The organism is Pantoea dispersa (assembly GCF_035783935.1).
Lineage (GTDB): Bacteria > Pseudomonadota > Gammaproteobacteria > Enterobacterales > Enterobacteriaceae > Pantoea > Pantoea dispersa_C.
The window spans coordinates 1-43,791 of record NZ_JALKOV010000017.1 but is presented as its reverse complement, the minus strand read 5'-3'; the positions used below and the strand labels follow the sequence as shown (position 1 = coordinate 43,791).

38 protein-coding genes, 3 tRNA genes and 1 rRNA gene are annotated in these 43,791 nt (G+C 57.9%); 19 read left to right on the top strand and 23 right to left on the bottom strand.

Annotation, left to right across the window (positions count from 1 at the left end):
- Nucleotides 1-8: 8 nt before the first annotated feature.
- Nucleotides 9-124, top strand: a 5S ribosomal RNA gene (rrf, locus tag MXF20_RS22510).
- A 152-nt stretch (nt 125-276) separates the two neighbouring features.
- Here rrf and MXF20_RS22505 read toward each other — a convergent pair.
- The 15 genes from MXF20_RS22505 to msrP all read right to left on the bottom strand — a co-directional run bounded on the left by MXF20_RS22505 (nt 277) and on the right by msrP (nt 14,274).
- Nucleotides 277-1,038, bottom strand: coding sequence for an amino acid ABC transporter ATP-binding protein (locus tag MXF20_RS22505; protein WP_283342576.1), 762 nt, complete (start codon nt 1,036-1,038; stop codon nt 277-279).
- A gap of 8 nt (nt 1,039-1,046) precedes the next feature.
- Entirely contained in the window at nt 1,047-2,147 is a 1,101-nt protein-coding gene (locus tag MXF20_RS22500) for an amino acid ABC transporter permease (RefSeq protein ID WP_325971555.1), read from the bottom strand.
- A gap of 15 nt (nt 2,148-2,162) precedes the next feature.
- A complete protein-coding gene (locus MXF20_RS22495; RefSeq protein WP_325971554.1) occupies nt 2,163-3,341 on the bottom strand; it encodes an amino acid ABC transporter permease in 1,179 nt (392 codons plus the stop codon).
- Between the two features lie 66 nt (nt 3,342-3,407).
- Nucleotides 3,408-4,433 (bottom strand): amino acid ABC transporter substrate-binding protein, encoded by a 1,026-nt coding sequence (locus MXF20_RS22490; protein WP_058759887.1) that lies wholly within the window; start codon nt 4,431-4,433, stop codon nt 3,408-3,410.
- A 537-nt stretch (nt 4,434-4,970) separates the two neighbouring features.
- A complete protein-coding gene (gene fis, locus MXF20_RS22485; RefSeq protein ID WP_003855228.1) occupies nt 4,971-5,267 on the bottom strand; it encodes a DNA-binding transcriptional regulator Fis in 297 nt (98 codons plus the stop codon).
- Nucleotides 5,268-5,291: 24 nt separating this feature from the next.
- Entirely contained in the window at nt 5,292-6,257 is a 966-nt protein-coding gene (gene dusB / locus MXF20_RS22480) for a tRNA dihydrouridine synthase DusB (RefSeq protein ID WP_040679767.1), read from the bottom strand.
- A 308-nt stretch (nt 6,258-6,565) separates the two neighbouring features.
- Complete coding sequence (locus MXF20_RS22475) at nt 6,566-7,294, bottom strand: carbonic anhydrase family protein (RefSeq protein ID WP_325971556.1); 729 nt, start codon at nt 7,292-7,294, stop codon at nt 6,566-6,568.
- Between the two features lie 194 nt (nt 7,295-7,488).
- A complete protein-coding gene (prmA, locus tag MXF20_RS22470) occupies nt 7,489-8,370 on the bottom strand; it encodes a 50S ribosomal protein L11 methyltransferase (RefSeq protein ID WP_325971553.1) in 882 nt (293 codons plus the stop codon).
- Between the two features lie 12 nt (nt 8,371-8,382).
- Nucleotides 8,383-9,828: a sodium/pantothenate symporter gene (panF, locus tag MXF20_RS22465; protein ID WP_325971552.1), complete on the bottom strand. Its 1,446-nt coding sequence runs from the start codon at nt 9,826-9,828 to the stop codon at nt 8,383-8,385.
- Nucleotides 9,818-10,060: a YhdT family protein gene (locus tag MXF20_RS22460; protein ID WP_104093875.1), complete on the bottom strand. Its 243-nt coding sequence runs from the start codon at nt 10,058-10,060 to the stop codon at nt 9,818-9,820. Before MXF20_RS22460 ends, panF begins: the two co-directional genes overlap by 11 nt.
- Nucleotides 10,061-10,131: 71 nt before the next feature.
- Complete coding sequence (gene accC, locus MXF20_RS22455) at nt 10,132-11,481, bottom strand: acetyl-CoA carboxylase biotin carboxylase subunit (RefSeq protein ID WP_021508158.1); 1,350 nt, start codon at nt 11,479-11,481, stop codon at nt 10,132-10,134.
- Nucleotides 11,482-11,492: 11 nt separating this feature from the next.
- Nucleotides 11,493-11,960 (bottom strand): acetyl-CoA carboxylase biotin carboxyl carrier protein, encoded by a 468-nt coding sequence (gene accB / locus MXF20_RS22450; RefSeq protein ID WP_058759883.1) that lies wholly within the window; start codon nt 11,958-11,960, stop codon nt 11,493-11,495.
- Between the two features lie 21 nt (nt 11,961-11,981).
- Nucleotides 11,982-12,434 carry a type II 3-dehydroquinate dehydratase gene (gene aroQ, locus MXF20_RS22445; protein ID WP_325971551.1) on the bottom strand — a complete coding sequence of 151 codons (453 nt, stop codon included), beginning with the start codon at nt 12,432-12,434 and terminating at the stop codon, nt 11,982-11,984.
- Between the two features lie 232 nt (nt 12,435-12,666).
- Nucleotides 12,667-13,269, bottom strand: coding sequence for a protein-methionine-sulfoxide reductase heme-binding subunit MsrQ (gene msrQ, locus MXF20_RS22440; RefSeq protein ID WP_325971550.1), 603 nt, complete (start codon nt 13,267-13,269; stop codon nt 12,667-12,669).
- Nucleotides 13,270-14,274 (bottom strand): protein-methionine-sulfoxide reductase catalytic subunit MsrP, encoded by a 1,005-nt coding sequence (msrP, locus tag MXF20_RS22435; RefSeq protein ID WP_325971549.1) that lies wholly within the window; start codon nt 14,272-14,274, stop codon nt 13,270-13,272. It lies immediately after the preceding gene.
- 305 nt (nt 14,275-14,579) lie between these two features.
- Here msrP and csrD point away from each other — a divergent pair, with 305 nt between their 5' ends.
- The 8 genes from csrD (at nt 14,580) to tldD (ending at nt 27,109) form a co-directional block, all read left to right on the top strand.
- A complete protein-coding gene (gene csrD / locus MXF20_RS22430; RefSeq protein ID WP_325971548.1) occupies nt 14,580-16,526 on the top strand; it encodes an RNase E specificity factor CsrD in 1,947 nt (648 codons plus the stop codon).
- Nucleotides 16,527-16,837: 311 nt separating this feature from the next.
- Nucleotides 16,838-17,881, top strand: a complete 1,044-nt coding sequence (mreB, locus tag MXF20_RS22425; protein WP_003855260.1) for a rod shape-determining protein MreB — start codon at nt 16,838-16,840, stop codon at nt 17,879-17,881.
- Nucleotides 17,882-18,149: 268 nt separating this feature from the next.
- Nucleotides 18,150-19,184: a rod shape-determining protein MreC gene (gene mreC / locus MXF20_RS22420; protein WP_325971547.1), complete on the top strand. Its 1,035-nt coding sequence runs from the start codon at nt 18,150-18,152 to the stop codon at nt 19,182-19,184.
- The gene (gene mreD, locus MXF20_RS22415; protein ID WP_031279826.1) at nt 19,181-19,669 is read left to right on the top strand and encodes a rod shape-determining protein MreD; all 489 of its coding nucleotides are present in this window, start codon (nt 19,181-19,183) and stop codon (nt 19,667-19,669) included. Before mreC ends, mreD begins: the two co-directional genes overlap by 4 nt.
- Before the next feature lie 8 nt (nt 19,670-19,677).
- A complete protein-coding gene (locus MXF20_RS22410) occupies nt 19,678-20,271 on the top strand; it encodes a Maf family protein (protein ID WP_325971546.1) in 594 nt (197 codons plus the stop codon).
- The gene (gene rng / locus MXF20_RS22405; protein WP_021508149.1) at nt 20,261-21,730 is read left to right on the top strand and encodes a ribonuclease G; all 1,470 of its coding nucleotides are present in this window, start codon (nt 20,261-20,263) and stop codon (nt 21,728-21,730) included. The genes MXF20_RS22410 and rng overlap by 11 nt, the downstream gene beginning before the upstream one ends.
- Nucleotides 21,731-21,777: 47 nt before the next feature.
- On the top strand, nt 21,778-25,599 hold the full coding sequence (gene yhdP, locus MXF20_RS22400; protein WP_325971545.1) for an AsmA2 domain-containing protein YhdP: 3,822 nt from the start codon (nt 21,778-21,780) through the stop codon (nt 25,597-25,599).
- A 64-nt stretch (nt 25,600-25,663) separates the two neighbouring features.
- Complete coding sequence (gene tldD, locus MXF20_RS22395; protein ID WP_325971544.1) at nt 25,664-27,109, top strand: metalloprotease TldD; 1,446 nt, start codon at nt 25,664-25,666, stop codon at nt 27,107-27,109.
- A 280-nt stretch (nt 27,110-27,389) separates the two neighbouring features.
- On the opposite strand, the gene aaeR is transcribed toward tldD, so the two are convergent.
- Entirely contained in the window at nt 27,390-28,307 is a 918-nt protein-coding gene (aaeR, locus tag MXF20_RS22390; protein WP_325971543.1) for an HTH-type transcriptional activator AaeR, read from the bottom strand.
- Nucleotides 28,308-28,565: 258 nt separating this feature from the next.
- Here aaeR and aaeX point away from each other — a divergent pair, with 258 nt between their 5' ends.
- The 5 genes from aaeX to MXF20_RS22365 all read left to right on the top strand — a co-directional run bounded on the left by aaeX (nt 28,566) and on the right by MXF20_RS22365 (nt 33,522).
- Nucleotides 28,566-28,769 carry a p-hydroxybenzoic acid efflux pump operon protein AaeX gene (aaeX, locus tag MXF20_RS22385; RefSeq protein WP_021508145.1) on the top strand — a complete coding sequence of 68 codons (204 nt, stop codon included), beginning with the start codon at nt 28,566-28,568 and terminating at the stop codon, nt 28,767-28,769.
- An 8-nt stretch (nt 28,770-28,777) separates the two neighbouring features.
- Nucleotides 28,778-29,707: a p-hydroxybenzoic acid efflux pump subunit AaeA gene (aaeA, locus tag MXF20_RS22380; protein WP_058759877.1), complete on the top strand. Its 930-nt coding sequence runs from the start codon at nt 28,778-28,780 to the stop codon at nt 29,705-29,707.
- 11 nt (nt 29,708-29,718) lie between these two features.
- Nucleotides 29,719-31,671 carry a p-hydroxybenzoic acid efflux pump subunit AaeB gene (gene aaeB, locus MXF20_RS22375; RefSeq protein ID WP_325971542.1) on the top strand — a complete coding sequence of 651 codons (1,953 nt, stop codon included), beginning with the start codon at nt 29,719-29,721 and terminating at the stop codon, nt 31,669-31,671.
- Between the two features lie 111 nt (nt 31,672-31,782).
- Nucleotides 31,783-33,237: an NAD-dependent succinate-semialdehyde dehydrogenase gene (locus MXF20_RS22370; protein WP_325971541.1), complete on the top strand. Its 1,455-nt coding sequence runs from the start codon at nt 31,783-31,785 to the stop codon at nt 33,235-33,237.
- Nucleotides 33,238-33,252: 15 nt separating this feature from the next.
- Nucleotides 33,253-33,522, top strand: a complete 270-nt coding sequence (locus MXF20_RS22365; RefSeq protein WP_021508141.1) for a barstar family protein — start codon at nt 33,253-33,255, stop codon at nt 33,520-33,522.
- 59 nt (nt 33,523-33,581) lie between these two features.
- Here MXF20_RS22365 and yhcN (MXF20_RS22360) read toward each other — a convergent pair whose 3' ends face one another.
- From yhcN (MXF20_RS22360) to argR, 4 genes are all read right to left on the bottom strand, one after another.
- Complete coding sequence (gene yhcN / locus MXF20_RS22360) at nt 33,582-33,848, bottom strand: peroxide/acid stress response protein YhcN (RefSeq protein WP_021508140.1); 267 nt, start codon at nt 33,846-33,848, stop codon at nt 33,582-33,584.
- A 103-nt stretch (nt 33,849-33,951) separates the two neighbouring features.
- Complete coding sequence (locus MXF20_RS22355; protein ID WP_325971540.1) at nt 33,952-34,218, bottom strand: YdgH/BhsA/McbA-like domain containing protein; 267 nt, start codon at nt 34,216-34,218, stop codon at nt 33,952-33,954.
- Between the two features lie 90 nt (nt 34,219-34,308).
- Nucleotides 34,309-34,572, bottom strand: coding sequence for a peroxide/acid stress response protein YhcN (gene yhcN / locus MXF20_RS22350; RefSeq protein WP_325971539.1), 264 nt, complete (start codon nt 34,570-34,572; stop codon nt 34,309-34,311).
- A gap of 490 nt (nt 34,573-35,062) precedes the next feature.
- Nucleotides 35,063-35,533: a transcriptional regulator ArgR gene (argR, locus tag MXF20_RS22345; RefSeq protein ID WP_021508137.1), complete on the bottom strand. Its 471-nt coding sequence runs from the start codon at nt 35,531-35,533 to the stop codon at nt 35,063-35,065.
- A 419-nt stretch (nt 35,534-35,952) separates the two neighbouring features.
- Between argR and mdh the strand changes: the two genes are divergently transcribed.
- Complete coding sequence (gene mdh / locus MXF20_RS22340) at nt 35,953-36,888, top strand: malate dehydrogenase (RefSeq protein ID WP_325971538.1); 936 nt, start codon at nt 35,953-35,955, stop codon at nt 36,886-36,888.
- A 50-nt stretch (nt 36,889-36,938) separates the two neighbouring features.
- On the opposite strand, the gene mscM is transcribed toward mdh, so the two are convergent.
- The 3 genes from mscM to rsgA all read right to left on the bottom strand — a co-directional run bounded on the left by mscM (nt 36,939) and on the right by rsgA (nt 42,334).
- Entirely contained in the window at nt 36,939-40,277 is a 3,339-nt protein-coding gene (gene mscM, locus MXF20_RS22335) for a miniconductance mechanosensitive channel MscM (protein ID WP_325971537.1), read from the bottom strand.
- A gap of 17 nt (nt 40,278-40,294) precedes the next feature.
- Nucleotides 40,295-41,191 (bottom strand): archaetidylserine decarboxylase, encoded by an 897-nt coding sequence (gene asd / locus MXF20_RS22330; protein WP_325971536.1) that lies wholly within the window; start codon nt 41,189-41,191, stop codon nt 40,295-40,297.
- Nucleotides 41,192-41,284: 93 nt separating this feature from the next.
- Nucleotides 41,285-42,334: a small ribosomal subunit biogenesis GTPase RsgA gene (rsgA, locus tag MXF20_RS22325; RefSeq protein ID WP_325971535.1), complete on the bottom strand. Its 1,050-nt coding sequence runs from the start codon at nt 42,332-42,334 to the stop codon at nt 41,285-41,287.
- 102 nt (nt 42,335-42,436) lie between these two features.
- Between rsgA and orn the strand changes: the two genes are divergently transcribed.
- The 4 genes from orn (at nt 42,437) to MXF20_RS22305 (ending at nt 43,742) form a co-directional block, all read left to right on the top strand.
- Nucleotides 42,437-42,985 carry an oligoribonuclease gene (gene orn / locus MXF20_RS22320; protein WP_325971534.1) on the top strand — a complete coding sequence of 183 codons (549 nt, stop codon included), beginning with the start codon at nt 42,437-42,439 and terminating at the stop codon, nt 42,983-42,985.
- Between the two features lie 239 nt (nt 42,986-43,224).
- Nucleotides 43,225-43,300 (top strand) — tRNA-Gly (locus MXF20_RS22315).
- Nucleotides 43,301-43,391: 91 nt separating this feature from the next.
- Nucleotides 43,392-43,467, top strand: a tRNA-Gly gene (locus MXF20_RS22310).
- Nucleotides 43,468-43,666: 199 nt separating this feature from the next.
- Nucleotides 43,667-43,742: transfer RNA gene (locus tag MXF20_RS22305), tRNA-Gly, on the top strand.
- Nucleotides 43,743-43,791: the final 49 nt, after the last annotated feature.

The window sequence follows — 43,791 nt, the reverse complement described above, 5'->3', positions numbered from 1 at the left end:
AGAATTTGCCTGGCGGCAACAGCGCGGTGGTCCCACCTGACCCCATGCCGAACTCAGAAGTGAAACGCCGTAGCGCCGATGGTAGTGTGGGGTCTCCCCATGCGAGAGTAGGGAACTGCCAGGCATCAAACACGAAAGCCCTGAACATCTGTTCAGGGCTTTTTTGTTTTCCGCAATGTCCTTCATCGCAATAAAAACGCGCAATAAAATCCACAGGCATAAAAAAAGCCCCTGCCATGCTGACAAGGGCTGAATAATGCGGCTAATCGTGTTCGCTTAGTGGATGACCTGCGACAAAAACGCCCGTGTCCGCTCGGATTTTGGATTCGCAAAGAACTCATCCGGCGGCGCCATCTCGACAATTTCACCGCGATCCATAAAGATCACCCGATCGGCTACGGTACGTGCAAAGCCCATCTCATGAGTTACACACAGCATCGTCATCCCGTCTTCCGCCAGACCGATCATGGTATCCAGCACCTCTTTAACCATCTCAGGATCGAGCGCCGAGGTGGGTTCATCGAATAACATAATCTTCGGCTTCATACACAGCGAACGGGCGATGGCCACGCGCTGCTGCTGTCCGCCAGAGAGCTGACCGGGAAACTTGTGTGCATGCTCTGCGATGCGTACGCGCTGCAGATAGTGCATCGCCAGCTCTTCGGCTTCTTTCTTTGGCATCTTACGGACCCACATCGGTGCCAGCGTACAGTTCTGCAGCACGGTCAGATGCGGGAAAAGATTAAAGTGCTGAAATACCATGCCGACTTCAGTACGCACGCGCTCAATATTGCGCACATCATCATTCAGGTGAATACCATCCACGACAATCCGTCCCTGCTGATGCTCTTCCAGATGGTTGATGCAGCGAATGGTAGTGGATTTACCGGAACCGGAAGGGCCGCACAATACGATACGCTCGCGCGGTTTCACCTGCAGGTTGATATCTTTCAGTACGTGGAATTGCCCGTACCATTTATTCACGTTTTCGAGCGTAATCATCATGGCGTTGGCCGCCGTTGTCATAGTTTGTGTCATGTAAAACCTCAGTGCGATTTACGCCCGGTGTGAAAGCGCTTTTCCAGATACTGGCTATAGCGCGACATGCTAAAACAGAATATCCAGTAGACCAGTGCAGCGAAAACATAGCCCTCGGTCGACATACCCAGCCACGTAGGGTCGACGGTTGCCTGCTGCACACTACTGAACAGATCGAACAGGCCGATGATGATCACCAGGCTGGTATCTTTAAACAGCGCGATGATGGTATTCACCAGACCAGGAATGGTCAGCTTGAGCGCCTGCGGTAAAATCACCAGCGCCTGGGTTTTCCAGTAGCTAAGCGCCAGCGACTCGGCTGCTTCGTACTGGCCTTTCGGCAATGCCTGCAGCCCGCCGCGCACCACTTCCGCGACATACGCCGACTGGAACAGGATCACGCCAACCAGTGCACGCACCAGTTTATCGATGGTGGTGCCCTCCGCCATAAACAGCGGCAGCATCACGGAAGACATGAACAGCACGGTGATCAGCGGTACGCCACGCCAGAACTCAATGAAAATCACCGACAGCGTGCGCACCACCGGCATTTTTGAGCGCCGGCCCAGCGCCAGCAGAATGCCGAGCGGCAGCGCCCCGGCAATGCCGACAGATGCGATAATCAGCGTCAACGTCAGGCCGCCCCACTGGCGGGTTTCCACCCGGTCCAGCCCGAAATAGCCGCCGTACAGCAGCAGCCAGACAACCACCGGATAGATCACCGCCCAACAGGCGATATAGCGGCCACGGCGCGGCATCGATTTGATAAACATCGGCACAATCGACAGCAGACCAATCACCAGCGCCAGATTAATGCGCCAGCGCAACTCATGCGGATAGAGCCCGTACATGAACTGACCGAAGCGCGCGTGGATGAAGACCCAGCAGGCACCCGCTTTCGTACAGTCCGCGCGGGTTTCGCCAATCCAGTTAGCCTGGAAGATCAACCAGTTCAGCGCAGGCGGGATGACGCTCCAGATAATCCACAGGCTGAATAGCGTGAGCAGCGTATTCAGCCAGCTGGAGAACAGGTTTTTACGCGCCCAGAGCCAGGCTTTGCCCAGAGGATTGCCCGACACCGGCGGCGTTTCGTGTGTGGTAACAGACATAATGGTTCCGTTCTCTTAACGCTCAACCAGCGCAATTTTGCGGTTATAGAGGTTCATCAGCAGCGAAATGATCAGGCTGATAATCAGGTAAACCGCCATGGTGATGGCAATGGTTTCAATCGCCTGGCCGGTCTGATTCAGCACGGTGCCGGCAAACAGCGACACCATATCCGGATAACCAATTGCGGCGGCCAGTGAGGAGTTTTTCACGATGTTAAGGTACTGGCTGGTGAGCGGTGGGATAATCACGCGCATCGCCTGCGGAATGATCACCTGACGCAGCGTCACCGGATTCGGCAGGCCGAGCGATCGAGCCGCCTCGCTCTGACCGTGCGGTACCGACTGAATCCCGGCGCGAATCACCTCAGCAATAAAAGATGAGGTGTAGATCGACAGTGCCAGCGTCAGCGCCGCCAGCTCCGGAATCATGGCAAAGCCACCGCGGAAGTTGAAGCCGCGTAGCTCGGGCACATCCCAGTGGGTAGCAGCACCAAACAGCGTATGGGCGATCAGCGGCAGCAGCACAATCAGGCCGGCCGCAGCGGGCCAGGTGCGGCGCAGCTGACCGGTTTTCAGCTGATGCTTACGGTTAAAGCGGAACAGGGCGGCACTGGCGGCGATGGCAATCGCCAGCGCGATAATGAACGGCCAGGTGCCGGGCGCATACTCCGGCCACGGAATATACAGGCCGCGGTTACTGACAAAAGCCAGATCGAACGCGTTCAGCGCCTGGCGCGGGCCCGGCAGATTGCGCAGCACGGCAAAGTACCAGAAGAAGATTTGCAGCAGCGGCGGGATATTACGGAACGTCTCGATATAAATGGTCGACAGCTTGCGCAGCAGCCAGTTATCCGACAGGCGCGCCAGACCGATGGCGAAGCCGAGGATCGAGGCAAAGACAATACAGAGCGCGGACACCAGCAGGGTATTGGTTAACCCGACCATAAATACGCGCGCGTAGGTATCGCCTTCGCTGTAATCAATCAGATGCTGGACGATGCCGAAACCGGCGTTGCGCTCAAGAAAGCCGAAGCCGGAGGTGATACCGCGATTGGCAAGGTTGATCACCGTGTTGTGGATCAGATAACCCACCACAGCAAACACCGCCACAATCGCGACAATCTGGTAAAGCCAGGCGCGAACCGTAGGATTACCGAACGAAAAATCCCTTTTCACGGTTGGGCGTTGCGACATGTTAAAACCTCAGTGAAGAATACGCGTGGGCACCGCAGGATGCGGTGCCCGACTGGCAGAAAACGATTAACGCACTGGCGGAGCGTACTGGATGCCGCCCTGGTTCCAGAGCGCATTCTGGCCACGTGCAATTTTCAGCGCGCTGTCTTTACCGACGTTACGATCGAAAACTTCCTGATAGTTACCAACCTGTTTGATGATGTTGTACGCCCACTTGTTGTCGAGCTTCAGGTCTTTACCGAAATCACCTTCAGCGCCCAGCAGGTGTGCCATATCTGGCGTGGTAGGTTTCGCCGCCATCTCATCGACGTTCTTCGAGCTGATGCCCATCTCTTCGGCGTTCAGCATAGCGAACAGCGACCATTTCACGATGGTGAACCAGTCATCATCACCGCGACGCACGACCGGGCCCAGCGGCTCTTTTGAAATCACTTCTGGCAGTACGATGAAGTCATCCGGTTTGCCCAGTTTGATGCGCAGTGCGTACAGCTGTGACTGGTCAGAAGAGAGGGTATCGCAGCGGCCGCTGTCGAGCGCTTTGGCGGATTCATCAGAGCGGTCGAAGGTGACCGGCGTGTACTGCATTTTGTTGGCTTTAAAGTAGTCCGCCACGTTCAGCTCGGTGTCGGTACCGGCCTGGATACACACGGTGGCGCCATCCAGCTCTTTAGCGCTTTTCAGACCTGCTTTCTTGTGGGTCAGGAAGCCGATGCCGTCATAGTAGTTCACGCCAGCGAACAGGAAGCCCATACCGCCGTCGCGTGATGAAGTCCAGGTGGTGTTACGTGACAGAATATCGACTTCGCCTGACTGCAGCGCGGTGAAGCGCTCTTTCGCCGTCAGCGGGGTGTATTTTACTTTGCTGGCATCGCCGAAGACCGCAGCGGCCGCGGCGCGGCACACGTCTACATCGATACCGGTGAATTTGCCGCTGGCGTCAGCGTAAGAAAACCCTGGCAGACCATCGCTGATACCGCACTGTATAAACCCTTTTTTCTTAATAGCGTCCAGCGTGGTGCCTGCGTGCGCCTGCTGGGTCACGGCGAACAGCGAGGCGGCAGCAATCAGGGTGGAAAGCATCATCTTTTTCATAAAGCATCCTGTGTGGCGAGATCGTGTGTTGTTATGTTTGCGCGCACTTTACTGTGCGCTTATTTCTTTCTGTGGCGTTTGGCCATCCACGACACTGCAAAGCTGATGCCAGGTTTGCAGAATCCTGAATTCACTGGAAAGATCTTTTAATAAACGGACGTATCCGGAAAGTTGTCGCTACTATCGCGCACCAAAAGGCAGCATGACGAGTCGCCACGATCACAAATAGTGCAAAAAGTTTCACTATATGGAAGCAGTGTGAGCTAACGCTCACCAGCAGCTGTACGGCACAGAAGAATTACCGCTGAACCGGTTCAGGATCACAAACAAAGCGGGCTGCAGGCGAATCGGGACAATTTCATCTGCGCAAAAACAGGGCAGGGCAGCAGCCCTGAGAGAGATGAGCTATCACGCTGGCGATTGCAACTATCGTTACCATTTTGACGATAATCGTTTCATGCGGTGTTAACAGGCGGGAAAGACAAACAAAAACGCCAGCCCGGGGGCTGGCGTTATCGCAGCAATGAACCAGACCGCTTAGTTCATGCCGTATTTTTTCAGCTTTTTACGCAGCGTACCGCGGTTGATGCCCATCATCAGGGCAGCGCGGGTCTGGTTGCCACGGGTGTACTGCATCACCATGTCCAACAGAGGCTGCTCGACTTCAGCCAGTACCAGCTCATACAGGTCACTCACATCCTGACCGTTCAGTTGAGCAAAATAGTTCTTCAGTGCCTGTTTAACCGAATCACGCAGAGGCTTTTGCGTCACCTGATCCTGTGAGTTAACGGTAGAAACGGTCAGTACGTCAGAATTTACGCGTTGTTCGAACATAGTTCTTTCAGCTCTTTATTTCGTTTACGCAAGATTTTCGAAGTATGCCTCCAACGCCTCCAGCTGTTCGCTGGCATCCTCTATGGCGTTGAATGTGCGCCGAAACTGGTCGTCAGGGGCACTTTCCTGCAAATACCAGGAAACGTGTTTTCGGGCAATACGGTATCCCTTGCGCTGACCGTAAAAGTCGTGCAGCTCCCGTATGTGTCCAATCAGCATATGCTTCACTTCAGCCAGCGGCTTCGGTGCCAGCAGCTCCCCTGTGTCCAGATAATGCTGGATTTCCCGGAAGATCCACGGTCTTCCCTGAGCAGCGCGTCCCACCATCAGAGCATCGGCTCCGGTGTAGTCGAGCACTGCCCTGGCTTTGTGCGGGTCAGTAATGTCACCATTCGCGATAATCGGAATAGCGACGCTCTGCTTAACTGTCCGAATGCTGTCGTATTCAGCTTGCCCTTCAAACAAACAGGCGCGCGTGCGGCCATGAATGGTCAGAGCCTGAATACCACAGCGTTCAGCCAATTGGGCAATCTCTACACAATTACGATTTTCTTTGTCCCAGCCGGTGCGAATCTTCAGCGTAACCGGTACATCGACTGCGTTCACCACCGCACGGAGGATTGATTCCACCAGTTGCGGATGCTGCAGCAGCGCTGAACCTGCCATCTTACGATTCACTTTTTTAGCCGGGCAGCCCATGTTGATGTCGATAACCTGTGCACCGGACGCAACATTAATGCGCGCGGCGGCGGCCATCTCATCGGGATCGCAACCCGCAATTTGCACGGCGCGAATACCGGGCTCGTCACTATGCACCATACGCAAACGTGATTTGTCACTGGCCCAAACTTCCGGGTTCGATGACAGCATCTCGGAGACAGTCATACCGGCGCCGTTGTCATAACACAGGGTGCGAAATGGCTTGTCGGATACTCCGGCCATAGGCGCAGCGATGAGTCGATTACGTAGCTGGTGATGTCCAATGCGCATGAAAAAGAAGTGACCCTAACTGTTCGCAAGGCGGCGTATATTACGCATTTTTTCCGGAAGATGAAAGGCCAAACTTTGAACAATTCGCCGTTTAAGATCAGGGAAAAAGGGGTTAGCAGCAGGCTATTCAGCATTATTCTTTAAAATTCAGTACATTAAAAAAATACGCTGAAATTGTGAGCAAAAGTTTTTCCAAAAATATGCGCTGAATCACAACATAAAAACCGCCACTTCCGCTAATTGGCAAGAGAAATGGCGGTCATTTGTGTAAAAAGTGAACTGTTTATTTGCGTGATGTGAGTATTTCGTTACTCAACCACCAGCCGGCCATTGAGCGGCTGCACTGGACGGCTGTTACCGTGTTCACCCAGCACCGCGCTAAACGCCTGCAGCTGCTGTGCTGACGCCGTCACCGGTTGCTTCATTACCAGCCAGCGCACGCCTTCGCTGCACGGTGGCGTGGTGAGAGAGCCGCTGAAGCGATAGTAACGGCGGTCGGTCGGCAGCAGTGGCGTGATATCCACATCCTGCTGCAGCGTAGCCGGCTGATTGACCTGCGCCGGCAGCGTATCCAGCAGCGTCATCAGCACCGGATTCGCCGCACCGTCTTCGAACATCACACCAATCACCGCCAGCTGCTGCTGCTCGTCGCTGAAGACAAAGTGGCCCTCAAGCGGATAACGCTTGCCGTCGATCAGGTTCTCACTCGGCGTGTGGAAGTGGAACTGCTTCAGGGTGAAGGTTTCGCCGTCCAGCGTCAGGGTGTCGCCCTGCTGCAGGTTGATCTGCACGGTGTGGCCGTTGTTAACGATCGCCGCCTGGCGCGCCTGCAGTTCCAGCGTCAGCGCCGGCAGGCTGGCGTGCAGCGCCTGACGAATGTCAATCGGTGACTGGTTCACGCCCTGCTTGCAGACGTGGAAATCAGGGGACAGGTCGCCCCATTGCTGTGGCTGTGCGTAATCCCAGGCGGCAGCCTGAACGTGAGCAAAAGGCGCGGCTGCCAGCAGCAGTGCGATCAGTGTGTGTTTGCTTTTCATCATCATTTATTCACTAAGCGATATATCAACGTTATGTGCCGCGCACGGCACGGTTAACAGGGATAGCGCTATCGCCTGGTGCAGCAGTCTACTGATTTCAATGTAAAGAAACGGCAGGAAAACGGGGCTGGCAGGGATTTGAGACAGGTCTCATGCGGGGAAAACGGGCCAGATTGCTCTGGCCCGCCGGGTGATTAGCGGCGTACGCCGGTGATGCGGCACCACTCCTCTTTTTCCGCCACGGCGTCCAGCGCGAAGCGCTCCGCGTAGGCTTCACACACGCTCTCCGCCTGGCTGGCCAGCACCCCGGACAGACCGAGATGGCCGCCGGCTTTCGGCAGCACGCTAATCAGCGGCGCCAGTTCGCGCAGCGGACCGGCAAGGATATTGGCGACGACCACATCCGCCTGCAGGTTTTCCGGCTGCTGGTGCGGCAGATACAGCGACAGGCGATCGGCCACGCCGTTGCGTTCGGCGTTATCGCGGCTGGCCTGGATCGCCTGCGGATCGATATCAATGCCGATTGCCTGCGCCGCGCCAAGTTTCAGCGCGGCGATGGCCAGGATACCGGATCCGCAGCCGAAGTCGATCACCGTTTTGCCCTGCAGATCGAGACCGTCCAGCCAGCTCAGGCACAGCGATGTGGTGGGATGGGTGCCGGTACCAAAAGCCAGGCCGGGATCGAGCATCACGTTGACCGCATCCGGATCCGGCACTTCGCGCCAGCTTGGGCAGATCCACAGGCGTTCACCGAAGCGCATCGGATGGAAGTTATCCATCCATTCACGCTCCCAGTCTTTATCTTCGATCTGCTCGATCTTATGACGGAAGCCCGATCCCAGCAGCGGATGCTGACTCAGTTCGGCCACCACGTCGTCCATGGCGGTTTCGGCGTCGAACAGGCCAATCACATCGGTATCGCCCCACAGACGGGTTTCCCCCGGCAGCGGCTCATACACCGGGTTGTCGTGCGTGTCCTGAAAGGTGACCGATACCGCACCGGCGTCCATCAGCGCGTCGCTGAGGGTTTCGGCATGCTCACCGGTGCTGTTAAGTTTGATTTGTATCCATGGCATAGCGTTTCTCTTTTATTCCAGGGCAGCATCGCGCGCGTCAGGCGTGCTGCCGAACAGATTACCCACCAGAAAGGCCAGCAGGCTTAACGTCAAAGAAGGCACGATGGGGTGGAAGCCCCACAGTTCGATTTTCAGGCTGGCCAGCAGCGTATAGCAACCGGCGCCCACCAGCATGCCGCTGATGGCGCCCGCCGCGTTGGCGCGCTCCCAGTACAGTCCCAGCACCAGCGGCCACAGGAACACCGCTTCAAGCCCGCCAAAGGCCAGCAGGTTGAGCCAGATAATCATATCCGGCGGATTCCAGGCCGCCAGCAGCAGCAGCAGGCCGAGCACAAAGGTGATGGTGCCGGAGAGCAGGCGCAGGCGCGCCTCGTTTTCGCTGTGCTGCGGTGCGATGCGCAGGTAGAGATCTTTGATCAGCGTAGCGGACGATTGCAGCAGCTGCGCGTTAATCGTCGACATGATCGCCGCCATTGGCGCCGCGAGGAACACGCCGGCCGCCATCGGTGGCAGCACGGTGATCATCAGCGTCGGGATCACGCGATCCGGAATCGCCAGATCCGGCAGCACCGCACGGCCAAGCGCGCCGGCCAGGTGCATGCCGAGCATCAGGATCACCACCACGATGGTGCCAAGGATAATTCCGCGGTGCAGCGCTTTGCTGTCTTTGTAGGAAATACAGCGTACGGCGGTATGCGGCAGCCCAATCACGCCGAAGCACACCAGCACGGCAAACGAGCTGAGGAAGGTCGGATTGATAACGTTGCCGACGCCTTCCGGTGATACCAGCTGCGGATCGATGCTGCGCAGTTTGGTGACCGCCGTTTCCAGTCCGCCTGCCTGATGGATGACGGCAAACAGCAGCAGGAAGGTGCCAATCAGCATTACCAGCCCTTGCATGGCATCGTTGAGCACGCTGGCGCGGAAGCCGCCAAACGCGGTGTACAGCGCGATAGTGCCGCCAAAAATCAGCAGGCCCGTGTCATAAGGAATACCGGCGGCGGTTTCCAGCAGGCGTGCGCCGCCAATAAACTGTACCGTCATGGCACCAATAAACGCCACCAGCAGGCTGATGCTGGCCAGCCAGATGAGCAGCGTGCTGCGATAGCGGCCATACAGCATGTCGTTGAGCGTCACGGCGTTGTAGCGTCGCGCCAGAATCGCGAATTTTTTGCCCAGTACGCCGAGCGACAGCCAGACCGCCGGCACCTGAATCATCGCCAGCAGCACCCAGCCCAGGCCGTATTTATACGCCGCACCGGGTCCGCCAATAAATGAACTGGCGCTGATGTAGGTGGTGGTGATGGTCATCGCCAGCACAAAGCCACCCATCGAGCGACTGCCGAGGAAATATTCGGTGAGGAAGTTGCCCTGACGCTGCTTGCGCATGGCGAACACTGACAGCCCGGCGATCACCACCAGATAGGCCAGCAGCGGCAGAATGATTTCAGTTTCCATCGTGGTCCTCCAGAGACATGTCGCGGAACACCACGCGCACCATCAGCCAGCACAGGCCGATGAACAGCACGGGCGCGAACACGCAGGAGAACTCAAACCAGCGCGGTAAGCCGGTGATACCGCTTTGTGTGCCGCCGAGCCAGGCGGACACGCCCCAGACGGCGAGGTACGCCAGCGTCAGGTACAGCGACCAGCGCGCCTCTTTGTTAGCTTGCAAAAAACGCCCATCCATCATGCAACCTCAAAGGCAACAAAAATGAAAAAGGCCGGTTTAACCGGCCTCTGCATTGCTCTGCGCTGCGCTTACTTCTCGTGCAGGCCGAGTTTTTTCTCCAGATAGTGGATGTTAGTACCACCCTGCTGGAAGTTTTCGTCGGTCATGATGCGCATCTGCAGATCGACGTTAGTCTTGATGCCGTCGATGATCAGTTCCGCCAGCGCATTTTTCATGCGCGCGATAGCCACGTCACGGTTTTCGCCGTAGGTGATCAGCTTACCAATCATTGAATCGTAGTATGGCGGCACGCTATAGCCGGCATAGATGTGCGATTCCCAGCGCACGCCAAAACCGCCTGGCGCGTGGAAACGGGTGATCTTGCCCGGGCTCGGCAGGAAGGTGTTCGGGTCTTCGGCGTTGATACGGCACTCGACCGCATGACCGCGCACCACCACATCTTCCTGCTTGATCGACAGCGGCTGACCGGCAGCGATACGCAGCTGCTCTTTGATCAGATCGACGCCGGTGATCATCTCGGTGACCGGATGTTCCACCTGAATACGGGTGTTCATCTCGATGAAGTAGAACTCACCGTTTTCATACAGGAACTCGAAGGTACCGGCACCGCGATAGCCGATCTCCACGCAGGCGTTAGAGCAGCGCTCGCCGATGTAGCGACGCAGTTCCGGCGTGATGCCCGGTGCTGGCGCTTCTTCGACCACTTTCTGGTGGCGACGCTGCATGGAGCAGTCACGCTCGGCCAGATAGATGGCGTTGCCCTGGCCATCGGCCAGTACCTGAATTTCGATGTGGCGTGGATTCTCGAGGAATTTCTCCATGTACACCATGTCGTTGTTGAAAGCCGCTTTGGCTTCCGCTTTCGTCATGTTGATGGACTGCTCAAGATCCTTGTCGCTGCGCACAACGCGCATACCGCGACCGCCGCCGCCGCCAGAGGCTTTGATGATGACCGGATAGCCGATGCGCTTGGCGATGGCACGGTTTTTCTCCATGTCGTCGGTCAGCGAACCGTCAGAGCCGGGAACGGTCGGTACGCCAGCTTTTTTCATCGCGTTGATTGCTGACACTTTGTCGCCCATCAGGCGAATGGTGTCGGCTTTCGGGCCGATGAAGATAAAGCCGGAGCGCTCAACCTGCTCGGCGAAATCGGCGTTCTCAGAGAGGAAGCCGTAGCCCGGGTGGATCGCAACGGCGCCGGTGATTTCGGCGGCGGAGATCAGCGCCGGGATATTAAGATAACTTTTGACCGACTGCGCCGGGCCGATGCAGACGGTTTCGTCCGCCAGCAGCACGTGCTTCAGGTCGCGGTCTGCCGTGGAGTGCACCGCCACAGTCTTGATGCCCAGTTCTTTACAGGCACGCAGAATGCGCAGCGCAATCTCACCACGGTTAGCAATGACAATTTTATCCAGCATGCTTCGCCTCGTTATTCGATGACGACCAGCGGCTCGTCGAATTCAACCGGCTGGCCGCTTTCCACCAGGATCGCCTTCACAACGCCGGATTTATCGGCTTCGATCTGGTTCATCATTTTCATCGCTTCAACGATGCACAGGGTGTCGCCAGCGTTCACTTTCTGACCCACTTCCACAAACGCTTTAGCGTCCGGGCTTGGGGTGCGATAGAAGGTACCGACCATCGGCGAGCGCACGATGTGGCCGCTGACTTCAGGTTTCGCCGCTTCTGCAGCAACAGGTGCGGCAGCAGGAGCAACCGCAGCAGCCAGCGCAGGCTGTGGAGCCGGAACAGCATAAGCCTGCTGCATCATAGGGTAACCGACATTGGCAGGTGAACGGCTGATGCGAACCGACTCTTCGCCTTCAGAGATTTCCAGCTCAGCGATGCCGGACTCTTCAACCAGTTCGATCAGTTTCTTAATTTTACGAATATCCATGAGTGTGGTTCCGTACTCTGTTTAATTGGAATGTGACAGGCGTTTTACTGCCGTTTGTAAAGCCCACGAGTAGCCGTCAGCGCCCAGTCCACAAATGACGCCGGCAGATACATCGGAAAGATAGGAGTGATGTCGGAACGGTTCGCGTGCATGCACGTTCGAGAGATGCACCTCAATAAAAGGAATGCTTACCGCCAACAGGGCATCACGCAGTGCGACGCTGGTGTGCGTAAACGCAGCCGGATTGATGATGATGTAGTCGACGTTGCCACGGGCTTCGTGAATACGATCAATCAGCTGGTATTCCGCGTTCGATTGCAAATGACTCAATTTCACATGTTGCTGGTCGGCCTGTTGCGTCAGATCGCTGACAATCTGCGCCAGCGTCGTGTGACCATACTTCTCAGGCTCGCGCGTACCCAGCAGGTTCAGGTTGGGTCCGTTTAACAGCAGTATGTGAAATTTATGCGCCATCTTGCGGCTATCTCCTGCAATCAGTGAGGCATCGCGTAAAATACCGCGACATCCTTCATTTGTCACTCTTCAGAGTGAAAAAGAAGACTTCGCTTGCAATAAAGCCGGGCATTATATCCGTTTCGAGGCAATTCGCAGCAAAATACTGGTCTTATCTGCGAAGTTGATCCGGCGTGGCCCGAAGGCCACACCTTTTAACAGATCTCGCAGCAGGAAAACAACCTTGCGGGGATTATCGACGCAGAAGTTTACGCAACTTATTGTAACGCCAGCCTAACAGCGCCAGCGCCAGCAGCGCATAAATCCACGGCTGCGGCGACAGCACTTTCACTGACCAGAGATAGTGGATGGGCGCGAGGATCGCGACCAGATAGATGCCGTTATGCAGCGTTTGCCAGCGGCGACCCAGTTTGCGCTGGGCGCGCTGAAAAGAGGTGATGGCGAGAGCAAACAGAATAATCCAGCTGATCATGCCCAGTAACAAATAGGGGCGCGAGACTATCTCACTACCGAGCAAGCGCAGGTGATCGTAGCCCAGTTCCAGCAGATAGTAGCTGGTCAGGTGCAGACAGGCCCAGGCGAAGCACCACAGGCCGAGCAGGCGGCGGGTACGAATCAGCAGCGGCTGCTTCAGATAACGCGTCAGCGGACTCACCAGCAGCGTCGCCAGCAGCAGCTTCAGCGCCATGCGCCCGGTAAAATGCTGGATATCTTTCGCCGGATCGGCGCTCAGCCAGCCCTGATTTGCCGCCAGAAACAGGTACACCAGCGGCAGAAATGCCGCCAGATGCAGCACCACTTTCAGCAGCGTAACGTGGCGTAATGTCAGGCGCACTCAGTAGTTCTCCCGTAAATCGAGACCGCGATACAGCGAGGCCACTTCTTTGGCGTAACCGTTGAACAGCAGCGTTGGCTGGCGCTCCACCTTAAGGATGCCGCCCGCACCGATAAAGCGTTCGGTGGCCTGCGACCAGCGCGGATGGTTGACGTGCGGATTCACGTTAGCGTAGAAGCCGTACTCGTTGGCGGCGATCTGGCTCCAGGTGGTCGGCGGACGATCGTGCGTCAGGGTAATTTTGACGATCGACTTGATGCCTTTAAAGCCGTATTTCCACGGCACCGTCAGGCGAATCGGCGCGCCGTTTTGCGGCGGCAGCGCTTTGCCGTAAACGCCGGTACTGAGCAGCGTCAGCGGATGCATCGCTTCGTCCAGCCGTAAGCCTTCCACATAGGGATAATCGAGCCCGCCACCAATAAAGCGGTCTTTCTGCCCCGGCATCTGATCGGGCGCGTACAGCGTCTGGAAAGCGACGTAGCGCGCGTTGCTGGTGGGTTCCGCCAGCTTCAGCAGCTTGTTCAGTTCAAAGCCTACCCAGGGAATAACCATCGACCAGGCTTCAACGCAGCGCATACGATAGATACGCTGCTCCATGGCGAAACGCTTGAAGATGTCGTCCATATCCAGCGTCATCGGCTTCGCCACTTCACCTTCGATGCGCAACTGCCACGGTTCGGTTTTCAGCGTACCCGCGTTCGCGGCGGGGTCGGCTTTGTCGAGACCAAACTCATAGAAGTTATTGTAGCCAGCGACTTTATCGAACGGCGTCAGCGGCAGATCTGCCTGCCACTGCGCGGGCTTGCTGAACTGCAGATCGCGACCGGCCGGTGCCGGCGGACGATCGTTGCCCTTGAACCAGCTCAGCACATCGGCCTGCGCGCCGCCGGGCAGGCTGGCCGCGGCAGCGCCGAGCCCCAGCGCTTTCAGCACCTGGCGGCGGCGCAGATTAAAAATGCTTTCCGGCGTAACATCGGCTTCGGTAAGGATGTGCTTGCGCTTCATGGCGTTCTCCGGCAAATCGATTAACTGCAGCTAGCATGATCAAACGCTGTCCGGCGCGCCACTTTCGCTGGCAAAATGTGAAATTTCCTGGCCGGTGCGTTCTGTTGAGAATAGGACGAAAAAGCCGGTACGGAAGCCAGCGCTTCACACTTTAACGTTATACTCGCGCCGCTGGGTGGTGTACCCGGCACCGGGCGGGCGCTGATTTGGATCGGTAATTGTGATAATTTGCTCAGGTTTGCACCAGCGCGGCAGGTGCAAATGCGTAGCTGGCGTTCATAAACCGCAGTGATACAGGCACAGGGATGCGATTAACAACCAAGTTTTCTGCGTTTATTACCTTATTAAGCTTACTGGCGATGTTACTGATGCTGGTAGGCTGCGCTTTTAGTTTTATCTGGCTGTCGCAGCAGCGCGTTGAAAACCGCGTGCAGACGCTGGCCATGGAGGTTGATAAAGCACTGGCCAGCCAGTCCCCGCAGGATCTGACGCAGTGGCTGACGCGCCTGATGCCGGTCATCAATGCCGAACAGGTCGAGCTGCATCACGATAATACCGTGCTGTTTCGCCTTGCTCGTCACGAAAATCCGATGCTGGAAGATGAGCCCAACCGCTTCATGCAGCTTGATATGCCGCTGACGCACGCGCCGGGCATGGCGCTGCGCGTAGTGGTACTCGATCCCGCCAAAACCTGGTTCCGCTCCTTTACCGGGGCTTACACGCTGATCATCCTGCTGACGGTGGTGGCGATTATGTCGGCGCTGCTGGTCATGACGCACCGCTGGCTCAATCACCGCTGGCAGCATATGGAGCGGCTGGAGGCACGCGCCGAGCGCATTCTGGCCGGCGAACGCGCGCTGCGCGCCGATGCCATCGCTGAATGGCCGCCCAAAGCCAGCCGCGCGATTGATTTACTGCTGGGCGATTTACAGGAAGCGGGCGAACAGCGCCTGCGTATCGATACCCTGATCCGCACCTTTGCCGCGCAGGATTCACGCACCGGCCTGAATAACCGCCTGTTTTTCGATAATCAGCTGGCGACCTTACTGGAAGCTCAGGAAGACGTAGGTACGCACGGCGTGGTGATGATGGTGCGACTGCCGGATCTCGATACGCTGCATGAAACCCTCGGGCCAACGCTGGTGGATGAATACCTGTTCGACCTGGTGAACATGCTTTCCACCTTCGTGCTGCGCTATCCGGGCGCGCTGCTGGCGCGTTATTTCCGCAGCGACTTCGCCGTGCTGCTGCCGCATCGCACCCTGAAAGAAGCCAACAGCATTGCCGATCAGCTGATCAACGCGGTGGATTCGCTGCCGCCGATGCGTATGGTGGATCGCGATGACCTGATTCACATCGGCATCAGCGCCTGGCGCAGCGGCGAATCGGTGCCGCAGGTGATGGAAAACGTTGAACAGGCGACGCGGCGCGCGGCGCTGCAGGGCGGCAATAACTGGTCGGTGGGCGAGGGCAATACGCTGGATATGGGGCGCGGCAGCGTGCGCTGGCGCACCCTGCTGGAAAACACCCTTAACCGCGGTGGCCCGCGACTGTATCAAAAACCGGCGGTGCTGCTGGACGGCAAAGTGCACCACCGTGAAATGCTGGCGCGCGTGTTCGATGGCGATAAAGAGGTGGTATCGGCGGAGTTTATGCCGCTGGTGCTGCAGCTGGGCATGGCCGACAGCTGGGACCGCCAGCTGGTCACGCGTATCGCGGCACTGTCGGAAGTGTGGCCGGATGAAACGCTGGCGCTGCCGGTTAACATCGATTCGCTGCTGCAACGGCCGTTCCAGCGCTGGCTGCAAAAATTACTGCTGCAGTGCAGTAAATCGCAAAGAAAGCGATTTTTATTTGAACTTGCTGAGGCGGATGTTTGTCAACACATCAACCGTTTAGTGCCGGTTTTCCGCATGCTGGCGGCGTTTGGCTGTCGCATTGCGGTGGATCAGGCCGGATTAACGGTGGTAAGTAGCGCGTACATTAAGCAGTTCCCGATTGAGCTGATCAAGCTCGACCCGGGCCTGATTCGCAACATTGAGCGCCGCACGGAAAATCAGCTGTTTGTGCAAAGTTTACTGGAAGTGTGCAAGTCAACGCCGACGAAGGTGTTCGCCGCTGGCGTGCGGACGCGCGCAGAGTGGCAAACGCTGGCTGGACTGGGCGTAGCCGGCGGTCAGGGCGACTTTTTTGCCCCTTCGCTGCCGGTCAACAGTAACGTGAAGAAACACTCCCAACGTTACCGGATTTAGCGCTTCAGCCGCAGATACGGCAGCAGACGACTATTTTTTGCCGTCAGGCAGCGCGCAGCAGGCGTGTCCGGCGACGGGAAATGTTAGATTTTATGTCGGAATTCACCCGCGACCGGCAGGTGAATTTGCGTTTAGAGCGGCAGCTTAGCGCCGTTTAACGCCGGTGACGGACGGCAGCACCGCCGCGAAAAATTATTCAGCCTGGTTTTTCACCGAAGCAGAACGTTTTTGCGCCTTGTAGCGGCTTCGCGTGGTTGGTAAAGTAGGCGGATTTTATTTTCCGCCCCCAGCTTGCAGGATTATCCCTTAGTATGTTTAAAAAATTTCGTGGCATGTTTTCCAATGACTTGTCCATTGACCTGGGTACCGCGAATACCCTGATTTACGTAAAAGGACAAGGCATCGTGCTGAACGAGCCTTCTGTGGTTGCCATTCGTCAGGATCGTGCCGGCTCCCCAAAGAGCGTAGCGGCTGTTGGTCATGATGCAAAGCAGATGCTTGGCCGTACGCCGGGCAACATCGCAGCTATCCGTCCTATGAAAGATGGCGTTATCGCTGACTTCTTCGTGACTGAAAAAATGCTCCAGCACTTCATCAAGCAAGTGCACAGCAACAGCTTTATGCGCCCGAGCCCTCGCGTGCTGGTGTGCGTGCCGGTCGGTGCCACTCAGGTTGAGCGTCGCGCCATCCGCGAATCGGCGCAGGGCGCCGGTGCCCGCGAAGTGTTCCTGATTGAAGAGCCAATGGCCGCGGCAATCGGCGCGGGTCTGCCAGTGTCGGAAGCGACCGGCTCGATGGTGGTGGATATCGGTGGCGGTACGACCGAAGTCGCGGTTATCTCCCTGAACGGCGTGGTGTACTCTTCTTCTGTGCGTATTGGTGGCGATCGCTTCGATGAAGCTATCATTAACTACGTGCGCCGTAATTACGGCTCGCTGATTGGTGAAGCCACCGCTGAGCGTATCAAGCATGAAATCGGTTCGGCTTATCCGGGTGACGAAGTGCGCGAGATCGAAGTGCGCGGTCGTAACCTGGCCGAGGGCGTGCCGCGCGGCTTTACGCTGAACTCGAATGAAATCCTGGAAGCGCTGCAGGAGCCACTGACCGGTATCGTCAGTGCCGTGATGGTCGCGCTGGAACAGTGCCCGCCGGAGCTGGCGTCTGACATCTCCGAGCGCGGTATGGTGCTGACCGGTGGCGGCGCGCTGCTGCGCAATCTGGATCGTCTGCTGATGGAAGAGACCGGTATTCCGGTCGTCGTGGCAGAAGATCCGCTGACCTGCGTGGCGCGCGGCGGCGGTAAAGCCCTGGAAATGATCGACATGCATGGCGGCGATTTGTTCAGCGAGGAGTAATTCCTCTCCGGCTGAGACCGTTGTCAATTTGCGCAGGGAATAGCGACGATACCCAAAATCAGCAAAACGGCAGGACGATGGTCATCGCCTGTCGCTCGGCAGCCTCAGCAGCAGGCACCGGGCGGCAGCCGCGCAACCTCGTCACTGCGGTTTGCAGGATGCGGGGTAACTGGCGACGCTGCGCACGACGGCGTAAAGCGTCCAGCCCTGGAGGCGCACGTGCTGACACGCGCGCTTCTTCCCTGATGTCGAGGAATTCGCAGAATTTATGAAGCCGATTTTTAGCAGGGGGCCTTCCCTGCAGTTGCGCCTGTTTCTGGCCGTGATTGTGGCTATCGCGATTATTGTCGCCGACAGCCGGGTCAGCACGTTCTCCCAGATCCGCAACTACCTGGACACGTCGGTCAGTCCATTTTATTTCCTGGCCAACGGGCCACGACAGCTTCTTGACGGCGTTTCCGAAACGCTGGCTTCGCGCCAGCAGCTGGAGCTGGAAAACAAAGCGCTGCGCCGTGAGCTCTTCCTGAAAAACAGTGACCTGCTGATGCTGGGGCAATACAAGCAGGAAAACGCGCGTCTGCGCGAGCTGCTCGGCTCGCCGCTGCGTCAGGATGAGCACAAGATGGTGACCCAGGTAATCTCCACCGGCACCGATCCTTACACCGATCAGGTGATCATCGACAAAGGCAGCGTTAACGGCGTGTATGAAGGCCAGCCGTTGATCAGCGACAAAGGCGTGGTCGGTCAGGTGGTGGCGGTAGGTCAGGTGACCAGCCGCGTGCTGCTGATCTGCGACGCTTCGCACGCGCTGCCAATTCAGGTACTGCGCAACGATATCCGCGTCATCGCTGCCGGTAACGGCTGTAGCGAAGATCTGCAGCTGGAACATCTGCCGGGCAACACTGACATTCGCGTCGGCGATGTGCTGGTGACGTCCGGTCTGGGCGGACGTTTCCCGGAAGGCTATCCGGTGGGCGTGGTGTCGTCAGTGAAGGTGGACACCCAGCGTGCCTATACCGTGATTCAGGCGCGTCCGACCGCTGGCCTGCAGCGTCTGCGCTACCTGCTGCTGCTGTGGGGTGCGGATAAAAACGGCGACATGCCGATGGCACCGGACGAAGTGCATCGCGTGGCTAACGAACGCCTGATGCAGATGATGCCGCAGGTCCTGCCGCCCGCGGGCGAAATGGGACCGCCGGCACCGGCCATGATGCAGCAAAATCAGCAGATGGGGCCGACCCAGCCCGCCGCCAGTGGCCGTTCGCAGGATAATCCGGCGAACACGCGCGGAGGCCAGCCTTGAGTCGATATCGCAGCCAGGGTCGTTGGGTAATCTGGCTGTCCTTCCTGGTGGCACTTATCCTGCAAATCATGCCGTGGCCGGATCAGATCTATATGTTCCGGCCATCGTGGCTATTGCTGATCCTGATCTACTGGGTGCTGGCGCTGCCGCACCGGGTCAATGTCGGCACCGGCTTTTTCCTTGGCGCGATTATGGATCTGGTTGCCGGTTCGACGCTGGGCGTGCGTGCGCTGGCGTTCAGCATAATTGCCTATCTGGTGGCCTTTAAATTTCAGCTCTTCCGTAATCTGGCGTTGTGGCAGCAGGCATTAATGGTTATGGTGCTGTCGCTGGCGGTTGATGTGATTGTTTTCTGGGCAGAATTTCTGGTCATCAACGTCTCCTTCCGTCCGGAAATCTTCTGGAGTAGCGTGGTCGACGGTATCCTGTGGCCCTGGCTATTCTTACTGATGAGAAAGATTCGCCGTCAGTTTGCTGTGCAATAAGGAATACGATGATAACCCTGTATCTGGCTTCCGGCTCACCGCGTCGGCGTGAGCTGTTAACGCAGCTTGGCCTGCAGTTTGAGCGCCTGATTACCGATGTTGAAGAGCAGCGTCAGCCGGGCGAAGCGGCCGGGTCTTATGTGCGGCGTCTGGCCAGCGATAAGGCGCGGGCCGGCGTGCGGATAGCGCCGCAGGATCTGCCAGTGCTGGGCGCGGACACCATCGTGGTGCTGAATGGCGAGGTACTGGAGAAACCGCGCGATGCCGCGCACGCTGCGCAGATGCTGGGTAAACTCGCCGGACAAACCCATCAGGTTATGACCGCGGTGGCGCTGGCTGATGCACAGGGTGAACTGGATTGCCTGGTGACTACAGACGTGACATTCCGCAATATCACGGCAGAAGAAATTTCGCACTATATCGCCAGCGGCGAGCCGATGGATAAAGCCGGCGCGTACGGAATTCAGGGCCTGGGCGGCAACTTTGTGCGCCGCATCAATGGAAGTTATCACGCCGTAGTGGGATTGCCGCTGGTGGAAACCGGCGAACTGCTGAGCCATTTTCAGTCGCTGCGTGCGCTAAGGGGACAAGATGACGGCTGAACTGCTGGTAAATGTGACACCTTCTGAAACCCGTGTTGCCTATATCGACGGCGGCATTCTGCAGGAAATCCACATCGAGCGCGAAGCGCGACGCGGGATTGTCGGCAACATCTATAAAGGGCGCGTCAGCCGGGTGCTGCCGGGCATGCAGGCGGCATTTGTCGATATCGGGATGGACAAAGCGGCCTTTCTGCACGCCTCGGACATCATGCCGCACACCGAATGCGTGGCGGGTGATGAGAAGAAGAACTTCATCGTGCGCGATATCGCTGAGCTGGTGCGCCAGGGGCAGGATTTAATGGTGCAGGTGGTGAAAGATCCGCTTGGCACCAAAGGCGCGCGCCTCACCACCGATATCACGCTGCCGTCGCGCTACCTGGTATTTATGCCGGGAGCTTCGCACGTGGGCGTGTCCCAGCGCATTGAAAGCGAGGCCGAGCGCGAGCGGCTGAAAGCGGTTGTCGCCGCTTACTGTGACGATCTTGGCGGCTTTATTATCCGTACCGCTGCCGAAGGCATCGGCGCGGAAGAGCTGGCGCAGGACGCGGCGTTTTTGAAGCGCCTGTGGACTAAAGTCAGCGAGCGCAAGAAGCGCAACCAGACGCGGTGCCTGCTGTACGGCGAGCTGGCGCTGGCGCAGCGCGTCCTGCGTGATTTCGCCGGCGCGGCGCTGGATCGCATTCGCGTCGATTCGCGTCTGACCTGCGATCTGCTGGTGGAGTTCACCAGCGAATATATTCCGGAGATGGCCAGCAAGCTGGAGCTGTATAACGGCAAGCAGCCGATTTTCGATCTCTATGATGTGGAGAACGAGATCCAGCGCTCGCTGGAACGCAAGGTGGAGCTGAAATCCGGCGGTTACCTGATCATCGATCAGACCGAAGCGATGACCACGGTGGACATCAACACCGGCGCGTTTGTCGGCCACCGCAACCTCGACGAAACCATTTTTAATACTAATATCGAAGCCACGCAGGCGATTGCGCGCCAGCTGCGGCTGCGTAATCTCGGCGGCATTATCATCATCGACTTTATCGACATGAATAATGACGATCACCGCCGTCGCGTGCTGCACTCGCTGGAGAGCGCGCTGAGCAAAGATCGCGTCAAAACCAGCATCAACGGCTTCTCCGCACTGGGGCTGGTCGAAATGACGCGTAAGCGCACGCGCGAGAGTATTGAGCACGTGCTGTGTGCCGATTGTCCGGTGTGTCAGGGACGCGGTTCGCTCAAGACGGTGGAAACCGTGTGCTATGAAATCATGCGTGAAATCGTCCGCGTGCATCACGCCTACGATTCCGACAGCTTCCTGGTGTACGTGTCGCCCGCCGTGGGCGAAGCGCTGAAAAGCGATGAGTCACACGCGCTGGCCGAAGTGGAAATTTTTGTCGGCAAGCAGGTCAAAGTACAGGTTGAACCGCTCTATACGCAGGAGCAGTTTGACGTCGTCATGATGTAAATCGTGAGGTTGAACGCCGTAACCCAACGGAAAACAAGGAGAGGTGTGTGAGGCGGTTGCCGGGGATTTTGTTACTGCTGCTCGCCGCAATCATCGTCATTGTGGCGCTGCTGGTCAGCGGGCTGCGCCTTGTGATGCCGCACCTCAACAGCTATCGCGGCGAGGTGCTGCACACCCTTTCGCGCGTCAGCGGCGTCACCATCAACGCCAGTGAAATTCAGGGCAAGTGGGAGAATTTTGGCCCGACCCTGCAGGTGCGCGATCTCAGCATCGACATGCAAAAGGATGGCGAGCTGCAGATTGGCCGGGTTACGCTGGCGCTCAATGTGTGGCAGTCGCTGCTGCACTGGCGCTGGCAGTTCCGCGATCTCACCTTCTGGCAGCTGCGTCTGGCAACCAACCGTCCACTGCTCACCAGCGACGAACAAAAAAACAGCCTTAAACCGGCCCAAATCAACGACCTCTTTTTACGCCAGTTTGACCATTTCGATCTGCGCGACAGCAGCATCCGTTTTCTCACGCCGTCCGGTCAGCATGCCGAACTGGCGATTCCACGCCTTACCTGGCTGAACGAAGACAATCGCCATCGCGCCGAAGGTGAAGTGAGCCTGTCCAGCTTTACCGGCCAGCACGGCGTGGTGCAGGTGCGGCTCGATCTCAACGACACCAATGGCTTACTCAACGACGGTCGCATCTGGATGCAGGCCGACGACGTCGACGTACGTCCGTGGATTGGCCGCTGGCTGCGCGACAACACCAGCCTTGAAAGCGCGCGTTTCAGCCTGGCCGCGTGGGTAAACCTGCGCGACGGCGATGTGTATGCCGGCGATTTGTTGCTGAGCAAAGGCGGGGCGCGCTGGCGCGGCGGGCAGGGCGATCATCAGTTACAGGTCGATGGCCTGACCGCGCATCTGGCGCGCTACCAGAACGGCTGGAGCCTGACGGTACCGCAAACCCGGCTGATGACCGATGGCGTCGCCTGGGATGCCGGCCATATCGCGCTGCTGTGGAAACCGGAAGATAAACAGATGCTCGGCGCCAGCAGCGCAGCGGAAGTACGGGTGCGCGCCACCCGGCTCGATTTGCAGCGTCTGGCACCGCTGGTACCGCTGTTTGCACCGCTGTCGCCGGCGCTGCTGGACAACTGGCGGGCGCTACAGCCGCGGGGCTACATCGACGCGCTGGCGCTGGATATTCCGCTGGCGCAGCCGGACCAAACGCGCCTGCAGGCGCGCTGGCGCGATCTGGCGTGGCAGCACTGGCAGCTTTTGCCGGGCATCAGCAATCTGAGCGGCAGCGCCAGCGGCAGTCTGAGTCATGGCCAGCTGGATGTGCAGATGGGGCAGGCCGAAGTGCCGTACGGCGATATGTTCCAGGCGCCGTTACAGATTCAGCAGGTCACCGGCAGGATTAACTGGCTGCGCGATGGCAACGGCCTGACGCTGGATGGCCAGCAGCTGGACGTGCAGGCACGTTCGCTATGGGCGCGCGGTGATTTCCGCTATCAGCAAAATGTGGGCAAAGCGCCGCGCCTCGACATTCTCGCCGGGATTCGCGTCACCGACGCCGGTGATGCCTGGCGCTACTTCCCTGAGCCGCTGATGGGACACGACCTGACGCAGTATCTCAGTGAGGCGGTCAAAGGCGGCCAGGTTGACAACGCCACGCTGCTGTTTGCCGGCGATCCGCGTCTGTTCCCGTTCAAACACCACGACGGCATGTTTGAAGTGGCCGTGCCGGTGCGCAACGCCACCTTCCAGTTCCAGCCGGGCTGGCCGGCGCTGCAAAACCTCGATATAGACCTCGATTTTATTAATGACGGTCTGTGGATGAAGGCGGCGCAAACCCGGCTGGGCGCAGTGGACGCGCGCAACGTCAGCGCGGTGATCCCGGATTACCTGAAAGAGAAGCTGATCATTGACGGTGATTTGAGCGGTGAAGGTAAAGATATCGCCGACTATTTCGCCCGCACGCCGCTGAAATCCACGCTGGGCGCGGCGCTGGAGCAGCTGCAGATTGGCGGTAACGTTCGCGGTTCGCTCAACCTCGATATTCCGCTGGACGGTGAGCTGGTGCATGCCAGCGGCAACGTGGTGCTGAATAACAACAGCCTGCACATTAAACCGCTCAATACCACGCTGAAAAATCTGACCGGACGTTTCCGTTACAACAACGGCAATCTGGAGAGTGAAGAGCTGCAGACCAGCTGGTTTGGTCAGCCCACCGGCGTGCGCTTCAGCACCACGGAAAACGCCGATGACTTTGGCGTTAACGTCAACCTGCTGGGTGACTGGCAGCCGGCGAAACTGGCGATGCTGCCTGCCAGCGTGAGCAGTAAGCTCGGCGGCAGTCTGGCATGGCAGGGCAATGTCGATATTACGCTGCCGCATCAGGGCGGGGCGCGTTACAAGGTAGATATCAAAGGTGACGGCAAGGCAGTGAGCAGTCACTTACCTGCGCCGCTGGACAAGTCCGCCGGAGAGGCGCTGCCGATCGCCATCAACGCCAGCGGCGATCTGCACAGCTTTGATCTCAGCGGCAGCGTACGCGAGCACCATCGCTTTAACAGCCGCTGGCTGCTGGAGCCGCAGCTGCGCGTCGACCGCGGTATCTGGCTGAATGATGCCAGAAGCACGCCGGCGCTGCCGGAGCGGCGCGGGATGGTGCTCAATCTGCCGGCGCTGGATGGCGAAGCCTGGCTGGGGCTGATGGCCGGCAGCGCGGGATCACGCAATGCGCAGGGCGAGACTGACGTCGGCGGCGCACTGCTGCCGGGCGATGTGACGTTGCGCACTCCGGCCCTGACGCTCGGCGGCCAGCAGTGGCACGATGTTAATGCCACGGTCACCCAGGGCGCGGGCGGCAGTACGCAGCTGCAGCTGGAGAGCCGCGAGGCGCGCGGCAGCCTGCGAACCGCACAACACGCGCCGTGGCAAATCGACCTGAGCTATCTTTATTACAATCCGCAATGGAGTGACGGCGCAGCAACGAGTAAAGCTTCTTCGCCGTTCAGCGGTGACAGCAGCATCGATTTCCGCAGCTGGCCTGCGCTGCAGCTCAACTGCGACGAGTGCTGGCTGCGCGGGCAGAAGTTCGGCCACATTCAGGCGAGACTGCAACCGCAGGGAGAAACGTTAGCACTCACTAACGGCAGCGTGGACACGGGCAGCTCAAAGCTCAACGTTGCGGGTGAATGGGTGAACAAAGCGGGCGAGCAGCGCACTTCGCTGAAGGGCAGCCTGAGCGGCAAAAACATCAATGACGCCACCAACTGGTTTGGCATGAATACGCCGCTGCGCGATGCACCCTTTAAAATTGATTATGACCTGCACTGGCGCTCAGCGCCGTGGCAGCCTTCGGAAGAGACGCTGAGCGGCACGCTGAAAACCCACTTCGGCAAAGGGCAGATTGCCGACGTCAGCACCGGCCGCGCCGGACAGCTGCTGCGCCTGGTGAGTTTTGATGCCCTGCTGCGTAAGCTGCGCTTTGATTTTAGCGATACCTTTAATGAAGGCTTCTGGTTCGATTCGATTAACGGCACGGCGTGGATTGAAAATGGCGTGATGCGTACCGATAACCTGCTGGTGGACGGTCTCGAAGCGGATATCGCCATGCAGGGTAAAATAGACCTGGTGCAGCGGCAGATCGATATGGAAGCGGTTGTGGCGCCGGAGATCTCTGCCTCGGTTGGCGTGGCCACCGCGTTTGTGATTAACCCGGTGGTCGGCGCGGCGGTGTTTGCCGCCAGCAAAGTGCTGGCACCGCTGTGGAACAAGATTTCGCTGCTGCGCTATCACATCAGCGGGCCGCTGGATAAGCCGGAAATCAATGAAGTGCTGCGCAAACCGCGCGAAGCCGATAAGAAGTGAATTTGACGCCGTCGGGGAATTGCCGCAGGCTATGACTATCCGAGCACATAATGAGTGAGAAACGATGACTCTGAATCTGGTAAGTGAGCAGTTACTAGCTGCGAACAGCATTAATCAGCAGGACCTTTTTTCCCTGTTAGGGCAGCTTTCAGAACGTCGTCTGGACTATGCCGATCTCTATTTCCAGTCCAGCTTCCATGAATCCTGGGTGCTGGAAGATAAAATCATCAAAGATGGCTCTTACCATATCGATCAGGGCGTGGGCGTCCGCGCGGTAAGCGGGGAGAAAACCGGTTTTGCCTATGCCGATCAAATCAGCCTCAATGCCCTGCGCCAGTCGTCTGAAGCGGCGCGTAGCATCGTGCGCGAGCAGGGCAACGGGAAAGCGCATGCGCTCTCTGCGGTGCTTAACCGTTCGCTGTACGCCCCGGTCAATCCGCTGGATAGCCTGACGCGCGAAGACAAAATCGCGCTGCTGCATCGGGTTGATAAAGTGGCGCGCGCCGCCGATCCGCGCGTGCAGGAAGTGAATGCCAGCCTGAGCGGCGTCTATGAGCAGGTGCTGGTTGCCGCGACCGACGGTACGCTGGCGGCTGATATTCGCCCGCTGGTGCGGCTGTCCATTAGCGTTCAGGTGGAAGATCAGGGCAAACGCGAGCGCGGCGCCAGCGGCGGCGGTGCGCGTACCGGCTACGAATTTTTCCTCGCCGATGAGAGCGGCGACGTGCGTGCCGACGTCTGGGCGCGCGAAGCGGTGCGCATGGCGCTGGTCAACCTTTCGGCGATCGCCGCACCTGCCGGTACGCTGCCGGTGGTGCTGGGCGCGGGCTGGCCGGGCGTGCTGCTGCACGAAGCGGTAGGTCACGGTCTGGAAGGGGATTTCAACCGCCGCGAGACGTCGGTGTTCAGCGGTAAAATGGGCCAGCTGGTGGCGTCTGAACTCTGTACCGTTGTTGACGATGGCACCCTTGAAGGGCTGCGCGGTTCGCTGGCGGTGGATGATGAGGGCGTGCCGGGTCAGTACAATATGCTGATTGAAAACGGCGTGCTGAAAGGCTACATGCAGGACAAGCTGAATGCGCGTCTGATGGGTGTGCCGCCGACCGGCAACGGTCGTCGTGAGTCCTATGCACATCTGCCGATGCCGCGCATGACCAACACCTATATGCTGGCGGGCAAATCGACGCCGCAGGAGATCATTGAGAGCGTCGGGTATGGTCTGTATGCACCTAACTTTGGCGGCGGTCAGGTGGATATCACCTCCGGCAAGTTTGTGTTCTCGACCTCGGAGGCGTATCTGATCGAGAACGGCAAAGTCACCAAACCGGTGAAGGGCGCGACGCTGATCGGATCCGGCATTGAGGCGATGCAGCAGATTTCCATGGTCGGTAACGATCTGGCGCTGGATAAAGGCGTCGGCGTGTGCGGTAAAGAGGGCCAGAGCGTGCCGGTCGGCGTGGGTCAGCCCACGCTGAAGCTGGATAAAATTACCGTGGGCGGCACGGCGTAATAGCGGCCTGAGCATGACGGTGCGCATCAGTGCGCACCCTGTAAAAACCGCGCAATGGGTTCGTACAATGCTTGTCAGTGAAGAGTAAACAGCACGCACATTTTGGTCGCGGCGCAATTTATTGCGCGAAGCATGGATGGGCACGGTGCTGCTAGTAGTACGCGCGATTAATCGCGCCGCTACGAAATGTGCGGTAATTGAATGCGGTACTTAACTGATCGGCATTACGCAATTCCCCGTATGCGCCCCTCAGGCCGGCCGCATCAGCGTCAGACGGAGGCTAACTTTTGCGGTGCTGCTGATACTGCCGCGCCACCTGCTTAAAATACTCGGTCAGATAATCAATACACACCTGCACCTTCAGCGGCAGCTTATCCTTCTCGGTATAGACGGCATACACCGGGCGCGGCTCCGAGTGATACTGCGGAAACAAGATATCGATCTCCCCGGCGTTGATCTCATCAATCACCCACATCAGCGGCACATAGGCGATACCGCAGCCGGCCTTCAGCCAGCGAATCAGCGTCTGGGAATCGTTGGTGACGAAACGGCCCTGCGGCGTCAGGCGCGTTACGACGCCTTCCGGTGCCACCAGCTCAAAGGTGTTATCCGGACGCACGCTGTATTCCAGCCAGGAAAAATTATCGATCTCGCCCGGCTTCTCCGGCGTGCCGTGCTGGGCCAGATAGCTCTTCGCCGCGCACACCACCATCGGCATCGCTCCCAGCCGGCGTGAGAACAGATTGGAATCCTGCAGCTCGCCGACGCGTATCACCACATCCAGGCCGTTCGCGATCAGATCCGGCGCCGGAATCCCGGTCATCAGGTTAACGCTCAGTCCCGGGTATTCGCGCAGCATGTCGCTGGTCATGGCGGACAGGACATTCTGCGCCATGGTGGTCGAGCAGCCGATGCGTAAAATCCCGATCGGCGTATTGTTAAAGGCGTACAGCTGTTCGTGCACCTGCGACGCCTCTGCCATCATGCGGCGGCAGCCCTGATAATAAATTTTGCCAGCTTCCGTCAGGCCGAGGCTGCGGGTGCTGCGGTTGAGCAGTTTCACCTGCAGCTCATCTTCCAGTCTGGCAACAATCTGGCTGATGGAGGAGACGCTCAGCTGCAGCTGGCGCGCGGCGGCGGTAAATGAGCCCATTTCAACCACTTTGGCGAAAATGGACATGCCTTTAAGTCGTTCCATTGTTTACTCTGGCTAAAAAGTGATTTAGCTCACAATATGTAGAAAACGTATAGTCAAGCACGTTACTATACGCACGCTGGGTCTCTTCACCGCACCTGAGCACGGCAGTGTTTACCCGATGATACGCTATGATTAGCTCAACGCGGCCTGAATGTTGTCATCACAATATCCGTCACCCCACGATCATCAACCCGACGTGCCCGCTGGCATGAGGGCAGGTATCGGTGCAACCCGGCAAGGTCGAACTAAGGAACCGAAATGAGTGTGCTTCCGGTATTTGTCGTATTCGGGCTGTCTTTTCCGCCCATCTTCATTGAACTACTGGTTTCGCTGGCATTGTTCTGGCTGGTGAAACGCGTGCTGACGCCCAGCGGGATTTACGATCTGGTGTGGCATCCGGCACTTTTTAACACCGCGCTGTATTGCTGTGTGTTTTACCTTGTATCCCGTCTATTCGTCTGAGGTTTTAAGTGAAAGCGCTAATAAGAAAAATCGCGCGTTACGCCATTACGCTCCTGCTGGTTATCATCGCTGTTGTTATCATCTTCCGCGCCTGGGTGTTCTACACCGAATCGCCGTGGACGCGCGACGCTAAATTCTCCGCCGACGTGGTGGCGATCTCGCCGGACGTGACCGGACTGATTACTGACGTGCCGGTGCACGACAACCAGCTGGTGAAAAAAGGCGATACGCTGTTCATCGTCGACCGTCCGCGCTACCAGAAAGCGCTGGATGAGGCGCAGGCGGATGTCGAGTATTACCAGGCACTGGTCAGCGAAAAACGCCGTGAAGCGGCGCGCCGTAATCAGCTCGGCACCAGTGCGATGTCGCGCGAAGCCATTGAGCAGTCGAACAGCGATCTGCAGACCAGCGAGCATCAGCTGGCCAAAGCGGTGGCCACGCGCGATCTGGCGGTGATCGACCTCGATCGCACCACCATCAAAGCACCGTCGGACGGCTGGGTCACCAACCTCAACGTCTATCAGGGCGAATTCATCACCCGCGGCTCGGTGGCCGTGGCGCTGGTGCAGCAGCACTCCTTCTACGTGCTGGCCTACATGGAAGAGACCAAGCTGGATGGCGTGCGTCCGGGCTTCCGCGCGGAAATTACCCCACTGGGCAGCAACACGGTGCTGCGCGGCACGGTTGACAGCATCGCAGCTGGCGTGACCAACAGCAGCAGCAGCGTCGACAGCAAAGGCATGGCCACCGTGGACTCCAATCTGGAGTGGGTGCGCCTGGCGCAGCGCGTGCCGGTGCGTATTCGCCTCGACGATCAGCCCGGTAACCGCTTCCCGGCCGGCACCACCGCCACTGTGGTGATCACCGGTGACAAAGATCGCCAGACCAAAGTGTCGCCGATGGCGCAGCTGTTCAACCGCCTGCGTGAGTTTGGTTAAGCGGGGGCGATATGATTGAGTTTTTGCGTTTCCCGGTAAAGCTGACCTTCGCGCTGGTGGCGGCGCTGATGATTGGCTTTCACTTCAATCTGGAAACGCCGCGCTGGGCGGTGATGACCGCCGGCATCGTGGCCGGCGGTACCGCGTTTGCCGCGGGCGGCGATCCTTATTCTGGCGCGCTGCGCTACCGTGGCATCCTGCGTATTATCGGCACCTTTATCGGCTGTATCGCGGCCCTTACCATCATGATAGCCACGGTGCGCGCGCCGGTGGTGATGCTGTTGCTGTGCTGCCTGTGGGCAGGGATGTGCGTCTGGCTTTCGTCGCTGATTAAAGTCGAAAACTCCTACGCGCTGGGCCTCGCCGGTTACACCGCGCTGATTATCGTGGTGACCGCCGATGCCAGCGGCGGCTTAACGCTGGCGCCGCAGTTCGCGGTAGAGCGCTGCAGCGAAATCGTACTCGGTATCCTGTGCGCCATTCTCGCCGACATGCTGTTTTCTCCGCGCTCAATCAAGAAAGTGATTGATGCGGAAGTGGATGCGCTGCTGGTGGCGCACTACCGCCTGCTGCAGCTGTGCGTGGCACACGAGGACAAAGAGGAAGTCGACAAAGCCTGGAGCGCGCTGGTGCGCCGCACGACCGCGCTCAACGGTATGCGCAGCCAGCTGCTGATGGAATCGTCGCGCTGGAGCAACACCAGTCGCCGGCTGCAAATGCTCAACACGCTATCGCTGACGCTGATTACCCAGGCTGCCGAGACCTTCCTGATTCAGAATTCGCGCCCGGATTACATCCCGCCGCAGTATCGCCTGCTGATTGAGAAAGAGGTCACCAGCGTCAGCGACGTGCATAAGCGCATGAAGCTGATGCGCCGCGTTATTGGCGTCAGCAGTAAAAGCGTGCCGTTTACGCTGGCCAGCTGGGTCGGCGCAGCGACCGAATATCTGCTGCTGATCAACGGCGTCAAAAGTAACAGCCGTATCACCACGCTGGAGGAGAGCATTCTGCAGCGTGAAGTGGTGATTCAGGCGCGTTCAGCGGAGACGCACCATGCGATGATCAATGGCGTGCGCACCTTTGTCGCCACCGCGCTCGGCTCGCTGTTCTGGCTCTATACCGGCTGGACCTCTGGCAGCGGTTGCATGGTGATGCTGGCGGTGATCACCGCGCTGGCGATGCGCATGCCGAATCCGCTGATGATGGCGAAAGACTTCTTCTACGGCATGGCTTTTGCGGTACCGCTGGGCATGCTCTACTTCATCTGGGTCTTGCCGGGCACCCAGCAAAGTGCCTTGCTGCTGTGTATCGCGATTGGCGCACTCGGCTTTATCGGCGGCATCTTTGTGCAGCGGCGGCAGATTGGTACGCTGGGCGCGCTGATCGGCACCATCAACGTGCTGGTGCTGGATAACCCGATGAAGTTTGAGTTCAACGTGTTCCTCGACAACGCGCTCGGCCAGTGGATTGGCAGCTTTGTGGCGATGATGGTGATTTTGCTGATTCGTGACAAATCCAAAGCCCGCACCGGACGCAAGCTGCTGAATCGCTTTATGTATGCTGCGGTGGCGGCGCTGACCACTAATCAGGCACGCCGGCGGGAAAACCATTTACCGGCGCTCTATCAGCAGCTGTTTTTGCTGCTCAACCTGTTCCCCGGCGATATCGACAAGTACCGTATTGCGCTGACGCTGATTATTGGCCATCAGCGCCTGCGCAATGCCGAAGTACCGGTCAACGCTGACCTGTCGGCCTATCACCGCCAGCTGCGCGCCACCGCCGATCGCATTGTTGCGGCCAGCAGCGATGACAAGCGGCGTTACTACTTTGAGCGACTGTTACAGGAACTGGAGATTTATCAGCAGAAGCTGCAGCATTATGCCGCTCCGGCCAGCGTGACGGAGCCGGTGAAACGGCTGTCGATGATGCTGGATAAGTACCAGAATACCCTCATCCAAATCTGAAACTGGCCGCTGCCAGGCGCAGCGGCTGGGTTGATGCCTCGCTGACACCCATTGCCCCCTTTTTGCCATCTATACTTTCCTGACAGGATGCTTACTGACAGGAGAATAACGATGTCCACTTCCCTGCAACAACACGAACTGTTCAACACCGGCTACTTCGCTGACGGCCAGTGGCACACCGCCAGCAGCACCTTTGATGTCACCAATCCGGCCACCGGCGACGTACTGGCGCAGGTGGCGAAAGCCGGCAAGGCTGAAACCGAACAGGCGATTGCCGCCGCGCAGCGCGCTTTTCCGGCATGGCGCGATAAAACCGCCAAACAGCGCAGCGAAATTCTTTATCGCTGGTACCAGCTCATCATTGAGCACAAAAGCTGGCTGGGCCAGCTGATGACCGCCGAGCAGGGCAAACCGCTGCAGGAAGCCGAAGGTGAAGTGGAATACGCCGCCAGCTTCATTCAATGGTTTGCCGAGCAGGCGAAGCGCACCAACGGCGAAATCATCCCGCCGGCCAAAGCCGGTTCACGCATCCTGGCAACGCGCGAGCCGATTGGCGTCGTCGCTGCCATCACGCCGTGGAACTTTCCGATGGCGATGCTGACGCGCAAACTTGGCCCGGCGCTGGCAGCCGGCTGCACCGGCATCATTAAGCCGGCCAATAATACCCCGCTCAGCGCCTTTGCGCTGGTGGCGCTGGCGCAGAAGGCGGGCGTGCCGGATGGCGTGCTGAACGCGGTAGCCGGCGATACGCACGCCATCAGCGACGCCATCATGGCTTCCCGCGCGGTGCGTAAAATCTCCTTCACCGGTTCCACCGCGGTGGGGAAAACGTTGATGCGTAACGCGGCAGAAACCATGAAAAAAGTGTCGATGGAGCTGGGCGGCAATGCGCCTTACATCGTGTTTGACGACGCGGATATCGACGCGGCGGTGCAGGGCGCTATCGCCAACAAATTCCGCAATGCCGGCCAGGTGTGCGTCAGCGTCAACCGCTTCTATATCCACAACGCGATATACGATCGCTTCGTCAACCAGCTGGCTGAGGCGGTGAGCAAACTGAAAGTGGGCAACGGCGTGGAGCCGGGCGTGGTGGTCGGGCCGCTGATTGCGCCGTCCGCGGTGGAGAAAGTGGAGGAGCACGTCAAAGATGCGCTGAGCAAAGGCGGGAAATTGCTGGTGGGTGGCGAGCGCCATCCGCTGGGCGGCAACTTCTGGCAGCCGACGGTGATTGCCGATGCGCATGAAGAGATGCAGCTGGCGCAGGAAGAGACCTTCGGTCCGGTGGCCGCCTGCTTCCGCTTTGACGATGAAGATGAGGTGATCGCGCGCGCCAACAATACCGAATACGGTCTGGCGGCTTACTTCTATACGCAGAATCTGCAGCGCGTGTTCCGCGTTTCGGCGGCGCTGGAAGCTGGCATGATTGGTATCAACGAGTGTGCGGTCTCGACCGAGCTGGCGCCGTTTGGCGGCGTGAAAGAGTCCGGTCTGGGACGCGAAGGATCGGTGCTGGGCATGGAAGAGTATCTGGAAGTCAAAGCGCTGCACCTCGGCGGTCTGGCGTAGCGAGAGGATGTCACCATGAGAACCGAGCGTTTCGACTTCAATGAAATCGTCGATCAGGCTCATTTCTACCGTCAGTTTTGCGAACGTTTCGCGCTGGCGGATCGCACCATTCACGATCTGGACGATCTGTGGGAAATGATCATCGGCGAACAGATCCCGCTGCCGCTGGAAATTGCGTTCATCAATCTGGGGAAAGGGCAGAAACGCCGTTATGGTGCGCTGATATTGCTATTCGATGAGGCAGAAGAGGAGCTGGAAGGCCAGCTCCGCTTTAATGTTCAGTAGCACAACCAAAAAGGGCCCCGGCAGGCGGGGCCAAAGGGTTCGTCAGAATTGACGAGGAATTACTTGTACAGCTCGGCAGTCAGGTGGTAGCTGTCACCGGTGCGCGCTTCAATCACTTTATACGCGCTGGCACCCTGCTCATCGGCTTTCTGAGACAGCTGAGCGCGGTAATCCATGGGTGAGCCGCCTGTGCCGCTTACGGTGATAGTCTGGCCGGTAGATTGCAGATTCTGCGCGGATTCATCCGTCACCAGTTGGGCAGCCGAAGCGCCAAATGCGAACAGAGAAAGCAGCGTAGCGGTTGCGATGGTTGTTTTGATTTTCATAATTCGTCTCCTCATTAGAATCAACAACCTGCGGCACGAAGAGGGTAAGCGGGTCGTCGATCTTCTCCCGGCGACTGCATAACGCCGGAACGATAGTTAAAGATTATTTGTACAGTTCAGCCGTCACGTGGAAGGTGTTGTCCTGATTGTTCTCAATGATGCGGTAATGGCTGGCACCCTGAGCATCGGCTTTCTGGGACAGTTCCTGACGGATATTGGTCTGGTCGCCGTCAACACCGCTCACGCTGATGGTTTGATTCAGCGGCTGCAGATTCTCTGCCTCGGTATTGGTGACCAGGGTGGCAGCACTGGCGCCAAAAGACAGAACGGAAGCCAGACTCAGTACAGCAATAGATAATTTGGTTTTCATGATTCACTCTCCTGAATTGGGGTGGGCAACCTGAGAGGCAAACGCCTCTCAAACGGGTCGCCGTTCACACTGCATCTTGTTCCGGCAAACTTATTTATAAAGTTCTGCGGTGGCGTGGTAGCTGTTGTCGTTATAAGCCTCGATAACGCGATAGGCTTTAGCACCTTGCTCTTCAGCTTTGGCATTCAGCTGCTGATGGATATCCATCGGTGAGCCGCCAATGCCGCTGACGCTAATGGTACCGACCGGCTGCAGGTTTGCGGCCTGTTCGGCATTGATAGAATCTGCGGCGAAAGCACCAAATGACAGGGCAGATAGAACACTCAGGGTGGCGATAGTAGTTTTAACGTTCATGGTATTTTCCTCGTCTTCTGTTTTTCTCTTTTTGATTTCGTGTGATTTGCATCACGAAAAGAAGTATAGATCTAATCACCCATGAAATTAATATCCCGCTAATAATGATTCGTTGTAATTCTTTATCCTTATGGGACATTTTTATAACGCAAAGTTATTAAAACCGCCTGAATCTTAACCAGTAGGGTGTTTTTTCATGCAAAAACAATGATCTGCATCAAATTATCTTTTTGTGCGAAACATTGTGGTTGATCAAGCTGGCTGTACGCGAAAAGCAAGAGATAACCGCTAAGCACTAATTGTAAAGCAGGGTAAAATAGCGCAAAGGGTTAAGCAGGCAAAAAGGTCGTACCAATAGTGCGGCAGATTGAGAACCCGTCGGAATATAGCTAAACCATTATTTTGTAAGATGTTGGCGGCGAAAAAGCGGGTAAAACGTAGCGGGGAAGCAGGATGACCGGCAAACGAACGGCCGGTCACCGACAGGGTTTTATAGTTCCTGTTCGAATAACACCAGCACGGCGTCATACAGCTGTTTAACCGTAAAGGCGCGCGCTGGCGTAATAAAGATGGTGTCGTCACCGGCGATGGTGCCGAGGATGCCTTCGGCTTTGCCGAGGGAGTCGAGCAGGCGGGCGATCAGCTGGGCCGCGCCCGGACTAGTGTGAATCACTACCAGCGCATCGTTATAGTCGATATCCAGCACCAGATTCTTCAGCGGGCTGGTGGTGGTGGGCACGCCCAGTTCGGCGGGCAGGCAGTACACCATCTCCATTTTGGCGTTACGCGTGCGCACCGCGCCAAACTTGGTGAGCATACGAGAAACTTTTGACTGGTTGATGTTGCCGAAGCCGTCTTCCTGCAGCGCCTGGACAATTTCGCCCTGAGAGCTGAATTTTTCTTCTTTCAGTAAGGCTTTGAACGCCTTAATCAGATCGTCTTGTTTAGATGGGTTTCGCATAAGCTACCAATAAAAGAGGGTTGCAGCAGGCAACAGGCCCGTCGCAGATAAATTATTATGCATTTAGATGAATTTTTATGCAATAAGCGGATGCGCGAATTCACGGCATGCGCGTGCGGGGCGGGCATGATAACAGAGTTTTATCCTGCACCAAAATCGCGCGCTGGCGCGCAAAGCGAAGGTTGCAAAGTTGTTATATTATTGAAGTGGTAACAACAAAACGATGATCATTGCCGTCCATAGTCTTCTGGCTGCGACTGGATCATTCAGGCGACTTCTGAAGTGGAGATGTCTCGGGAGCCGATTGCGGCGTTTGTTATTGCGCGACAGGTGTGTCGCTATCGCCTGAGAAGTTGATTAAACTCGTAACCTGATGGATTTCCGGCATATCTCTGCCCCACCTTAATAAGGAGTTCAGGATGAAAGTTGCCGTTCTCGGTGCAGCTGGTGGTATTGGCCAGGCACTCGCTCTGCTGCTCAAGACCCAATTACCCGCAGGTTCAGCTCTCTCACTGTATGACATCGCCCCGGTGACGCCAGGCGTCGCGGTCGATCTCAGCCACATTCCTACCGCCGTGAAAGTCGAAGGTTTCAGTGGCGAAGATGCCACGCCGGCGCTGCACGGTGCCGATGTGGTGCTGATCTCGGCCGGTGTGGCACGCAAACCGGGTATGGACCGCGCCGATCTGTTTAACGTCAACGCCGGTATTGTGCGTAACCTGATTGAACAGGTGGCGACCACCGCGCCAAAAGCGCTGATTGGCGTCATCACCAACCCGGTAAATACCACGGTGGCAATTGCCGCCGAAGTGCTGAAAAAAGCCGGGGTGTACGATAAAAATCGTCTGTTTGGTGTCTCGACGCTCGACGTGATTCGCGCCAACACCTTTGTGGCTGCGCTGAAGGGCAAACAGCCGACGGAAATTGAAGTACCGGTGGTCGGCGGGCACTCCGGCGTGACCATTCTGCCGCTGCTGTCGCAGGTTAAAGGCGTCAGCTTCAGCGATCAGGAGATCGCCGACCTGACGAAACGTATTCAGAACGCCGGTACTGAAGTGGTGGAAGCCAAAGCCGGTGGCGGCTCGGCGACGCTGTCAATGGGCCAGGCGGCGGCGCGCTTTGGTCTGTCGCTGATTCGTGCGCTGCTGGGTGAAGCCAACGTGGTGGAGTGTGCCTATGTGGAAGGTGACGGCGAGTACGCACGCTTCTTCTCGCAGCCGCTGCTGCTGGGCAAAAACGGTATCGCTGAACGCCGTCCGCTCGGGCCGCTGAGTGATTTCGAACAGCAGGCGCTCAAGGGTATGCTGGAGACGCTGAAAAAAGACATCGCGCAGGGCGAAGAGTTTGTGAAGTAATAATTCGCGCGCAGTGAAAAAAACGCCCGGCAGATGCCGGGCGTTGTGTTTTACAGGCCACCGGATTTGAAGGTCCGGCTGGCGGTCGATCCGTTGCTGGCGGGCGTTTTGCGCCCCAGCGTTTCCATCCGTACCTGGAACGGCGGGAACGGCATCTCAATGCCATGCTCTTCAAAGCCGCGCAGAATCAGCTGATGCAGCTCATGACGCAGCGGCATGCGATGACCCATCTCCGCCGCGTGTACGCGCAGTTCAAACAGCTGGATGCCCTGCTGCAGATCCACCAGGAACACATCCGGCGCCGGCATATCCAGCACGTAAGTGCAGCGATCGGCCGCCTGCTTGAGAATAGTCGTCACTTCTTCGCTGTTAACGTGGGCCGGTGCCGGAATGGTCAGCACCACGCGCGTTACGGAATCCGACAGTGACCAGTTGACGAACTGCTCGGTGATAAAGGCCTTGTTCGGCACGATAATCTCTTTGCGGTCCCAGTCTGTAATGGTGGTGGCGCGCGTATTGATGCGGGTGATGCTGCCGGTCAAATCGCGAATGGTCACGGTATCACCGATACGAATTGGCTTCTCAAACAGGATGATCAGGCCGGAGATAAAGTTGGCGAAGATCTCCTGCATCCCAAAGCCCAGCCCCAGACCCAGCGCCGCTACCAGCCACTGCAATTTTGACCACTCCACGCCAATAATCGAGAAGCCAATCAGACCGCCGACCAGCATCAGCGCGTATTTGGTCAGCGTGGTAATGGCGTAACCGGTACCGGGCGACAGGCTAAGGTGCTGCAGCAGCGCCAGCTCCAGCAGCGCTGGCATATTGCGCACCAACTGGGTGGTAATGATAAAGATCAGGATGGCGATCAGCACGGCACCCAGCGTAATCGGCTGTACGCTCTCGACGCCCTGCACCGTGGTGCTGGCATCCCACAGCGGAATGTTGTCGAGGAAGCTGAACGCGGAGTGAATCTCAGACCACAGCACAATCACCGACACCAGCGCAATCAGCGTCAGAATCGAGCGGACCAGCCGCAGCGACTGCGCGCTGATTGCATCCAGATCGATAATCGGCTCTTCGACTTCCACGGTATCGGTGCTGACCGCGGACTGCTGCTCTTTTTCCTCTTCGCTGCGTGCGCGGTTGGCCAGCATATCGGCGCGGCGCTGACGCGCGCGGTCAAAGGCGATGCGGCGGCGCTGAATCAGCATCCAGCGGCGAATGATGTGGTAAATCACCAGCAGGAAGAACCAGATGCCGACCGAGGTTTCCAGACGCGCCAGCAGCGCCTGCGCGGTGGCCAGATAGCCGATGCAGGAGGCCAGCGCCGCCACCAGTGGAATGGCAATCATCAGGTTCCACAGAATGCGGTTGACGAAGTTGTCGCCGTCGCCTTCTTTATCCAAATAGAGCGGAATACCGGCGCGTTTCAGACTGACGGTGACAATGCTCAGCGCACCGCAGATCAGAATAAAGCACAGGCGCCCCAGCGTGGCGGAGAACTGCGGATCGTCGAGGTTAGCGAAAGCGATCAGCAGCATAATCAGCGGCACGATCAGCCCGACCGTCAGCGAGTAATAACGCATGGCGCGCGCGACCCGCGCCTGCGGCCAGCGGAAGTGCACCACAAACAGACCGTCAGGCCGGGCAAAGGCCGCGCTGATCATGAATGCCCACAGCAGCGGCAGCGTGGCGGTGATGCCATCGCCAATCGCCACGGCAAACGGATAAGGCCAGGCGTGCTGCAGGCCAAAGCCGAGCGCGGCCCACAGCACCGGCAGCGGCACCGCGACCAGAATCGACCAGAACACGGTGCGCAGCGTCAGGCTGAAGCGGTCCTGCGTCACTTTCCCCACGCGGCTGGCCGCGCGCGCCATAAAGGCGTTGTAGTGACGACGCGTGCTGATGCTGAAGCCTACCAGCAGCATGGCGCCGATAATCGGCAGCACCGTTTCGCGGTTGGTGAACATCATCGCCAGCGCTTTGCCCAGCTGGCCCAGCGTATCCAGCGACAGCAGGCGCGTCAGATCGGTGGCGACGTCCAGCGGATATTTCAGGCCAACCGGGCTGACGTCAGCGGTCCAGAACAGATAGCGGTGCGTCGCCTCTTTGACTTCACTCAGCGCGTCCTGCAGCTGCGTGTTGGAAACCTTCAGCTTGGTGATTTCCAGAATCAGCGTGTCGCAGCCGGAAATCAGCGAGTTCAGCAGTTCGCGCTGGGTTTTTAGTTGCGCATCAAGAATGCGCGTCTGCTCACTGGTGAACGGTGTGCCGTCGGCCTGCTTCTCTTTACGCAGCGCCTGCTGGCGCTCCAGTAAATCTTCATAATGCAGCCGCTGTACGCGCAGCTGGCCCATCTCACTGTCGATCTGCTGGGATTTCGGCATCTCCGGCAGCCGCGCCACCTGCGCGCGCAGCGCTTCACCCAGCAGATTCGACACGCCCAGCCACTGTGACTGCTCGCGCAGTGTGCTCAGCGCCTGGCGCACCTGCAGTGTCTGATTGGTGGCGAGACGCTGCTGCGAGGCCACCAGATCCATACGCTGCGCCTGCTGATTCAGATCGGCGGAGAGCTCACGGTTAACGCGGAACTGATCGCTGATGGACGTCGGCAAATCGCCGCTGTTTTCCGCCAGCTGTTCGGTGCGCTCCAGCGCCAGCTCGGCTTCGCGCTGACGCTGGTTGTTGAGCTGGTTGCGCAGCGCCTGTAAATAGTTATCCAGCTGGGTCGCTTTGCGCTGATGCACTTCCGCGCGCATGCGCGCCAGCTCCTGACGATTATTGGCCGACAGCTGCGCCAGCTCCAGCTCATCTACCCGCGCTTTACTGGCGGCGCTCTCCGTCTGACGCGCATAAATCTGCGCCTGCGCCAGTGGCGTCGCGGCGGCGGCCGCCACACCCTGCGCGCGGCGTTCGCTTTCGGTCATGGCGCGCCGCGCGTCGGTCTGCTGCTGCGGCAGCTGCGACAGAGAATCGCTGATCTCGCGGGCGCGATCCTGCTCCTGCTGCGCCTGGCGGCTCTCCTCCAGCAGCTGGCTGCTGACCTGTAAAATCTCCTGATCCAGCTCGGCGTTGCTCATATTGCTGCGCACCGGCTTGCTGCTGTCGGTCAGCGTGGCAATCTGCTGACGCAGCTCGCGCGCCAGCCGCGGGAAATCATCGATCACCTGCTGATACTGCTTCGCCCGTTCCAGCGAGTCGTCACGTTCGGACAGGAAGTTAATCGCGGCTTCCAGCGCCTGCACCTGTTCGGCCTGGCTAGGCGAGCTTTTCGCGGATTTTGCCGTTTCCAGATCCTGTTTCAGCTGGCTGGCGGGTGGAACGGTGGCGGCAAAGACAGTGCTGCTGAGCACCAGGCTCAGCAGCAGAAAAAGAGAGGCGCGCACGGCGGTATGTCCCGGAATTAGTCGATGAGCGGAGCGCTGTCGCCGGGCTGCGGCAGGGCGATAGCCAGCGGCTGACCGAGGCGGGTTTTGCTTTCGGCTTCGAGGCTTTCAGCCAGCTTAACGCGGTTCGGCGCGAACAGGTTGATTACCGTGGAGCCGAGCTTAAAGCGGCCCATCTCCTGACCTTTCAGCAGCACGATCGCGCCATCATGATCGGCCGACGGGTAGCGCCAGCGTTTAATCACTCCTTCGCGCGGCGGCGTCACGGTGCCGGCCCAGACGGTTTCGATGCTGCCGACGATGGTGGCACCCACCAGAATCTGCACCATCGGGCCATGATCGGTATCGAACACGCAAATCACGCGCTCGTTGCGGGCAAACAGGTTCGGGATGTTGCGTGCGGTCAGCGGATTCACCGAGTACAGATCGCCCGGCACGTAGATCATTTCGCGCAGAATGCCGTTACACGGCATGTGCACGCGGTGATAATCGCGCGGCGCGAGGTACGTGGTGACGAACTCACCGTCGACAAACTTTTCGGCCAGATCGTCATTGCCGGCCAGCAGTGCCTGCAGCGAGTAAGTGTGGCCTTTCGCCTGGAAGATCTGATCGCCAGCAATACGGCCCAGCTGGCTGATGGCGCCGTCAGCTGGCAAGGCCAGCAGCGAAGCATCCGGATCGATAGGGCGCGCCCCCTCTTTTAACGGGCGCACAAAGAAATCGTTAAAGGTACGGTAGCTGCCGGTGTGCGGCTTGCTGGCTTCTGCCATATCGACTTTGTAGAACCAGACAAAAATATCAATGACCGCTTTGGTCAGCCAGCCAGCGCGGCGGCTGGCGCCCCAACCGGCGAGCTCGGTCAGCGCTTTTTTAGGCAGAATGTGATTCAGGCCGAGTTTAAAACGATCAAACACCGTTGCCTCCTGGCTTAATAACGTTTGGTTTACACAAAAGGGGGCGGATTGTAGCAGCGCCCCGGTCAGTTGGCGAATGTGCCGTTGTACCCGTTAATCTTCGCTGGCGGAAAAGTTTTTACGCGTTTTTACCTGCGCCATACTCTCCAGAATACGGTGGTAGTTATCGAAGCGTGAAATGTCGATGATACCGTTCTCCACCGCTTCGCGGATGGCGCAGCCCGGGTCGTTGTCGTGCTTGCAATCGCGGAACTTGCAACCGCCGAGAAACTCTCGGAATTCGACAAATCCCTGGGTAATTTGTTCCGGCTCCAGATGCCACAAACCGAACTCGCGTACGCCGGGTGAATCGATGACATCACCGCCGTGCGGGAAGTGATACAGCCGTGAGGCGGTAGTGGTGTGCTGGCCGAGGCCGGACACGTCCGACACATCATTGGTCAGGATCTCATCACCTGCCAGGTCGAGGCCGAGCAGGTTGTTCAGCAGGCTGGATTTGCCCACGCCGGACTGGCCGGCAAAAATGCTGACGCGGCCGGTAAGCGCCGCTTCCAGATCCTTCAGTCCGTCTTTGGCGCGGCTCGACACCATCAGCACGCGATAGCCAATGTGGCGGTAGATATCCATCTGCTCATCGACAAACGCCCGCGCGTCCTCATCCAGCAGATCGGTTTTATTCAGTACCAGCAGCGGCTCCACGCCGAGCGTTTCGCTGGCCACCAGATAGCGATCGATAATGTTAAGCGACAGCTCCGGCAGAATCGCCGACACAATAATGATCTGATCAATGTTGGCGGCGATCGGTTTCACGCCGTCATAGAAGTCCGGGCGCGTCAGCACCGTCTGGCGCGGGTGCACGGCTTCAACAATACCTTTGCCCCCGTTTTCGCCGGCGGCGCGCCATACTACGCGGTCACCGGTGACCAGCGAGCGAATGGTGCGGCGAATATTACAGCGATGCACCTCACCGGCGCTGTCTTCTACATCCGCGTGCATGCCAAAGCGGCTGATCACCACGCCTTCAGAGGCTTCGCCAAACAGGCTGTCGTCCGGTTCCGGTTTTTCGTTCCGTTGCTGCAGACGACGCTGATGGTTAGCGCTGACGCGACGTTGTTGACCCTTCGACAATTTATTTTTGCTCACGCATCCTCTCACGCTTTCGCCAGGCTTCGCCCCGCTGGGCAAAACGTCTATGATACACCTTAATTCAGGCTAATGACGACTTTGGCAACAGGCGGGAAATGCATGACAGCGGGAAATGAAAACAATCTGATTTGGATCGACCTGGAAATGACCGGACTGGATCCGGAGCGCGATCGCATCATTGAGATTGCCACCATTGTAACGGACGCCAACCTCAATATTCTGGCTGAAGGGCCGGTGCTGGCAGTGCATCAGTCCGATGCGCAGCTGGCGCTGATGGATGACTGGAACGTGCGCACCCACACCAGTAGCGGGCTGGTTGAGCGCGTGAAGGCCAGCCAGCATGACGATCGTGCAGCGGAGCAGGCGACGATTGCCTTTCTGCAGCAGTGGGTTCCGGCCAACACCTCGCCGATTTGCGGCAACAGCATTGGCCAGGATCGCCGCTTCCTGTTTAAGTACATGCCGGCGCTGGAAGCCTATTTCCACTACCGCTATCTGGATGTCAGTACGCTAAAAGAGCTGGCGCGCCGCTGGAAGCCAGAGATTCTGCCAGGCTTTAAAAAGGCCGGTACGCATCAGGCGCTGGACGATATTCGCGAGTCAATCGCCGAGCTGGCCTATTATCGCGAGCACTTCCTGCAGCTGTAAGCCACAGCGGGTGCGCAGGAAAGCAGCAGTTTGCCGATTAAAACAGCAAACGCGCGTAAAGCGCAAAATTTTGCTTTGCAACGCTTGCGGCGGGAAGGATTTCTCGTATAATGCGCACCCCGTACCGGTGAAGAATTTACAGCAGGTACGGAGCAGTAAAAGTAACAAATGTTCTGAATCAGGGATTTCAGTTGCGCTCAGGCGGTCAACGCCGCAGCAGATTGAAAGACAATGATGATGCGGGAATAGCTCAGTTGGTAGAGCACGACCTTGCCAAGGTCGGGGTCGCGAGTTCGAGTCTCGTTTCCCGCTCCAGAACGTGCAGTAAAAAGTAATGCATCAGAATCAAGGATTTCAGCAGCGATAAGGCCGTTAACGCCGCAGCGCCATGAAAGACGACGATTATGCGGGAATAGCTCAGTTGGTAGAGCACGACCTTGCCAAGGTCGGGGTCGCGAGTTCGAGTCTCGTTTCCCGCTCCAGTCTCTGTTGCAGTACGCCATCCAAATCACGGATTTAGTCTTTTTGCGGTTGTTGTGACTTAAGAATGCCGGTACATAATCGAGTATTTGAGTTTGCAACAAGGCGGCAACTGAGCGAATCCCTGGGAGCTTACACGAGTAAGTGACCTGGGTGAGTGAAGGCAGCCAACGCCGTGGCAGACTAAAATACGAAGATTATGCGGGAATAGCTCAGTTGGTAGAGCACGACCTTGCCAAGGTCGGGGTCGCGAGTTCGAGTCTCGTTTCCCGCTCCAGATTTTCATATTCACTAATGTTATTTGCCTCCGGGCACAATCAGACATA

Bases quoted from the DNA above. Each gene is read 5' to 3' on its own strand.
- msrP (WP_325971549.1), bottom strand. From the start codon at position 14,274: ATGAAGCGCAAGCACATCCTTACCGAAGCCGATGTTACGCCGGAAAGC.
- MXF20_RS22500 (WP_325971555.1), bottom strand. From the start codon at position 2,147: ATGTCTGTTACCACACACGAAACGCCGCCGGTGTCGGGCAATCCTCTG.
- aaeB (WP_325971542.1), top strand. From the start codon at position 29,719: ATGATTGAGTTTTTGCGTTTCCCGGTAAAGCTGACCTTCGCGCTGGTG.
- MXF20_RS22370 (WP_325971541.1), top strand. From the start codon at position 31,783: ATGTCCACTTCCCTGCAACAACACGAACTGTTCAACACCGGCTACTTC.
- accC (WP_021508158.1), bottom strand. From the start codon at position 11,481: ATGCTGGATAAAATTGTCATTGCTAACCGTGGTGAGATTGCGCTGCGC.
- MXF20_RS22490 (WP_058759887.1), bottom strand. From the start codon at position 4,433: ATGAAAAAGATGATGCTTTCCACCCTGATTGCTGCCGCCTCGCTGTTC.
- prmA (WP_325971553.1), bottom strand. From the start codon at position 8,370: ATGCCATGGATACAAATCAAACTTAACAGCACCGGTGAGCATGCCGAA.
- orn (WP_325971534.1), top strand. From the start codon at position 42,437: ATGACAGCGGGAAATGAAAACAATCTGATTTGGATCGACCTGGAAATG.
- mreB (WP_003855260.1), top strand. From the start codon at position 16,838: ATGTTTAAAAAATTTCGTGGCATGTTTTCCAATGACTTGTCCATTGAC.
- fis (WP_003855228.1), bottom strand. From the start codon at position 5,267: ATGTTCGAACAACGCGTAAATTCTGACGTACTGACCGTTTCTACCGTT.
- aaeR (WP_325971543.1), bottom strand. From the start codon at position 28,307: ATGGAACGACTTAAAGGCATGTCCATTTTCGCCAAAGTGGTTGAAATG.
- aaeX (WP_021508145.1), top strand. From the start codon at position 28,566: ATGAGTGTGCTTCCGGTATTTGTCGTATTCGGGCTGTCTTTTCCGCCC.
- MXF20_RS22355 (WP_325971540.1), bottom strand. From the start codon at position 34,218: ATGAAAACCAAATTATCTATTGCTGTACTGAGTCTGGCTTCCGTTCTG.
- MXF20_RS22460 (WP_104093875.1), bottom strand. From the start codon at position 10,060: ATGGATGGGCGTTTTTTGCAAGCTAACAAAGAGGCGCGCTGGTCGCTG.
- tldD (WP_325971544.1), top strand. From the start codon at position 25,664: ATGACTCTGAATCTGGTAAGTGAGCAGTTACTAGCTGCGAACAGCATT.
- MXF20_RS22505 (WP_283342576.1), bottom strand. From the start codon at position 1,038: ATGACACAAACTATGACAACGGCGGCCAACGCCATGATGATTACGCTC.
- rng (WP_021508149.1), top strand. From the start codon at position 20,261: ATGACGGCTGAACTGCTGGTAAATGTGACACCTTCTGAAACCCGTGTT.
- mreC (WP_325971547.1), top strand. From the start codon at position 18,150: ATGAAGCCGATTTTTAGCAGGGGGCCTTCCCTGCAGTTGCGCCTGTTT.
- yhcN (WP_021508140.1), bottom strand. From the start codon at position 33,848: ATGAAAATCAAAACAACCATCGCAACCGCTACGCTGCTTTCTCTGTTC.
- argR (WP_021508137.1), bottom strand. From the start codon at position 35,533: ATGCGAAACCCATCTAAACAAGACGATCTGATTAAGGCGTTCAAAGCC.
- csrD (WP_325971548.1), top strand. From the start codon at position 14,580: ATGCGATTAACAACCAAGTTTTCTGCGTTTATTACCTTATTAAGCTTA.
- MXF20_RS22365 (WP_021508141.1), top strand. From the start codon at position 33,253: ATGAGAACCGAGCGTTTCGACTTCAATGAAATCGTCGATCAGGCTCAT.
- MXF20_RS22475 (WP_325971556.1), bottom strand. From the start codon at position 7,294: ATGAAAAGCAAACACACACTGATCGCACTGCTGCTGGCAGCCGCGCCT.
- MXF20_RS22495 (WP_325971554.1), bottom strand. From the start codon at position 3,341: ATGTCGCAACGCCCAACCGTGAAAAGGGATTTTTCGTTCGGTAATCCT.
- dusB (WP_040679767.1), bottom strand. From the start codon at position 6,257: ATGCGCATTGGACATCACCAGCTACGTAATCGACTCATCGCTGCGCCT.
- mdh (WP_325971538.1), top strand. From the start codon at position 35,953: ATGAAAGTTGCCGTTCTCGGTGCAGCTGGTGGTATTGGCCAGGCACTC.
- panF (WP_325971552.1), bottom strand. From the start codon at position 9,828: ATGGAAACTGAAATCATTCTGCCGCTGCTGGCCTATCTGGTGGTGATC.
- MXF20_RS22410 (WP_325971546.1), top strand. From the start codon at position 19,678: ATGATAACCCTGTATCTGGCTTCCGGCTCACCGCGTCGGCGTGAGCTG.
- accB (WP_058759883.1), bottom strand. From the start codon at position 11,960: ATGGATATTCGTAAAATTAAGAAACTGATCGAACTGGTTGAAGAGTCC.
- yhcN (WP_325971539.1), bottom strand. From the start codon at position 34,572: ATGAACGTTAAAACTACTATCGCCACCCTGAGTGTTCTATCTGCCCTG.
- aroQ (WP_325971551.1), bottom strand. From the start codon at position 12,434: ATGGCGCATAAATTTCACATACTGCTGTTAAACGGACCCAACCTGAAC.